Below are 57,671 nucleotides of genomic sequence, written 5' to 3' on the forward strand. Positions count from 1 at the left end.
TCTTCGAAATCACGATTTTTGAGTCACTCCCTTTTCACTATGAGAGAGTAGTGATATCTGATATAATGTAAAGAAGTGAAATATATAAATTGATAAGATTATAGATTTTTTGAAATCTACTAAAGGAGCTTTTGTATGATAAAATTAGTTGTTACAGATATTGATGATACATTATTAAATAGTGATCGTGAGATTTCTAAGAAAAATAGAGAAGTAATTGAAGAGTGTAAGAAACAAGATATTAAAGTTATTTTAGCATCAGGTAGACCTGATTTTGGAATGATGAGTATAGTAGAAGATTTACAACTGGATAGTTATGATAACTACTTACTTTCATTTAATGGGGCTAGAATTGCTAATCTTAAAACGAATGAAGTGATCTATGAGAAGTTTTTATCTCTTGAGAGAATTAAGTTCTTAATAGATGTTGCTTTGGAGAATGATTGTGATATTCTTACTTACCAAGGTGGGAAAGTTCTTACGAATCGTGATAATGAATATGCACGAATTGAGTCTGGTTTAGTAAGTGCAGAATTAGTAATTAGTGAAAATATGAAAGATGATATTAAAGAAGGTGCGGCTAAGGTAATAATACTTAAACATCCTGATGAAGCTGTTGCAGTGAAAGATAAACTCGCGCTTGAATTAGGTGATGAGTATGAGGTTGCTATGTCTAAACCGTTCTTTATCGAGATTAACGATAAGGGTATTTCTAAAGGAGTATCTTTAGATTCATTATGTAAAAAACTTGGTTTAACAAATGAGAATGTAATGGCATTAGGTGATGGGCTTAATGATTTAAGTATGATTGAGTTCGCTGGTATGGGAGTTGCGGTTGATAATGCTAATCCTACTTTAAAAGAAGCGGCGAATTTTATTTCCAAGTCAAATGATGAAGATGGTTTCGCTTATGCTATTGAAAAATTTGTTCTTGGTAAAGATGTGTAGGTAGAAAGAGGTTCTGATGAAAGTAACTTTGATTTGTGTAGGTAAAGTTAAGGAGAAATTTTATAGAGATGCTATAAAAGAATATGAAAAACGTCTTGGAGCATATATTAAGTTAAATACTATAGAAATTTCTGATGAAAAAGTAAAGGTAGAAAATGATTCAGAAATAGCTCTTGCGATGGAAAAAGAAGGGAATAACATACTTTCAAAAATTAAAGATAATCAATATGTTATTACTTTGGAAATTTTAGGTAAGAATTTATCAAGTGAAGAATTTGCATCAAAAATTGATAATTTAATGCTTACAGGTAAGAGTGATGTGGCATTGGTAATTGGTGGAAGTTATGGACTCTCTGATAGTGTGAAAAAGCGTAGTGATTTTGCATTATCGTTTAGTAGGATGACGTTTCCACACCAGATGATGCGTGTTGTTTTACTTGAACAAGTGTATAGAGCTTACCGTATAATAACAGGAGCAAGTTATCATAAATAATTGTAAAGGATGAGGTTGTATTTTCAGACAATTTCATTCTTTTTTTGCTATTAAATTATAAAGATTTTTAGTATAATAAAGGTGAAGGAAATAAAGGAGGGAGAATTTGTGAATATATTTAAAATGACAACTAGTCAGAAAGATAATGTTATTTCTAAAGAAATAATTATTGCACTTAGAAAAAAAGGGGGAAGTGATACAAAAAGAGCGATAGTAGAGTATTTTAGAAAAAATTCAGAAGTTATAACTGAAGAATATATTGATTTTCGTCGTATTTCTGAGAAGAGTAATAAAGAATATTCACCTTTTGAGTTTTTTATTAATTTTAGTTTGAATTATTTAGAAAGAGCGGAATTTTTAAAAAAAGAAAATAAAATATACACTCTTACGGATAAAGGACGTGAGGCTAACCTTGAAGTTTTAGATTTTTCTGCTATTTACAAAAAGATTAATAAAGAAATTAAACAGAAAAAAGAAATCGTTGATATTGAAGAGGTAATTACGGTTGATGAAAAAGAAATTGTAGAAGATCAGTGGAGAGATGAGCTAATTAGAAAATTAAAAAAATTCAGTCCAGCAAAATTTGAGATGTTTGCAAGAAAACTTGTCTCTAAGATGAATGTTGAAATGGATGAAAAGATAGGGATTCAAGTTTCTAATGATGGAGGATTAGATGGGTTTGGGTATATAACAAGTGATAATTTTCGAACTGCGAGAGTTGCTATTCAGGCTAAAAGATGGGGAGGTAATGTACCTTCACCAGAAATAGATAAGTTTAGAGGGGCAATGGATAAATATAATGCTGAGTTTGGAATATTTATCACAACATCAAAATTTTCAAAAGCTGCTATAGAAGCATCTCGTTTGGGAACTAGAGCCATTACTCTGATTGATGGAGATATCATTGCTGATTTAGTAGCTAAATATGAGTTGTATGTTAAACCTGTAACAACTTATGTGTTAGATGAATTTTATGATAGTGAATAAGGAGGAATTATTTATGTTTAATTTAGATGAGTACATGCTACATCAAGTGTTAGCTATAGTTGGAATAGTATTCCTTATATTTTTTATTGTCGGGTATATTATTACAGCTATTTTCTCAAAAATTATGTTTGATATACTTGGGGTTAGATCAGGACTTGCATTTATACCTTTCTATAATACTTATAGAATTTATAAAGAGTATAAAGGGCGTGTTTGGAAGAGGAATTGGGGAGTTGCGTATTTATTAACTTTCACACTTCCTTCAGTTGCAATAGGAGCTTTATTGTTATTACTGATAAATTTAGGATTTACTACTGATGCTTTTTCGGGACAGTATGCTGGTATATTATTCACTGTAATTGCGTTATTAGTGGTTAGTGGATTAATTGCATATATATTTAACTTTATTATGTTATTTATAATGTATTTACCAATTTTTGATACAAAAGGTAGAAGAGTGGTATTGTATATCCAAGTAGGGCTTACAATCTTATCTTCATTTAGTGGCTTCATTTTCCAAGGAGCTAGTAATAGTACATTAAGTAGTATTTTTTCACTAGCACAATTAATATTCTCTATTGTCTTTATGGTTGTTTATTTTGTTGCTGCGACAGATATTAGAGCCAGAATTAGAAGTGGAGAATATGTACTTCAGGAGAAGTTAGATTATAGGATTTTAAACAGTTATGAAATAAATTCTATTTTAAAAGCTCGAGGTAGAAGATTAGTAGTTCCTAACATGAATAATAGCTTCAGTGATTATCCAAAGAATAATAATGAAGAAGTAAATAGAATTGAATATATTTAAAGAAAGGAATCCAGGTGATTTTAATATTGTGTTAAATCTCCTGGGTTTTTTATGTAAGATTTTTATGTTTTTCTATAATCTCCTGGTAAAGTATTGTTAACTTATGATACCGGCATGTCAGATTTTCTAACGTATATTTACAATTGTAGTATTTTTTAAAGTATAATAGAAAACGTAATAAAACAAATTTAATGAGGAGTTGACTCTTAATGGATAGATTTTTAGAATTATTAACTACCGTTAATGACTTTATGTGGACTTATTTCCTAATAGGGTTAGTAATGGTAACTGGTATTTATTTTACATTTAGTACTAAGTTTGTTCAATTTACTTACATCAAAGAAATGTTCAGACTTATTACTGAAAAGCCAAAAGTAGGTAAAGACGGAGAACAAAAAGGGGTTTCAGCTTTCCAAGCATTCACGATCTCAGCTGCGTCACGAGTAGGTACTGGTACAATTGCAGGGGTTGCTATTGCGATTGCAATGGGAGGGCCTGGTTCAGTATTCTGGATGTGGGTAATGGCACTTTTTGGTGGAGCTTCATCTTTTGCCGAATCAACATTAGCCCAAGTATATAAAGTTCGTGATAGAAAAGGTGTTTATCGTGGGGGACCTGCTTACTATATGGAAAAAGGTCTTGGACAAAAATGGATGGGTGTACTGTTCGCTATTGTTATTTCAGTAACTTATGGTATAGCATTTAACTCAGTTCAAACAAACACTATAGCACAAGCGTTACAAGTTTATAATGTAGATAGTCATATTGCGGGGATTGCCTTATTAATTCTTACAATTTTCGTAATTTTTGGTGGAGTAACAAAAGTTGTTAAAATTACTCAATGGTTAGTTCCAGTAATGGCGGTTGCGTATTTATTCATCGTATTAGTTATTATGGTTATTAATATTGATAAGTTACCTGGTGTTCTTGTTCAAATCGTTAAATCAGCATTTGGTCTTGAACAAGTAGGTGGTGGAGTAATTGGTATGGGAACATCAATACTTTTAGGAATTAAACGTGGTATGTTCACTAACGAAGCTGGTTTAGGGTCAACGCCTAACGCAGCGGCTACAGCTGATAGTACTCACCCAGCTAAACAAGGATTTATCCAAACTCTAGGAGTTTACTTCGACACATGTTTAGTATGTACAGCGACAGCATTCTTAATTTTACTTTACCCTGGTGTTGAATATGGAGCTGGTAAGTTACAAGGTATCCAACTTACACAAGCTGCCTTAACTTCACAAGTAGGAAGCATAGGAACAATTTTCTTAATCGTAGCTATTTTCTTATTCGGATATAGTTCTGTAATTGGTAACTACTACTACGGAGAAACAAACATTCAATATTTACTTCCTAAAAAATGGGCTGTAAATGTTTATCGTTTTATTGTATGTATCTTTGTATATGTAGGAAGTGTATTAGACTTAAACTTAGTTTGGGGACTTGCTGATATAACAATGGGAATTATGGCTTTGCTTAACTTAATTGCGATTATTGGTCTATCTGGTGTAGTTTATGTAGTATTAAAAGACTACGTGAAACAACATAAACAAGGAAAAGATCCTGAGTTCTATCTAGATAACTTACCAATTAAAATCAATAATGCCACAGCATGGAAAAATAAAAAAGAAGATTAATATTTAAAAAAGTACTTCGATGATGGAATTAGATTTCTAATCATTGAAGTACTTTTTATTTATATGGAATATTTTTTATAGGATATCAATCCATTTTTGTCTTGCGTGAAGAATTCGGTGAATCATTACAGTTTTATTTTCTTTGTTCACTTTATAGAAAATGATATAATTCTTAACAAGACATTTTCTAAATTCTTTACGGTGTAGATAGGCATCATCAACTAATCCATAGCGAAGAGGCATGATAGAAAGATTGGAAACGGTAGCCTCTATCTCATCAAGTAGGGTAGATGCAGTATGCGGTGCATCTAAATTGTGATAAATATAATGGATTATATCTTTTAGGTCTTTGTGATAGGTTTCAGAAACAACTATTTTATAATGTTCCATTTTTTAGTTCCTCTCTCAAACTTTTCATAGAATCATCAAAAGTAAGGGTACGACCATTTACAAAATCAGATTCACTTTGTTCTAAAAGTTGATATAGTTCATATCTCCCCATGAATTTATTGAATAAATCAATGCTCATAACAGCAAGATCTCCACGACCATTTTTGGTAATAAAAATTGGTTCACCTGTTTCATGACAAAATGAAGAGATTTCATTGTAATTATTACGTAAATCTGTACTTGATTTAATGTTTGGCATATTAGCACCTCCTCTAATCTAAAGATATTATACTATTATTTCTTTAGGGTGTCAAAAATATAAGAGGTAGAGGGATACATATTCACATATATTCACATACTATATTCACAAAGTTTTAATTTTACTTGCAATATGAAAAAAAGTGTGTTATTATATTAAACATATTTTAATTATAAAATATATGCGATGAGCCGATAAGTAAAAGTTCTTGCGTACCGTAGGATACAGAAAAGAAATCAGTGGTTGAGAGATTTCTCCTAGGCAGGACTTTGAAGTAGACGGTGAGCATTTAGAGTGAAAGTAAGTAGCTTTAAACGTGGTTAGAGCGTTAATCTTATTAAGTGCTAATTTATATAATTAGAATAAAGGTGGTACCACGGAAACTTTCGTCCTTATGTGAGGATGGAGGTTATTTTTTTTACCTAGAAAAAATATCACCAATACAATTAGTAAAAGTGAAAATAATTAATGATAAAATAAAAATTTAGGAGGAACAGTCATGACTGAAATGTCTACAAAATATAATCCGACCGAAGTAGAAAATAATCGCTACAACTGGTGGTTGGAAAAAGAAGTTTTTAAAGCTGATAATAAAAGTAAAAAGAATCCATATACAATCGTAATTCCACCACCAAACGTAACTGGTAAATTACACATTGGGCATGCTTGGGATACAACTCTACAAGATATGTTAACACGTTACAAACGTCTTAAAGGATTTGATGTACTTTATCTTCCAGGGATGGACCACGCTGGTATATCTACACAAGCTAAAGTAGAAGCTAAAATGCGTGAAGAAGGATTAAGTCGTTATGACTTAGGTCGTGAAAAATTCTTAGAGCGTGCATGGGAATGGAAAGAAGAATATGCTGGATATATTCGTGCACAATGGGCTAAACTTGGATTAGGTTTAGACTATTCAAGAGAAAGATTTACATTAGATGAAGGGTTAAACAAGGCAGTAACGAAAATTTTCGTAGATCACTACAACAATGGTACAATCTATCGTGGTGAGAAAATTATCAACTGGGATCCAGTTCAAAGAACTGCATTATCTAACATCGAAGTAATTCACAAAGACGTAGAAGGTGCATTCTATCACCTTAAATATTTCTTAGCTGATGGAAGTGGAGACTATCTAGAAGTAGCAACTACTCGTCCTGAAACTTTATTTGGAGATACTGCGGTTGCTGTTCATCCTGAAGATGAAAGATATCAGAAATATATTGGTAAAACAGTTCTTTTACCAGTAACAAATAAAGAAATTCCTGTTATTGCAGATGAATATGTAGAAAAAGATTTCGGAAGTGGAGTAGTTAAAATAACTCCTGCCCACGATCCAAATGACTTTGAAGTTGGTGAACGTCATAACTTAGAACGTATCATCGTTATGGATGAAGGTGCTGTTATGAATGAACATGCAGATAAATATAACGGTATGGATCGTTTTGAGTGTCGTAAAACTCTTATTGCTGATTTACAAGAAAGTGGAGTATGCTTCAAGATTGAAAAACATCTTCACTCAGTAGGGCACTCTGAGCGTAGTGGTGCTGTTGTTGAACCATATCTTTCTAAACAATGGTTTGTTGACATGAAGCCTCTTGCTGATAAAGTTTTAGAAAATCAAAAAGATGCAGATAGAAAAGTTAACTTCTATCCACCTCGTTTTGAAAATACGTTAAATACTTGGATGGAAAATATCCAAGACTGGTGTATTTCTCGTCAATTATGGTGGGGACATCGTATTCCAGCATGGTATCACAAAGAAACTGGTGAAGTTTATGTTGATGTAAATCCACCAAAAGATATTGAAAACTATGTTCAAGATGAAGACGTTCTTGATACTTGGTACTCTTCAGCATTATTCCCATTCTCTACATTAGGATGGCCAGATTTAGAAAGTGAAGATTTCAAACGTTACTATCCAAATAGCTGTCTAGTAACTGGATATGACATCATCTTCTTCTGGGTTGCTCGTATGGTATTCCAAGGATTAGAATTTACAGGTACTCGTCCATTTGAAGATTGTTTAATCCACGGTTTAGTTCGTGATGAACAAGGACGTAAGATGAGTAAATCACTTGGTAATGGTGTAGATCCAATGGAAGTAATCGAACAATACGGAGCTGATAGCTTACGTTATTTCTTAGCTACTAACTCAACACCAGGTCAAGACTTACGTTACTCAACTGAGAAAATTGAAGCAAGTTGGAACTATATCAATAAAATTTGGAATGCTTCTCGTTTCGTAATCATGAACCTTGAAGGTTTCGAATATAGTGATATTGATTTAACTGGAGAAAAAACATTAGCTGATAAATATATCTTAACAAAACTTGCTAAAACTATTGAAGATTTCGAAAGATTATTCGAAAAATATGAATTTGGTGAAGCAAGCCGTATTCTTTACAACTTCGTATGGGAAGAATTCTGTTCATGGTATATTGAAATTGCTAAGATTTCATTAAATGGTGAAGATGAAGCTGCTAAGAAAACAACTAAATCTATCTTAGTATATGTACTTGATGCTTCTCTAAAAATGTTACATCCGTTTATGCCGTTTGTAACTGAAGAAATCTGGCAACACATTCCTCACACAGGAGATAGTATTGTAACTAGTGAATTTGCTAAAGTTGAAGCAAGTCTAGTGTTTGAAAAAGAAACTGAAGATATGCAATTCATCCAAGATGTAATTACTGCAGTACGTAACATCCGTAGTGAAGTGAATGCGCCAATGTCTCGAGAGATACCTATTAAGATTAAGTACTCACAAGATAGCGTAAAAGAAGTACTATTAAGTGGTAGTGCGTACTTAGAGAAATTTGCACGTCCTAGCGAACTTATTATCGAACGTGAAGTAGAAGCAAGTGAAACTGACATTAGCCGTATCTTACCAGGTGCTGAAATCTATGTTTCATTAAGTGATTTAATCGATGTAGACAAAGAAAAAGAACGTCTAGGAAAAGAATTAGAAAAATTACAACAAGAATTAGATAGAGTAAATAAAAAACTTTCTAATGAAAAATTTGTCGGTTCTGCTCCAGAGGTGGTTGTAGCTAAAGAAAAAGAAAAACAAGCAACATATCAAGAACAATATGATAGTGTTAAAGAAAGAATAGCTGCATTAGATAATTTAAAATAGTATAAGATAGAAGAGAGTGATTCGAAAATCGTATAGATTTTATCGAACCACTCTTTTATTTATTATATAGATTAACTGTAAAAAAAAAACTCTAAGCTAGCTTTACCTAGCTTAGAGCATATTAGTCGTCTTTGTTATTCTTTTTTCTCCAGATTAGGAAGAAAATTATAGCGATTATTATGATTATACCGATGTATGCACCATAATTCTTAACTGCTTCGCCTGTATTAGGAAGAGTATTTAGTGATAGTAGATTCATCTTAACTCCTCGTTATATTATTTTTCTTCTTTTTGTTCAGGAGTGTTGTTTAGAACTTCAGTTTCAACACGTTCTTTAACAGAGTCTAAAGTTTCAGATGATTTATTAGCAAAATCTTCAACTTTTTCTTGAACATTTGATTCGTCAACATCTTTTTTGATGTTAGAAACTTGATCTTTAATTTTTTCGAAAGATTCTTTTGCTTTTTCTGCATAAGATTCAATAGAAGGTTTAAGATCTTCAACGATTTTTTTAGCATCTCCTAGATTTTCTTTAACTTCTGCAGTGTATTCTTTTACGTTAGATACATGCCCTTTAATATCTGTTACATTATTAGATAATTCTTTTCCGTAATCAACAGCATCGTTGTATTTGTTCTCTAAAGCATTTTTAGCTTTTTTAAGATTTTTTACTAGGTCGTTGTATAGGTAGATTGCCGCTTCCTCAACACCATTTTTCTTAGTGTAACGAATCATACAACGTGTGTAACCATAGTAATCCTTAGATTTTTTCTTAACGTATTCAGTGTGATCTTCTACTTTATTTGGATTTTTTGAATAATAGTTAGCAATGGCTATTCCTGTACCGATTGCAAATAGTTTTGATAATTTTGACATACAATTTTTCCCCTCAATATATTATTAGATTAATTATAACATATAAATATTTAAATTTAAATAAAATAGATATTGAGTAACTCTATTTTAATAATTTGGTAATAAATGTTATTAATATCACATAATATATCTAATTTAAAAGTAAATAACAGAATATATTAAAAATATTGTTACACATTAATTAAAGATAACGCTTGAATTAATGTGTAACATATTGTATAATAAAAATTATGATACAAGAAGGAGGAACAATGAAACTTACGGAAAGACACAAAGCTATAATTGAAATAGTAAAGAATTTTGAACCGATAACAAGTGATGAAATTGCAGAAAAGCTTTCTTTGGGGAAATCTACTTTAAGAAATGATCTTGCGGTCTTAGGAATGTTAGAAATTTTGGAAGCAAAACCTAATGTAGGTTACTATTACAATTATAATTTTTCACCAGGAGAACAACGTGAAGAAATAAAAAGTAAATTAGTTAAAGATGTAATGGGAATAGCGATAACAGCGAAAAGTACAGCGAACTATTCTGAGGTATTATCGAAATTATTTATTTATGATGTAGGGACTATTTTTATTGTAGATGAGAATAATCATCTTGCTGGTGTAACATCTAGAAAGGATATGCTGAAATTATCTAGGAATGCTGATGGACAAAATCTTCCTATAGTATTAGCGATGACTCGCGTTCCAAACGTTATATATATATATGAAGATGAGTTAGTTACTGATGCATTAAGAAAATTAATTTTACATGAGATTGATTGCTTACCTGTTGTAAGGGACGAAAAAGATGGTAAGGTAATCGTTGGTAAAATATCGAAAACTACATTAATTAAGTTATTATTGGAAATGCTGGAGGGATAATATGTTAACTGTACATATAATTTCAGATTCAATAGGAAACACTGCAAAGGATGTGGTTGATGCAGCACTTGTGCAGTTTTCTTATGAGAATAAGAAGTATAAAGTACTTAAAAACTCCAATGTTTGTACGAAAGAAAAAATAGATTGTATTATATCCAATGTAAATGAGGGAGATGTAATTGTTCAAACATTAGTTGATGGTGCTTTAGCAAGCTATGTAAAAGAAAAAGGGTTAGAAAAAAATATAAAAGTTATAGATCTATTAAGTGAAATGCTTAGTACTTTCGAAGAAAAATTAGGAGTAAAAGCTGAAGGAAATCCTGGTTTAAATAGAAAGATGGGAGAGGAGTATTTCAAGAGAATAGATGCTTTAGAATTTGCTGTGAAGTATGATGATGGGAAAGATATAAATGGTCTAAAAGAAGCAGATGTTGTAATTTTAGGTGTATCGAGAACTTCAAAAACACCATTAAGCTTATATTTAGCAAATAGAAACATTAAAGTTATGAATGTTCCTATTATTCAAGACTTGATACTTCCGGAACAGCTATATGAAGTAAAAAGAAAAGTAATTGGTTTAACGAATTCAGTAGAACAACTTAATAAGTTGAGGGAAGAAAGATTGAAGACTCTAGGTGTATCAGGGAATTCGGATTATACTGATGAAATACAAATTTTTGAAGAGTTAGAATATGCTCTAGAGATTATGGGAAAACTTGGATGTCCGATAATAGACGTTCAAAATAAAGCTGTTGAGGAGACAGCTGAATTAATAATTGGGATTATGAGAGAAAGAGGCCTAAAGGTTTAAACAAAATAATAAAAAGAAATAATTATATAAAACAATAATTTGTTTATGGGGGAATTTTACAATGTCAAAAAAATATGTTTATAATTTCAGTGAAGGAAATAAAGATATGAAATCTTTATTAGGAGGAAAAGGGGCAAACCTTGCAGAGATGAAAGGTTTAGGGATTAGTGTTCCTCCTGGTTTTACTATTACTACAGAAAGTTGTAATAGTTATTATGAAAATGGGGAAAGAATTAAACCTGAGATTTTAAAACAGATTAACGAACAACTTGAAATTTTAGAAGAAAATATTGGGAAAAAATTAGGAAGTATAGAAAATCCTTTATTGGTGTCTGTTCGTAGTGGTGCAGTATTTTCTATGCCAGGAATGATGGATACTATTTTAAATCTGGGACTAAATGACGAAACTACTATAGCATTGGCTAAGAAGAATAATAACTATCGTTTTGCTTACGATAGTTATAGAAGATTTATTCAAATGTTCTCAGATGTTGTTATGGATGTAGAAAAATATAAGTTTGAGGAAGTTTTAACTAGAGTTAAAAATGCTAATGGCTATGAGCAAGATAGTGAATTAAATGAGAAAGATTTATTTAATATTGTTGAAGAGTTTAAGGCAATTTATAAAAAAGAAGTAGGTCGAGAATTTCCTATGAGTGTAAAAGAGCAGCTTATGCTAGCTATTGAAGCTGTTTTTAGATCATGGAATAATAATCGTGCTAAAGTATATAGAAGACTACACAATATTAGTGATAAACTTGGTACAGCTGTAAATATTCAAGCTATGGTGTTTGGTAATATGGGAGATAATTGTGGTACTGGAGTTTCATTTAGTAGAAACCCTGTAACTGGAGAGGATGAACTTTTTGGTGAATATCTAATTAATGCGCAAGGGGAAGATGTTGTAGCGGGTATAAGAACACCTAAAAATATTAGTGTTCTAAAAGATGATATGCCACATTTATATAAAGAATTTGTTAAGATTTCTAAAAAATTAGAACAACACTATAAAGACATGCAAGATATAGAGTTTACTATCGAAGATGGAAGGTTGTATATTCTTCAAACAAGAAACGCAAAAAGAACACCAAATGCAGTAGTTGAAGTTGCGGTATCACTAGCAGAAGAAGGTGTAATTTCTAAAGAAGAAGCGATTCTAAGAGTGGGAACAGAGGAAATTAATAAACTTCTTCATGCTACATTTGAGGAAAAATCATTAAAAGAAGCTAAGCAATTAACTCAAGGTTTAGCAGCATCACCTGGAGCAGCAGTCGGTGGTATTTATTTTACAGCGCAAGAAGCTGTAGAAGCGGCGAAAACAAAACCTGTTATTTTAGTAAGAGAAGAAACTTCTCCAGAAGATATTGAAGGTATGATTAGCTCAGAGGCTATTGTAACTTTACGTGGTGGTATGACATCACATGCTGCTGTAGTAGCAAGAGGGATGGGTAAATGTTGTGTCTGTGGCTGCCAAAACATGATTATAAATTATGGTGAAAAAATGTTAAAAATTGCTGGAGTAACATTACATGAAGGTGATATAATCTCAGTCGATGGAAGCAGTGGAAAAGTGTATCTAGGTGAAGTAGATAAAGTTGATGCCAAATTTAGCAATAGATTCAATAAACTTTTAGGATGGGCTGATGGAATTAGAGAACTTAAAGTACTAGCAAATGCAGATAATGAAACTGATGCTAAAGTTGCTTTTGAGTTTGGAGCTGAAGGAATAGGATTATGTAGAACAGAGCATATGTTCTTTGAAGAAGATAGAATTAGTCTAGTTAGGAAAATGATTTTAGCTAGTGATACTAATGAGAGAGTTAGATTCTTAGATAGATTACAACCAATTCAAAGCGAAGATTTCTACAAGATTTTTAAAGAAGCTCAAGGTAAATCTGTTAATATAAGATTATTAGATCCACCGCTTCATGAATTCTTACCAAAAGATGAAAATACTGTTAAGCTTATTGCCGAGGAAATAGGTGTAAGTGTTAATCAATTAGAAGCGAAAATAGCTAGTATTGCAGAATTCAATCCTATGATGGGACATCGTGGTTGTCGACTAGGTATTACATATCCAGAAATTTACTTAATGCAGGCGAAGGCTATTAGTTCAGCAGCGATTAGAGCTCGTAAAGAAGGTATTGAAGTAAATGTTGAAATTATGATTCCTTTAGTAGGATTAGAAAAAGAGCTAGCAGTGTTACGAGAACAAATCGTTGAACTTGTGGAAAAAGAAATTCAATTGTACAATGTAGATTTCAAATACAAAGTAGGAACGATGATTGAAATTCCTCGAGCTTGTCTAATTGCTGATAAGATTGCAGAACATGCAGATTTCTTTAGTTTTGGTACTAATGACTTAACTCAATTAACATTTGGTTATTCTAGAGATGATGCTGAAAAATTCATTGATATTTACAAGAAAAAAAATATCTTAGAGTCAGATCCATTTGTTCATCTTGATGATAGTGGAGTATTAGAACTTATGAAACTTGCAGTTGACAAAGCAAAAGCTATTAAACCAGGTATTAAGCTTGGGATCTGTGGAGAACATGGTGGAGATGAAAGATCTATCTTATTATGTTCTAAAATAGGATTAGGATATGTATCTTGTTCACCATACAGGGTAATTATTGCCAGAATTGCAGCAGCTAAAGCAGCTATAAAAAATGTTGAAGCAGCAGTAAATAAATAATATATCTATTGAGAAGCTATTAAAATAAGATAGCTTCTTTATTTATGTATTATAATAATCTTTAGAGTATAATAGTAAATTATTTAAATTTGATATTAATTAGTAAGCTTATAATTGAAAGAGCTTGGCTTATGTTACAATATTATTAAATAATAGTTAATATTTGCAAAGTAAATTGATTTTTTTTCCAATATACATTAAAATTAATGTAGTATATTATGACATTTTATTATGAAAAATTAATATGAATAAAGTGAAAGTTTAAATATATAAAAAAGAGAGGATATACTATGGCAGAAAATAATAACAATCGGTTATCAAGAAGAGATAGGCACTCTCATGAAAGAAAGAGTGTTATGCCAGGTGGATATATATCTAGAGAAAATACTAATCCAACGAACAATGGTCAACCAAGAAGGCCATTAACAAATGAAGAAATAATGAGAAGAAGCGGACAAGGAAAAAATCGTCCTGTTCAGCCGCAAAATCCTCAGCAACCTGATAGAGGAAAAAGAGCAGGAGGCCCAGGAGGTCCGAGAAGACCAACAGGTCCAAATAGAATAAGTAATCCAAATTCTAAAAAGAATAATAAAGCATTATGGATGAAAATTATTAGATATGGTTTATATGTGGCAAGTGTTGCTATTATATCAATTTTCTTATTATGTGTGTTCTGGATATACCAAGCACCTGCATTTGATTCTAAGATCTTAGATAATAATTCAAGAACAATTGTTTATGATACAAATAATAATGAGGTAGCAAAATTAGGTAACCAAATTGGTGAGAACTTAGAAACTGCGGATATACCACAAAAAATGCAAGATGCTATCTTGGCAACAGAGGACAATAGATTCTTTGAACATGGTGCGGTAGACTTTAGACGTTTAGTAGGAGCAGTTGTGTCAAACTTAACTAGTGGTTTTGGTTCACAAGGGGCATCAACTATTTCTCAACAATTAATTAAGAGAACCTTCCTTGACGATAATAAGAGTGTAAAACGTAAAGTTCAAGAAGCATACCTTGCATATAAACTTGAGCAAAACTATGATAAAGAATCAATATTTACAATGTATGTAAATAGAATCTACTATTCTGATGGAGTTTACGGCTTAAAAACCGCTGCGAAATATTATTATGGGAAAGAATTAAATCAACTTACTCTTCCTCAGATGGCTCTTTTAGCGGGAATGCCACAGCACCCTAATACGTATAATCCTTATGATAATCCAGAGGCTGCGAAGGCACGTCGTGATACGGTATTATACTTAATGCAATATCATGGGAAAATATCAGAAGCTGATTCACAAGCTGCTCAAAAAACAGATGTATTATCAGGAATTATAGAGCGTGATGAAAGTGAGCGTGTATTACTATCAAGTGAGTTCGATTCTAAATATACTTCTTACATGAATCAAATTGTAAATGAATTGAAAAACAGTAAAGAATACAAAGACTATGAAGGAGATGTCTTAAACTTAGGGCTTAAAATTTATACAAACTTTGATTCTAAGATTCAGGACACTCTAACTGAAAGTGTTAATGCAAACTATGCTGGAATAAAACAAGCAAGTAACGTTGCGATGGTTGTATTAAATAATGAAAATAGTGGTATTGCTGCTTTATATGGTGGTAAAAAACAAACATTCCATGGATTTAATATTGCTACTCAAGCAAAACTGCAACCTGGTTCATCAATCAAACCGATTCTTGCATATGGACCTGCAATTGAATACTTAAATTGGGGATCTGATCATACTGTTAATGATACTAAGATTCAAGGTTCACAAATTCAAAACTGGGATAGACAATTCCACGGTAATATAACTATTAACAATGCATTAGTTTGGTCATATAATATACCAGCTATTAAGACTTACCAAGAAGTAGGATTTAATAGAGTAAAACAATATGCTGCTAATGTTGGAATGAATATTACTGATGATTCAATTACTACTCCAATTGGAGGAAGTAGTGATGGATTCTCACCACTGCAAATGGCAGGTGCATATGTTCCATTTAGTAATGGTGGATACTATGCAACACCTAAAGCTATTAAGAAAGTGTATGATAGTGAGGGAACTGAAGTGAAAAGCTTTAGTACAGATGATAGAAAACGAGTTATAAAAGATTCTACAGCATACATTATGACATCTATGCTAAGAAACGTAGTTAATGGAACTGCAGCTAATGCTCGTATTAGTGGAGCTGACATGGCTGTTAAAACAGGTACTACTACTTTCGGAGAAGGCGAAGCTCAGAAATACGGTTTCGATATAAATAACTATTCTAAAGACTCTTGGACAATAGGTTACACTAGTAACTATACAATGGCTGTATGGCAAGGATTTGATGCAATAGATGGTCCTACTAAGTATATGACTCAAGATGATACTCAGAAGACACAAGCATTGTATCGAATTAACATGCAAAATATTGTAAGAATACATCCTCCAAAAGGATTTACAGTTCCAGGAAATGTTGGTTCTGTAAATGGAGGAGTTAAGATTATTACAGAAAGTGAGCGTCGTCAAATAGAAGAACAAAATAGACGTGAGCAAGAAGAAAGAAGTCGTGAGAATAACAACGATAATAATAACAATAATCGTAACAATAATTCTGATGATGATAATTCGAATAATAATCAAAACGATACATCGAATGATAACAACAATAATTTATCAAGAGGAAACAATAATAATACTGTTATAACTCCAGGTACAAGAAACAATAATGGAGTAAATAATGGTGTTAATAACAATACAAATAGGAATACGAGATAATTAGTCTCTTAACTACTGTAAGATTATTTTCTTACAGTAGTTTTCTTTTATTGATATTTTAAAATACTACACAAAAATTTAGAAATGGTGTACAATATAGGAATGGAGCAGTTTATTTATTCTTTGTTTAACAGAATATATTATTCCATAAAACTTATATTATTATAAAGATGGATGTGAAGCTATGAAGAAAAAATTAGTTATAATTACAGGAATAAGTGGAGCAGGGAAAAATACAGCATTACAAGTCTTTGAAAACCAAGGGTATTTTTGTACAGATAATTTACCTGGATTAGTTGTAGAAGATTTTTTAAGAATAATAGAAGAAAAAGATATTGATAAAACAGCGATAAGTATTGATATAAGAAGTAAACACATTTTTGTTGATTTAAAAGAATTATTAAAAAAACTACAACAAAGTGAGTACTTTGATGTTAAAATCTTATTTTTAGATAGTGATGATCAAGTATTGGTCAATAGATATAAAGAAACTAGAAAAAATCATCCTTTATCTACTGAGTTTAGCTTACTTGAAGGTATTGCTCAAGAGAGAAAAGATATGAATGATATCAAAGGTATTGCAAATTATATTTATGATACTACAAATACTTCTGTAAAAAATTTGAAGAAAAAAATATTAGAAGACTTCGGAATTGAGAAAAAAGATAGTTATCATATTACAATCTCAAGTTTTGGTTACAAATATGGAGTTCCTATTGACGCAGATAATATTGTCGATGTTCGTTTCTTGAGAAATCCGTTTTATATAAATGAATTACGAGAAAAAACTGGTCAAGATAGTGAAGTATATGATTATGTTTTTGAGGATGAAGTTACTCAGGAATTTTATGATAAATATTTAGAACTTATGACATTTATGGTAGATAAGTATCAATATGAAGGTCGTGATAAGGTTGCTATAGCAGTTGGATGTACAGGTGGTAAACACCGTTCTGTTAGCGTAGCAAGAAGATTACATGAAGATATTTCAAAATTAGGATACAGGGTGTATTTAGAACATCGCGATATTAATAAGGGTAGGTAGAAAAATGAGAACTAAAATAAAAGTAGTTACTATTGGCGGCGGAACTGGTTTGTCCGTTCTTTTAAGAGGATTAAAGAAATATCCTCTTGAGATAACTGCTGTAGTAACGGTAGCAGATGATGGAGGAAGTTCTGGAAAGATAAGAAGTGATATGAATATTCCTTCACCGGGAGACATTAGAAATGTTATTGCAGCGTTATCTGATGTTGAACCATACTTAGAAAAAATGTTTCAATATCGTTTTGATAGTGGAGAAGTTAAAGGACATCCTGTTGGAAATCTAATGATAGCGGCTATGACGGATATTCATGGTGATTTTTCTACTGCGGTAAAAGTTATGAGTAGAATTTTAAATGTACGTGGAACTGTTTTGCCGACTACTAATGATATAGCGACATTAAATGCTGTATTATCAGATGGAGAAATTATTCGTGGAGAATCTTCTATTACAAAGGCTGGAGGAGTTATTGACCATGTATACATTACTCCTTCAAGAGTTAAACCTAATGAAGATGTACTTAAGGCAATAGAAGAAGCCGATTATATTATTATGGGACCAGGAAGTTTATATACTTCTATAATACCTAACTTAGTAATATCTAAGGTTTCAGAAAAAATAAGAGAAAGTAATGCTAAGAAGATATATGTTTGTAATGTTATGACTCAACATGGTGAAACTGATAATTACACAGTTTCAGACCATATAGTTGCGATAAATAAACATGTAGAAGAGAATATTTTTGACTTAGTAATTGCTAATTCACGTGAGTTTGATGATAGTATTTTATCGAAATATCACAAAGAAAAACAAGAACCGGTCAAAATCGATCAAGAGAAAATTAAAGAGTTGGGAATAAAATTAATAAAAAATAATGATGTAGGAATCGTTGATAATAATACGATTAGGCATAATGCTGACAAAGTTTCTGAATTAATTTACGATTATATTATAGACGATAAGCCAACAATGATTTATAATAAAAGGTGAGAAAACAAATAAGGAGAACCAAAAATGCACTTAAAATTTGATTATTCGAAAGCACTAAACTTCTTTAACGAACAAGAAGTGAAAAATATGGAAGGTTATGTGAAAGTTGCTCATGATCAATTACACAATAAAACTGGAATTGGCAGTGACTTCTTAGGATGGGTTGATTTACCAACTAACTACGACAAAGAAGAATTCGCTAGAATTAAAGAAGCTAGTAAAAAAATTCAAGGTAACTCTGATGTACTTGTTGTTATTGGAATTGGTGGATCTTACTTAGGAGCTCGTGCAGCAATTGAAATGCTTAACGATAGTTTCTATAACTTCTATGAAAAAGATAGAAAAACTCCTCAAATCTTTTTCGTAGGGCACACTATTTCTTCAAGTTACACCCAAGAATTAGTGAATTACTTAAAAACTACAGGAAAAGATTTCTCTGTAAACGTAATTTCTAAATCTGGTACAACTACTGAACCTGCGATTGCATTCCGTATCTTCAAAGAATTACTTGAAGAAAAATATGGAAAAGAAGGAGCAAGAGAAAGAATCTTTGCTACTACTGATAAAGCTCGCGGAGCATTAAAATCTTTAGCTGACGATGAAGGATATGAAACATTTGTAGTACCTGATGATATCGGTGGACGTTTCACAGTTCTTACTGCAGTAGGATTACTTCCAATTGCTGTAAGTGGAATTGATATTGATAAAATGATGGCTGGAGCTAAATTAGCTCAAGATGAACTTTCTTCACCAGATTTAAGTACTAACATTGCTTATCAATATGCTGTAATGCGTAACGTACTACAACAAAAAGGGAAATTAATCGAAATTCTTGTTTCTTATGAACCATCAATGGTTTACTTTAATGAATGGTGGAAACAACTTTACGGTGAGTCTGAAGGTAAAGATGGAAAAGCATTATACCCATCAAGTGTTTGCTTCTCAACTGATCTTCACTCTATGGGACAATATGTTCAAGAAGGACGTCGTATTCTAATCGAAACTATCTTAAAAGTTAAATCTCCAAATAAAGATATTGAACTTAAAGAAGCTGAAAATAACTTAGATGGACTTAACTATCTAGCTGGAAAAACTATGGACTTTGTAAATACTAAAGCATTTGAAGGAACGCTTCTTGCTCACACTGATGGAGGAGTGCCTAACTTCGTAGTAGAACTTCCAGATATGAGTGAATTTACATTCGGATACTTGGTATACTTCTTCGAAAAAGCTGTAGGTATTTCTGGATACATGCAAGGTCTAAATCCATTTGATCAACCAGGAGTAGAAGCGTATAAGAAAAATATGTTTGCTCTTCTAGGAAAACCAGGATTTGAAGATTTAAAAGCAGAATTAGAAGAAAGATTAAAATAATCTCGAATAAAATAAAAACTGATAGAGGAAAAATTTTCCTTTATCAGTTTTTTGAATATATGATTGGATACTATATCTCATAAAATTTATATTTTTCTTTTTCCTGTTTTAAGTGTAGCTTGCGACACCTCCATATCTTTTGTTATCTCAAAAGGATATTCCGGTTAGAAAATGAGCCTGTAGTCTCATTTTCTTGAAGTGAAACACAAAAGTGTTTCACTTCAGCTACTACAAAACAGTAAGAAAAATATAAACTTGATTAATAAATGAATTGACTAATTTTTCACTAGTATTATTAATTTTACTCAAATATTTTGTAATAGTGAAAATGAAACTTGAAAAGTTCCATCGGTGAAATTAAGATTTTAAGCTTAATTTCAAGGTGGAATATCCACTTTGATTGTCTAAATGACAATTAAAGTTAGATGGAACGGTCCGTCACCATACTTAAAATATTTGAATAGTAAAATTTTTTTTAAAAGAACGACTCTATAAATTAGATTTTAATAAAATCGCAATTTACGAGTTGTTTTTATCTTTTTGCCATAGTTACAAATGTGAACTTATCTGGTCTGTATGTCAGGATTCCGTATTGTAGTATATTCCCATTTGATAAATAGGTAATACTTTCAACAACAGCGACCATATTATACTCTCCTAAGTCCATATGTTGTTTTTCTTCTTCAGTGGCATATCTAAATGAGATCTCACGTCTTGAGTGTGTGATGTTTAATCCTAATTCCTTTTCTAGATATTTATAAATAGAAGATTCAGCTATTTCTTTATTAATAAATGGAACAAGCTTACGATCAAAATAAGACACCTCGTATTCTAGACGTTCACCGTTTATTAATCTACTACGACTAACTCTGTAAAAATCATTGTCTTCATTTGATCCGAAAATATCCATTATCTTTTTATCACCTTGAATGATATAAAGGGATTCTAAAGAAGTTTTGATTTCATATTTTCCATCAATATTTAATTCAGAAGAAGTTTTAATGTTTCCTAGATAGTTATTTTTAATCCTACCATGTCCTAGGATTAATGAGTTTTTTCCTTTAATCTTTTGGATATAACCATTAATTTCTAGTAAAGATAGAGCTTTTCTGATTGTATCTTTAGAATAGCCATATTCTTTGACTAGCTCATTTTCACTCGGTAATTCAGTATTACGTTTATATACTCGAGTATCTATTTTTTCTTTTAAGTCTCTGTAGACTTGTTTGTATTTACTCATTTACTATTAACCTCTCAAAGTTTGTCTATATTATTATAAATGTACTAAGATTAAAAATCAAGAAATATGTAAAAGTTTTATAGTGTTTTCAACATTTACGTATAGGTTACATGATGAAATAAAAAGAATTACATAAATGTGTTGACAAAATGAAAGTGTTTTATTATAATAATAAATGTTAAGTTATAAGAACTTATGTTGTAAATACAAGTTAAAAAATAACGGAGGAAACTAATAATGTCAAAACGTTCAAGTGGTGTTTTAATGCATATTACATCATTACCAGGTCAATTTGGAATAGGAACATTTGGTAAAAGTGCTTATGAATTTATAGATTTCTTAGAAGAAACAAAACAAACTTATTGGCAAATTTTACCACTTACAACTACTAGTTATGGTGATTCACCATACCAAAGTTTCTCGGCAGTGGCAGGGAACTTAAATTTAATTGATTTTTCATTATTAAAAGAAGATGGGTTACTTGAAGAAAGTGATTATGTAAAAGTTAACTTTGGAGAAAATCCTGAAAAAGTTGATTATGCATTATTATTTGAAGCAAGAAGACCAATTTTAGAAAAAGCAGTCGCTAACACTAGTAAAAATAGTGAAGTATTAGCTGAAATTGAAAAATTTGAAGCTGAGAATTCAAGTTGGTTAGCTGATTATGCTGAATATATGGCTATAAAAGAAAGTTTTGGATATAAGAGCTTTATTCACTGGGATGAAGATATTAAAAAAGGTGAAGAAACAGCACGTGAAAAATATCGTACAGAACTTCAAGATAGCATAAGATACTATACAGTTACACAATATTTCTTCTTTAAACAATGGTTAGCATTAAAAGAATATGCTAATGAAAAAGGAATTAAAATTATTGGAGACATGCCAATTTATGTAAGTGCTGATAGTGTTGAAATGTGGACTATGCCGGAACTATTTAAAGTTGATGCGAACAATGAACCACTTTATGTAGCTGGTTGTCCTGCAGATGACTTCAGTCCTACTGGACAACTTTGGGGTAATCCAATCTATGATTGGGAAAAACACAAAGAACAAGGATTTTCATGGTGGATTTACCGAGTGCAAGAGAGTTTCAAAATCTACGATGTACTTCGTATAGATCACTTTAAAGGATTCTCTGATTTCTGGCAAATAGATAAAGATGCTGAAAATGCAGTAAATGGTACTTGGGAAGCTGGTCCAGGAATTGAATTATTCCAAAAAATAAAAGAACAGTTAGGTGATTTACCAATTGTTGCAGAAAATCTAGGATTTATCGATGCTAAAGCAGAAAAATTATTAGATGATTCTGGATATCCAGGAATGAAAATTCTTCAATTTGCTTTCCCTGGAGAAGATAACTTAGATCGCCCACATCATTATACACAAAACAGTGTTGCTTACACAGGAACTCATGATAATGATGTAGTTAATGGATGGTATGAAAAACTAAGCGAATCAGAAAAAGAACTAGTTTCTGAATACTTGAACCGTCGTGATGATGAAACAATCACTGAAGCAATGATTAGAGGAATCTACTCGTCAGTAAGTGATTATGCAATCGTAACAATGCAAGATTTATTAGACAAAGATGCAACAAGCAGAATGAACGTTCCATCAACAGTTGGAGGAAACTGGGAATGGAGAATGCTTGCAGAAGATCTAACAGAAGAGAGAAAAGAATTTTTAAGAAACATTACAGTAAGATATTCAAGAGAGAGGGTATAAAATGTCATTTAGTAAATATGTATTAGATAATACAAGTAAAGAACTAAGTACTTTAGATAACAAAGAGATATATAAACAACTATTAAATTATGTAAAAGAACAAGCTGATAAAAAAGCTTTAAACTCTGATAAAAAGAAAGTTTACTACATTTCAGCAGAATTTTTAATTGGTAAACTTTTATCAAACAACCTAATTAACTTAGGTATTTATGAAGAAATCGAAAAAGAATTAAATGCAGCTAACAAACGTCTTAGCGATGTTGAAGAAGCAGAATTAGAACCATCACTAGGTAACGGTGGTCTTGGGCGTTTAGCATCTTGTTTCATCGATTCTATCTCATCATTAGGAATCAATGGTGATGGAGTTGGATTAAATTACCACTGTGGATTATTCAGACAAGTATTTGTTAAAAATGAACAACACGCAGAGCCAAACTTCTGGATTGAAGATTCTTCATGGCTAAGAGATACTGATGTTAAATACACAGTACCATTCAAAAACTTCAACCTAACTTCAACTCTAAAAAGAATTGACGTACTAGGATACAAAAAAGATACTAAAAACTACCTAAACTTATTCGATATTGAATCAGTCGATAGCAGTATCATTGAAAATGGTATTAGTTTCGATAAAACTGAAATTGAGAAAAACTTAACATTATTCTTATATCCAGATGATAGTGATAAAAATGGTGAATTACTACGTATTTATCAACAATACTTCATGGTATCAAATGCAGCTCAACTAATTTTAGATGAAGCAATTGCTAAAGGAAGTAATGTTCACGACCTATACGAATATGCATATGTTCAAATTAACGATACTCACCCAAGTATGGTAATTCCTGAATTAATTCGTTTACTAACTGAAAAACACGGAATTGAATTTGAAGAAGCATATACAATCGTTCAAAAAATGACTGGTTACACAAACCACACTATCTTAGCTGAGGCATTGGAAAAATGGCCATTAGCGTACTTAGAAGAAGTGGTACCACACTTAGTAACAATCATCAAGCAATTAGATGCTGTTATTAGAGAAAAATATGAAGGTGAAGATATTCAAATCATCGATAAAGATGATAGAGTACACATGGCAAACATGGATATTCACTTCTCTAACAGTGTAAACGGGGTTGCTTACCTACACACTGAAATTCTAAAAAACTCTGAGTTGAAACACTTCTATGAATTATACCCAGAGAAATTCAACAATAAAACTAACGGTATTACATTCAGACGTTGGTTAGAGTTCTCTAACAGACCGTTAGCGACATACTTAAAAGATCTAATTGGTGATGAGTACTTAACAGATGCAACTAAATTAGAAAAACTATTAGCATTTGTAGATAGTAAGGAAGTAGCAGCTAAATTAGAAGAAATTAAACATGAGAACAAACTTGTTCTTAAAGAATACCTAAAAGAAACTCAAGGTATTGAACTTGATGAAAATAGTATTATCGATACTCAAATCAAGAGATTCCACGAATATAAACGTCAACAAATGAATGCTTTATATGTAATCAAAAAATACTTAGATATTAAAAATGGAAAATTACCAGAAAGAAAAATCACTGTATTCTTTGGTGGTAAAGCAGCACCAGCTTACATTATAGCTCAAGACATTATTCACTTAATTCTATGTCTATCAGAATTAATTAACAATGATCCTGAAGTAAATAAATACCTAAATGTATTCCTAGTTGAAAACTATAACGTAAGTGTTGCAGAAAAACTAATTCCAGCAACTGATATTTCAGAGCAAATTTCATTAGCATCTAAAGAAGCAAGTGGAACTGGTAATATGAAATTCATGTTAAATGGAGCTCTAACTCTAGGAACTTTAGATGGAGCTAACGTGGAAATTGACGAACTAGTTGGTCGTGAAAATATCTACATCTTCGGTAAAGAAAGTGATGAAATCATTAAACTTTACGAAACTGCTGGATATGTTTCTAAAGAATACTATGAAAAAGACGGTGTTAAAGAAGTAGTTGACTTCATTATTTCTAAAGATTTAGTGAAATTAGGAAATAAAGAAAGATTAGAAAGATTATACAACGAACTTCTTAACAAAGACTGGTTCATGACACTAATTGACTTTGAGGAATATTATGCTAAGAAAGAAGAAATGTTAGCAGATTACGAAAACCGTGAATTATGGATGAAGAAAGTTATCGCGAACATTGCGAAAGCAGGATTCTTCTCATCTGACCGTACAATTGCTCAATATAATGAAGATATTTGGAATAAATAAAAATAAAGGGGAACATACGATGAAACTATTAACGATTAATGTTCATAGTTGGTTAGAAGAAAATCAATTAGAAAAATTAAATATTTTAGCGAAGGTAATTGTAGAAAAAAATTATGACGTGGTTGCCATGCAAGAAGTAAATCAATTGATTAATAGTGAAGATGTTCAACAAGGGATAAAAACAGATAACTTCGGAAAATTATTATTAGATAAAATTAGAGAATATGGAGAAGAAGGTTACAGTTATTATTGGACTTATTCTCATATTGGATTTGATAAATTCGAAGAAGGATTAGCGATACTAGCTAAAGGTGAAGTTGTTGCCGTAGAGGATTTTTACTGTACGGCACAACAAACCGTGACTTCTATTGAATCAAGAAAAATATTAAAAGTAGATCTTAAAGTAAATAATGAGATCATAGAATTTTACAGTTGTCATATGAATTTGCCAACTTGTAAAGGGGAAGACATAGATCAAAATCTTAGCAACCTAATTAATTATACAGATAACAAAAATCTTAAAGTTTTCATGGGAGATTTCAATACGGATTATTTCCATCAAGTAGATGATTACAAAAGAATACTTGATAAAGGATTATATGATACATATGAATTAGCCGAGAAAAAAGATGGGGGAGTTACCGTATATAAAAATATAAGTGGTTGGGAAGATTCTATGTGTCAGAAAAAATTGGATTATGTTTTTATTAATAGAAAATTGGACGTAAAAGAAAGTTTTGTTATATTTAATGATGATAATTATCCAATAATTTCTGATCATAATGGCTTAGAAGTAACATTAGCAGAAAAATAAAAAAAGGAGGAAAATGTTATGTTACAAAAAATTCAGCGTTTTGGAGGCGCTATGTTAATGCCATCTATTATATTCGCATTCTTCGGATTAGTAGTTGGATTAACTTCAATCTTTAAAAACCCTAACTTAGTAGGGAGCATCGCGACAGAGGGTACTCTTTGGTATAACTTCTGGTTCGTAGTTGAACAAGGAGGATGGACAATCTTCAATCAAATGCCAGTAGTATTCGCACTTGGTATTCCAATTGGTCTTGCTAAAAAAGCAAACGGTCGTGCAGCATTAGAAGCGTTCTTAATTTACATGGTATTCAACTACTTCATCAACGGATTCTTAACTCAATTCAAATTCTTTGGAGTAGATGTAACACCAGCTCTTAAATTACCTACAGGTATTACAAGAATCGCTGGAGCAATCACATTAGATACTTCAATCATCGGTTCTATTGTTATTGCATCTATCTCAGTATGGATTCACAACAAATACTTTGATAAAAAATTACCTGAATTACTAGGAATTTTCCAAGGATCAACATTCGTTATCTTAGTAGGATTCCTTATCATGATTCCAGCTGCATTCTTAACAGCTTTATTATGGCCAAAAGTTCAATTAGGAATCGCTGCATTACAAGGATTCTTAAAAGTATCTGGAGTTGCAGGGGTATTCACTTACACATTCTTAGAAAGAATTTTAATCCCAACAGGATTACACCACTTTATCTATGGACCATTCATGTTTGGACCAGCAGTAGTAGAAAATGGAATCACAGCTTACTGGGTACAACACATTCAAGAGTTCTCTCAGAGCTCAACTCCATTAAAAGAGTTATTCCCTCAAGGTGGATTCTCATTACACGGTAACTCAAAAGTATTTGGATTACCAGCAGCAGCTTTGGCTATGTATGTAACAGCTAAAGACAGCAAGAAAAAAGTTGTAGCAGGGTTATTAATCCCAGCAGCACTTACTGGTTTCTTAACAGGAATCACTGAACCAATCGAGTTCACATTCTTATTCGCAGCACCAATGTTATTTGCTACTCACGCAGTATTAGGTGCGTTAATGTCAGCAACTATGTACCAATTTGGAGTTGTAGGTAACTTCGGAAGTGGATTAATCGACTTCTTAGCTCTTAACTGGTTACCAATGTTCAAAAACCACTCATCTCAAGTATTCGTTCAAATCGCAATTGGATTAGTATTCTCAGTAATCTACTTCTTCGTATTTAGATTTATGATTCTTAAATTCCAATTAAACACACCTGGACGTGAAGCAGATGATGCTGAAACAAAACTATACTCTAAACAAGAGTACCGTGAAAAAGGTAAAGAAGCAGCTAAACCAGAAGTTAAAGATGATGCAGCTACTCACGATGATCAAGCTCTTATCATTTTAGAAGGTTTAGGTGGTAAAGATAACATCGTAGACGTTACTAACTGCGTAACAAGATTACGTGTTAATGTTAAAGATGAAAGCTTAGTAAAAGATGATGAATTCTTAAAACGTTCTGGAGCTCTAGGAGTTGCTCGTAACGGTAAAGCTATTCAAGTAATCATCGGGTTCTCAGTAGGACAAGTTAGAGAAGCTTTCGAAAAAGAATTACACAAATAAGATAATTAATAAAAAGGAACTGATGTAAAAATCAGTTTCTTTTTTTGTTATGAATATCTATATATAGATACTAGTACGTTATTAAATAGTGTTCTTCCTTGCATTCATAAGGTAGCAAGCAGTTATAATATATGTTTTAATGATAAATAGAACATTTATAAAAAGGGGAATTAAGGTGGTAACTTATAGATGCATAGTAGGTAAAAAAATACTTGGTAAACAATTGTTACCAAGTATTTTAATTTATATTAGAACGCTGGAGTAGCGTGTCCTTTTGGTTTAAGTTCTTTGTTAATGTAATCTTTAACTTTTTCACTAGCTAATGCTTTTTTCACTGCTTGAACTTTAGCATCGTCTTTGTTATCTTCACGAGCTACAAGTGAGATAGCGAATGTTAAATCATCTGATTTTTCAAGAGCTAGACCGTTTTTATCAGGAGTTAATCCTAATTTAGAGATGTAAGTTGGGTAGTTAAATACTAAATCTTTTTCATTGTATGCTTCGTTAAGGTTTAGTAAACTTACTTTAGTGAATTTAAGGTGTTTTGGATTATCTTTGATATCTGCTTCAGTTACTGTAAAGCTGTTTGGATCTTTAAGAGTAATAACTTTAGCGTGATCTAATAAACGTAAAGCACGAGCTAAGTTTGTTGGATCTGAAGGGATAGCTACATCAGCACCATCTTTAAGATCTTTAATATCTTTAAGAGTTTTTGAGTAGAATGATACAGTCGCGTTGTAGATAGGTTGAACTGCTACAAGGTGAGCATTATTTTTTTGGTTAAATTGTTCCATGAATGGTCTGTGTTGGAAGAAGTTAGCATCAACTTCTTTATTGTTTAATGCAACGTTAGCTTGAACGTTATCAGAAACTTTAACGATTTCTAAGTTGTAACCTTCTTTTTTAAGATCTTCTTTGATCATTTCTAACATGTCTGTCATTGGAGAAGTGTGAGAAGCTACTTTTACAGTAACTGGTTCTTTCTTCTCTTCTTTTTTAGGTGCTTCAGTTTTGCTTGAACATGCTGTTAAAACTAATAATAATGCAGCTAAGCTAGCTATAAATGAAATTATTTTCTTCATTATATTTTCTCCTATTAAGTATGTTTTTTATTTAGAGGTAAGGTTGTTGATTGTATATATTATAGATTTTGAATTAGTAATAATAAATATTTATTAGAAGGCTGCAGTAGCTTTACCTTCGAAATTCTTTTGTAAGAAATCTTTAACTTTTTGGCTTGTTAAAGCTTTTTTCACTGCTTGAATTTTTGCATCGTCTTTGTTATCTTCACGAGCTGCAAGAACACCAGCATATGTAAAGTCAGCTTTATCTTCCATTAGAAGTCCATCTTTCATTGGTGTAAGGTTTAATTTAGCAATGTAAGTTGGGTAGTTGAAAACTAAATCTTTTTCTGCATATGCATCACTTAAGTTTAAAAGACCAACTTCTGTAAATTTAAGATGTTTTGGATTATCTTTGATATCTTTTACAGTAACGTTATAGCTGTTAGGATCATTTAATGTGATTAATCCACCGTGAGCTAATAATCTTAATGCACGAGCTAGATTTGAAGCATCAGATGGAATTGCTACATCAGCACCATCTTTAAGATCTTTAATATTTTTGATATTTTTAGAGTAGAATGCTGGGATTGAGTTATAAACTTTTGCAACAGCTACTAAGTTTGTTTTATTTTTTTCGTTGTACTGTTTCATGAATGGTTCATGTTGGAAGAAGTTAGCATCGACTTCTTTGTTTGCTAAAGCAACGTTAGCTTGAACATTATCAGATACTTTTACAATTTCAAGAGTATATCCTTCTTTTTGTAAATCTTCTTTAACTAATTCTAACATGTCAGTGAATGGTGGGACATGAGCAGCAACTTTAATAGTTTTGTCTTCTTTTTTTTCTTCTTTTTTATCACTAGTTTTACTAGAACATGCTGTTAATACAAGCACAAGTGCTAATAGGCTAGCAACAATAGATAATACTTTTTTCATTAATCTATTTCTCCTTCTTGTTTGTGAAACGTTTAGCTAATCCATAACCTATAGATTGAATAATAAATACATATATAATAAATATTATTACTATTAAATACATTAGATCATAATTGTATTCTTGATATCCATATCTAAATGCAAATTCACCAAGTCCACCTGCTCCGATTACACCCATTACAGTAGTATACGCCAGTAAACTAATAGTAGTATAGGTGAATGATAAGATTAAGTTATCCATTGTAGCAGGTAATAAGAAGTATCTAATAATTTGAATTTTAGTAGCTCCCATACTTATAGCTCTATCAACAATCTTCTTAGGAACATTAATAAGGGCTTGTTCAACAAATCGAGCATAGATACTTACACCAACTAGTGTAAGAGGCAAGATTGCTGCAATATTCCCAAAAGATGTTTTAAATAGAAATCTATTTACAGGGATTAATATGAATACAAAAATTAGAAACGGAACACTACGTAGGGCATTAAGAGAAATGCTAAGCCCTTCATAAACTGCTCTATTCTTTAATAAATAATCACGACTGAAAGCAAAAAGCATAATACCTAATGGTAGGGAAATGAAAAATACTGTTAACATAGAGTAAATCATCATATAGTTAGTTTCCCAAAATGCTTTCATAATACCATCGTAATTGGCTTTAAATAAATCAATCATTTAATAAAAACTCCTTTACGTAGTTATAGTAATTACTGTCGTAATCGTCTTTTGCATTTTTATTAGGTACGACAATATCTTTTATAGTAGAATCATCGATAACTACCACTCTGTCACAGAAGTTCTTCAATAATGAAAGACTGTGTGAAATCATAACAATCGAAATATCAGTTGTAGTTCGTAGTTTGTTTAAAAGAGCGAAAATCTCTTTCTCACTATTAGTGTCTAAAGCAGAACTGATTTCATCACAAAGTAGAACTTCAGGTTCTTGTAGTAGTGCCATAGCAATAGCAACTTTTTGTTGTTCACCACCACTTAAGCTACCACAAAGACTATTTTTTAGTCTTGTAATATTCATGAATTCAAGAATATCATCTATTTTCTTTTTATCAACAGAAACCTTATTTAGTTTGTATACTAAACTTAAATGATAATATACACTTTTATTATCAATAAGATTAGAGTGTTGGAATATGTATGCTAGATTTTTTCTAGTATTTCTAAGGGTGCTTGCGTCCATAGATTTTATAGAAGAGTTTTTATAAAGTATATCTCCACTATCATATGAAACAATCCCGTTAATCATTTTAAGAATAGTACTTTTACCTGTACCATTTCTTCCGATAATTCCAATAACTTCTTTCTTATTGATATCAAATGATATATTTTCTAATTTGAAGTTAGCATCTTTATATTGTTTTGATACGTTTTTTAATTGAACTATCATAATATACCTCCAAGAAAAACTATACCACTTTTAGAAAATGATTTCAAGAGGTTTGTTTAAAATTTTGAAATTATTTGTTCATATTGTTCTATGCATGTTTGATAGTGTTTAGACATCTGTTGTGTGATTTTTTTCAATTTGTACTGATACAGTTTATCATTGTATATTGAAGATGGTTTTAAAATATAAGAAAAATAGTAAATATTACTATTATCATAGTGATTTGTATTATTTTTATTTAGAAGATATGAAATGAATTGTATTAGAATAAAAATCAAAAGTGGATTATTTTTTTGTATTACAGGGTGGAAAAAATAAAGTATTTAACAAAGAAATTAGTATTTATATTTTCTAAAAATGTTCTTATATAATTCTTTATTTATTTAGTTGAATCGGTTATAATTATAGTTATGGTCTAAGGAGGTAATCTATGAAGAAATTGACAATAGTAGATATAGCAAAAATGGCCGGAGTAGGTACTACTACTGTCTCTAGATACTTTAATGGTGGAAATCTAAAAGAAGAAACATACAAAAAAATTAAAGAAATAGTAGATAAGTATAATTACACACCAAACACCTTTGCTAAGGCATTAAAAAGTACAGATAGTAAAATTATTGGAGTTATAGTTCCATGTCTTCATTCTTTTGTTAGTGGAAATACTTTAAAATATCTTGATAAAGAGTTAAAAGATAATAATTATGAGACGTTGATAATGAATGCTAATTTTGAAGAAAATAAGCAGTTAGAGTATATAAAAAAATTAGCGAGAATGAATGTAGATGGAATAATCTTATTACCAACAACTATGACTAAAACTTACGAGAGCACTATAAAATCTGTGGATGTTCCTGTTGTTATGTTAGGACAAGAAGGCGAGTATACATATAGTGTTGAGTACAATGATTTCAATGCTGCTAGAGATTTAACGAATTATATTCTAGCTAGTGGACATAAAAAAGTAGCTTACTTAGGAGTTAGTGAGGATGATATTGCAGTAGGATACTATAGAAAATTAGGTGTTCTAAGAGCATTAGAAAAGTATAATCTAGAACCAGAGAATATATTAATTACTAATTTTGGAATGGAAGAAGGATATGAAATAGTAAGAGAAAATATAGAAAAGTTAAAAGAGGATAGTTGTTTAATTTGCGCAACTGACAATTTGGCTTATGGAGCGATAAAAGCTCTTGAAGAATCTGGCTTAAGTGTTGGAGAGAATTATTCAGTAGCAGCATTTGGAGATTATACTTCATCTACATTATTAAAATCACCATTAACAACAATAAAATTTGATTTAAAGGATGCTGCTAAGCAGACTGTAGATATGTTATTGAATATAATAAAAAAAGAAGAAACAGCTATGAAACTATTAATTGGTTATGAATTAAAAACAAGAGACAGTGTAGTTGACTTAAACAAAATGGAGAATAAAAATGACTAAAATAAAAGCAATTTTTTTTGATATTGATGGGACGATAAGAAGTTTTAAAACGAAAACAATTCCTGAAAATACAGCGAATACTTTAAAAAAATTAAAAGAACAAGGAATTAAGATATTTATAGCTACAGGAAGAGCGCCATTCCATACTACATTTTTAAATGACTTATTAGATTTTAAATTTGATGGCTATATTACGATAAATGGTCAATATTGCTATTTAGAAAATGGTGAAGTTTTAAATGATAAGATATTATCTCAAGAAGATATAAAAAATGTGCTTCCATATTTTAAAGAGAATAAGATTGCATGCGATTTTGCTTTATTAGATGGAGCGTTTATGAATTTGAAAAATTCACGAGTTAAATGGCTAGAAGATGAGCTAGGAGATCCAGAGCGTTTTAAAGAAGATCCGTTAGCGTATAATAAAGCAATTAGTGAAAAAATCTATCAGCTTAATGTCTTTGTATCAGAAGAGGAAGAAGCGGGCTTTTTAGCGTATATGCCTAATTCAAAAGCAGCAAGATGGACTACTCATTTTACTGATGTCATTCCAAAAGATGGTGGAAAAAATACTGGAATTGATGCGGTTATCGCACACTTTGGTATTAAATTAGAGGAAACTATGGCATTTGGTGATGGTGGTAATGACATAGATATGCTTAAACATGCTGGAATAGGTGTAGCGATGGGGAATGCTGGAGAGAATGTTAAAGAGATTGCAGATTATATCACGACAAGCGTAGATGATGATGGAATAACAAATGCGTTAAAACATTTTAATGTAATATAAGAACAAAGACTAGAAGAGTTTTAATAAATCTTCTAGTCTTTAATTATTTACTAAATTTTTCTAAGAATGTCTCAACACTTTCTTTTGGCATTATGACGGTAAGTTTGTCATTAGCTTCTAAAACTGTTGTTCCTTTCGGTACTATTTCACGCCCAGAACGTTCAATCTGAGATATAAGTGTGTTTTTCGTCCACTCTATTTCTCTGATAGATTTTCCTACTAAGAAACTATCGTTTGATATTGTTGTAATAATTTCTACTTCCATTTCAACTTCATTATCTTCTAGTTTATTATTAGTTAGTATGCGATCTAATAAATATTCATAAACAGGTTTTGTTCCTAGTATATTCGCAGTCATATAAGCGAATAGGCAACATAGTGCAATAGGAAGAAAATAGTTAAGTTTTTGTGTCATTTCAAATAGTAATATTATTGAAGTAATAGGACTTCTGACAATTGCTGTTAAATATCCAGACATTGACAAGATAACAAATAGAGCAGTATATTTAGCATCAAAGAAGTTACTAAATAACGTTCCGAGTATAGCTCCTTGAATCAGAATTGGTAGGAAAATTCCACCTGCAACACCGGATGTGAATGATATAAGTGAAAATAAAGTTTTTATAAAATATAAAGTTAATAAAAACATAAAGCTAAATTTATTTTCAATTAAAAATTCTACTAAACTATGTCCGCTTCCTAAAACTATGGGATAAAAAATAAATAGGACAAATGAAATGAGAAAAGCTACTTGGGGTCTAAATACTATATTTAATTTGAAATATTCGTAAATTTTGAATAGTATTTTTATAGTAACATTATAGAATGTTCCAAATATTCCTAGTAAAATACCTAATAAAGCAACCCAAGGATAAATATTAACTTCTACGTAAGGAACATCAGGGAATTTAAATATTGCTGTAAGTCCAAAAATATATTGTCCAACGATATTGGCCACAACAGCAGCACTAAAGCAGCAAATTATAATTTTTTTTGTGATTTGCTTATGAACTTCTTCTATAGAAAATAGAACGCCTGCAAGTGGAGCACCAAAGGCAATAGATAAACCTGCACTAGCACCACAAGTAATAAGATATTTTTCTTTAATACTATCCTTTTTTAAAATTCTTGATACAAGTTTTCCACTCATAGCCCCGAGTTGAATAGATGGGCCCTCTCTACCTAAAGATAGACCACCTAAACTAGCTGTTAATCCTCCGGTGATTTTATAAATAAGTACACGTAATGGATTAGGATTTAATCTTCCTGTTATTTCTGCTGATACTTGAGGAATTCCACTTCCACTTGCCATAGGTTCTCTTTTAAGTAAGAATCCAGAAAATAATGCTAGTAATACCAAGACAGCTAATAATATAATTTTATAAATAAAACCAGTTTTTATAAAGTCAGCTGTATAATGAACAATTTTTTCACTATAACCGATAAGTAATCTATAGCTAGCACCGACTATTCCTGCAGCTAGTCCAACTAAGATTCCATCAAAAAGTAATGATGTTTCAATTTTAAAATTTTTATTTTCTATTTTACTGATTTTGGAAATTTTCATTTAAATCTCCTTTCTAAAAAATATCTATATCATAATTTTACTCTTAAATAGAAAAAAAATCAAAACAAATTTAAAATATTATTTATTATTAAAAATACAAAATGTGTGATATAATATAATTATGTTAAGAAAGGAGTAAACAGGATGAACATATTAGTAGTTATTGGTATAATAGTGTTAATTATCTTACTAGGTCTTTATGCATTCTGGCTTAAATTGCTAAAAGGTAAGCCAGGACGAATTGCTGGGGCAGAAGTAGAGAAAAAAACTTTCGATGAAGCACTTGTTGTAGATGTTCGTTGGAGAAAAGAGTATGCAAGAGGGCATGCAATTAATGCGGTAAACTTACCTATTAAACTTTTTAAAAATAATAGTGATGTACTTGATGAATATAAGGATAAGGATATTATTCTATATTGTGTAGTCGATGTAACGTCTCGTAATACTGAAAAATTATTAAGAGAGCGTGGATTCACGAAACTTCATATTGGAGATGGGGTTAAACAATATGACTATGGTAAAGCAATATATAGCAATGTATTATTATCTGAATTCAAATATCGTGTCTCAGTAAGTAAAAATAAGCAGTTTTTAAACTTAGGTAGTGAAATTTTAAGTGATGAAGAAATCAAAGTTTCACCTAATGAAATAGATAGTATTTTAGATAAGTTAAATAAAGATTCAGAAATTTTTGTTTATAGTGATAAACCTGAAGAAAGTAAAGAAGTATGTAAAAAACTTGGGTTAGCTGGTTACACAATTTTTAATTTAATTGAACCATTCAATACTGCTAAATATAGAAATGCATTCTATAATAAAAATGATTATATAGAAACACAAGCTGATCAAGAAGCATCATCTTGTGGTTGAGCGTAAAAATTAAAATAAACGATAGGTTATCGTTTTAATAAAGTTTCAATAAAAATACCTATAATTTTTATTTATGAAATTATAGAATACAGATATAGTGATATAATTATAAGAAATTCACATAGAGCGGAGAATTGTTCTAGGTGAGTTTCTTTTTTATATAACTAACATAAAGAATTAATACGTTTGCTATAAAAAAATGTTAAATTAGGTTATAATATAAGTGAAGGAAAATATGAAATAGAGGAAGATAATTATGAAAATTTTACATGTATTAGCACAATTACCTATTAAGACAGGAAGTGGTGTATATTTTACTAATGTTATTGAAGGGCTTAAACAGTTTGAAGTTGAACAAGCTGCGGTTTATGCAACAACACCGGAATATGATTTTAATTTCTTAGATGAGAAATTTGAAGTTGAGTTTCAAGGTAAGGATATTAGTTTTCCTATCGTAGGTATGAGTGACATTATGCCTTATGAAAATACTCTGTATAAAAATATGACTGCTGAGATGCTGGAAACTTGGCAAGAAGAATTCCGTAAAAAATTAGAAAAGGCTAAAAAAGAATTTAAACCAGATGTTGTAATCACACATCACTTATGGATTTTGAGTTCTATAGTTTGTGATGTATTTGAAGGTGAAAAAGTAATTGGAGTTTGTCATAATACGGATATAAGACAAGCTGAAAAGAATCCAGCAATGAAAGATAAGTATGTCAAAAATCTTGATAAATTAGATAAGATACTAGCACTAAGCAGTGGTGTAATAGAGGGAATTTCTAATATTTATAATTACCCTGAGGATAAGATTGTAAATATTGGTGCTGGATATAATGAAAAGATTTTTTATCCTGTTGAAAAATACGAAAAACACGATAGTATAAAAATTCTATACGCAGGAAAATTTGATGAATCAAAAGGTTTTTATGAGTTGATAAAGGCATTTAGATTATTAGAGAAAAAAGACAATAACGTAGAATTAGAATTAATAGGGAACTTGAAAGAAGAGGATAGACCTAGGGTCGAAGCCTTAGTTGGTGATTCTAAGAAAATAAAAATTTATAACGCCGTAGATCAAGCACATTTAGGGGAAATAATGAGGCATAAAGATATTTTTATACTACCATCTTATTTTGAAGGGTTAGGTCTTATTGCGGTTGAAGCTTTAGGAAGTGGACTAAGAGTAGTTGCTACTGAGATAGAAGGGCTTATAGAATTTCTTGGAGACAAAATAAATAATTCTGAGATAATAGAATACATAGCAATGCCAACTATTTATGATACTGATAAGGCTGTTGAAGAAGAAAAACCAGCATTTGTAAATAGAATAGTGGGTGCTTTAGAACTTATGATAGAAAGAACAAGAGAGCAACGTGAAATTCCTGCTGAGTTACTAGAAGAAATTGAACACCACTCTTGGAAGAGAAAAATAGAAATTATTTACAAATTATTGTAAAATAATACTTGGTAATTATTTGCTAACGATGGATTAAACAAAAGATTATAAATTCATCAATTTAAAATATGTAGATGTAAAGTTTTAATAGATTATTAATAAGCTTTACGGTTGAGCTTTAATATTAAATAAATTGTACGGGAGTGACTAGAAAAAATCGCTTTGTAAAAATAAGATTTTTGAGTTGCTCCCATTTATAGTTTTTTTAAGAATTATTAGGAGAAGAAAATGGATAAGATAATATTAATAGATGGTAATAGTTTGAGTTATCGTGCTTTTTACGCTATGCCAGCTTTAAAAAATAAAAAAGGATTATATACAAATAGTGTATATGGTTTTACATTGATGCTAGAAAAAATATTAGCAGATACTAATCCAAAGTATGCGTTAGTTGCTTTTGATAAAGGTAAACAAACGTTTAGACATCAAAGTTATGAAGCATACAAAGGTACTAGGGATAAAACTCCTAGTGAGTTAGTAGAACAATTCGGGTATGTTAGAGAACTTCTTGATTCATATGGGATAAAGTATGAAGAACATTTTGATTATGAAGCGGACGATATTATTGGAAGTTATGCTAAAATCGCTGAAAAAGAAGGTTTAGAAGTAATAATAGTGACCGGAGATAAAGACTTAACTCAACTAGCTAGTGAAAATATAACAATTTACTACACTAAGCGTGGTGTTACAGATATAGATTATTATACGCCAGAGTTTATTGCTGAAAAATATGGCTTAACGCCAGAACAAATTGTTGACATGAAAGGTCTTATGGGAGACAAGAGTGATAATATCCCAGGAATTGCTGGAGTTGGTGAAAAAACGGCGATAAAATTATTGACTGAATATAAAACTGTAGAAAATGTACTAGAAAATATTGATAATATTAGTGGTAAAAAACTAAAAGAGCGACTAACAGAAGGTCGAGAAGATGCTCTATTAAGTAAAAAACTAGCAACTATTTATACTGAAGTTCCAGTTGATAATAAGTTAGAAGATTTAATATATAGTGAGAATGTAGAACTAAAAAGAGAGTTATTTGAAAAACTTGAATTTGTTTCATTTTTAAAAAAATTATCTCAAGAAGCTTCTACTGAAGAGGTAGGTGTAACTGCTGAAGAGGCTGTTGCTCCTAAAAAAGAAATTAGAATTGTTTTAGCAGATAAAAATACGAAAATAGACTTTACCGATAGTACTTTACATGTTGAGTGTTATACAGAAGATTATCATAACTCAGATGTAGTTGGAATAGTAGTCTATAATGAAGGAATTGCTTATATTTTTAGTGAAGAACAATTTTTCACTAATGAGTTTGTAGTAGATTATCTTCAAAGTGAAATTTCTAAAACTGTTTATGATTTTAAAAAGATTTTATTTATAGCGAAGAGAAATGGCGTATATATTAATGGTGAAGTTTTTGATGTTAAAATAGTGTCTTATTTAATAGATGTTAATGCAAAAACTGAAATTGATAAAATCATCTTTAACTATCTTGGAAAAATAATAAGTAGTGACGAAGAAATATATGGTAAAGGGGCAAAACGAACTTTACCAGCTCAAGAAGTTATTAATCCGTATATAGCTGAAATTGCAGAGAGTATTTCGCTTATGAAACCATTGATGGAAGAAAAACTTGCTGAAGAGAATATGACGGACTTGTATAAAGATATAGAGATTAAAGTGGCTAAAGTACTAGCTAATATGGAATTTGAAGGAATACATGTTAGTAAAAAAGCTCTAGAAGAAATGAGTGCAGAATTTGATGAAAGAATTAAAACTTTAGAAGCTAGCATATATACATTAGCTGGTTCTGAATTCAATATAGCTTCACCTAAGCAGCTAGGAGTAGTATTATTTGAGGATCTAGGGCTGCCACCAATTAAGAAAACAAAAACTGGTTATTCTACAGCAGTAGAGGTACTAGAACAACTACAACATAGTCATGAAATTATTCCATTAATTATGGAGTATAGAACAATTACAAAATTAAACTCAACTTATGCAAAAGGGTTAGTAAAAGATATTACTCGTGAAGGGAAAATCCATACACGTTATGAGCAAACATTAGCTCAGACAGGACGTTTATCTTCAGTGAATCCAAATCTTCAAAATATTCCAACGAGAATTGAAGAAGGGAAAAAAATTAGAAAAGCATTTGTTCCAGCTTCTGATGATAGAGTAATCTTATCTATTGACTATTCTCAAATAGAGCTTCGAGTATTAGCTCATATCGCACAGGACGCAGGAATGATAGATGCGTTTAAACACGATGTAGATATTCATACTAAAACAGCTAGTGATGTTAACGGAGTTAGTCTTGATGAGGTGACTTCTTCAATGCGTCGAGAAGCTAAAGCTGTCAACTTTGGTATTGTTTATGGAATTTCTGATTTTGGTCTATCTAATAACCTTGGAATTACTAGAAAACGTGCGAAAGAATTTATTGACAAATATTTAGAAACATTCAAAGGTGTTGATAAGTATATGATTGATATCGTAGATTTTGCAAAAGAACACGGTTATGTGGAAACTTTATTCAATAGAAGAAGAGCATTACCAGATATTAATGCGAAGAATAAAATTGTGGCTAATCTAAATGCACGTATTGCGATGAATTCACCAATTCAAGGGACTGCTGCGGATATTATAAAAATAGCTATGGTTAATGTATTTGAATATTTAGAAAAAACAAATGTAGATGCAAAATTATTATTACAAGTACATGATGAATTAATATTTGATGTAGATAAAGATATAGAAGAAGAGTTTACAAAAGAAATGATTAAAATTATGGAAGAAGCGGCTAATTTAGATGTTCAACTTAAAGCTGAAGCCAGTAGTGGAGCGTCATGGTATGATGCTAAATAGTTGTAAAAAGTCGATGTAAGTTCGCAGAGTGAGTTACAGTAAGGATATTTCCAGTACTGATAGTTTAGATTGGTATGAAAAAGGTTGTTCAATGATAGGTGGTTGTTGTACTACGAAAGATGATATAAAAATTCTTTCTGAAGTATTGTCTGAAAATTGTTATAAATAAAAAGATAATTCTTGATAAAAATTAGTTTAGTTAATATTTATTTCTGCTAATTAAAAACATCTTAAAACTTAAATAGCTTGAAAAAATATTATAAATAATATATATATTTAAAGTTATATTTGTAGTTAGGTTAATTTGCAACTGATATTCATCTTTTAAATTAACCTTTTTTATATTTTTTAAAAGCTAGGGGAGTTTACGTAATAAAATATAATAATCTAAAAAAGTTCTTAAAAATAAAAGTTTACAAACTGCCTTAATATTTGATATAATTAATAAAAACAATATTACATGTCAAATGTAAAATAACATTCTGAGGAGATGTGATTATGAATAACAATCCATTAGTTAACGCAAGAGAGCAAATTAAAGGTGCTTGTGAAGTTTTAGGTTATAAAGAAGAAGTGTATGAATCTTTAAAAGATCCGCAAAGATTTATTGAGATTTCTATTCCTGTTAGAATGGATAATGGTGAGGTAAAATACTTCAAAGGATTCCGTTCTCAGCATAATGATGCAATCGGTCCTACAAAAGGTGGATTAAGATTTCATCCACTTGTAACAGCTGATGAAGTTAAGGCATTATCAATTTGGATGACATTTAAATGTGCCGTTGCTAATCTACCATATGGTGGAGGTAAAGGTGGTATTATCGTAGATCCAAAAGACTTATCAAAAGGTGAATTAGAAAGATTGTCTCGTGGATATATTCGTGGGTTATACAAATATCTAGGTGAGAAACAAGATGTTCCTGCACCAGATGTTAATACTAATGGACAAATCATGTCTTGGATGATCGATGAGTATAATGTTCTTACTGGAGAACAAGGTATAGGAACGCTAACTGGGAAACCATTAGAGTTAGGTGGTTCTTTAGGTAGAACTCAAGCGACTGGATACGGTGTAGCACTTGCTGCGAAATTAGCACTAGAGAAATTAGGGAAATCTACAGAAGGTGCGAAATTTGCTGTTCAAGGTTTCGGAAATGTAGGTAGTTATACTGTTGATACAGCTGTGAAGTTTGGTGCTACTGTAGTTGCTGTAACTGAGCGTGATGATGATGGTGTTCAATATGCTGTTTATCGTGAAGAAGGATTATCATATGCAGAACTGCAAGAATGTAAAGATAATAGAGTTAGATTCCATACATTACCAAACACGAAACGTTTAACTTTAGATGAGTTTTGGGCTTTAGATGTAGATGTAGTGTGCCCTTGTGCATTAGAGAATGCTATTGATGAAAAAGAAGCTAATTTAATAAGAGCTGCTGTTGTTTCTGAAGGTGCTAATGGACCGGCGACTTTAGCTGGAGATAAAACTCTACAAGAAAGAGGAGTTGTGGTAATTCCTGATATTCTTGCGAACAGTGGTGGTGTTACTGTATCTTACTTTGAATGGGTACAAAACTTACAAGGTTACTACTGGACAGAAGAAGAAGTTGTAGAAAAACAAGCGAGAGTTATGACAAAAGCATTTAATGATATTTGGGAAGTGAAAGAAAGATTTGCTATTCCTATGAGAAAAGCAGCTTATGTAAATTCTATAGAAAAAATTGTTAAAAATATGAAGCTAAAAGGTAAATTAAGCTAATTATAATTTAAAAGGTGAATCGCTAGGAGGAAAGATTTCTAGTGATTCACCTTTGCTATTTATTCGAAAGAATTTCGAGTATATAATCATCAAATTGATGTTGAAATATTTTCTTATAGTCTAAAAATAAATAATGTTGAATTTCTACATCTTGTAGAGTATCTAAAAGTATTAGCTGCGTTTCAATTGGAGTTTTAGTATCTAGATATGAAAGCCCATAATGAACTTTTTGAGTTATAGAATTACTGAAATTTAGTACATCTATTGAATTTAGTGTTGAATATAGATAATCTAACTTGTTAGAAAAATCACTTTCAAACTTATAAATGTTTTTGAAAAAAGGAGCCTTTTTATTATTGTTATAGGTATTTATAATATCACAAAGCGAACAGTCTGAGATGAATAGTTCTTTAACGGAATCGTAATAACTAGCGCAAACTATACTAATAGCAGCACCTTGACCTAGTCCAGTCACTAGAATTTCTTTATTCGGAAAGAGCATTTCTATAATACTTATAGTATCTAGGGCATCTTGAAAAACTAGATTAAAATATGGTGTGGATGAAGAACTATCCAAAAATGGGAAATGAGAACAAGGAGTGTTATTCTCACTATTACCTGCTTGCCCTCGAATGTGTAGTGAAGCTAAAGCATAGTCTAACATACTGTATTTTGTTAAATTCAAATAATCTTTATTTTTTACTTTGAATTCTGGGAAGTCGACGATGACGCCTTTAATGTTTGACTTAGGTATAGCTAAGTCTACTTCTATTTGAGAACCATCTGTTCCCTCAAAAATAATTTTTTTATATTGAACAAATGGATGTGGTATATCAATTATATTTTCTTTATATACTAGTTTTCTATTTTTTTCTAAATTCATAATGCACTCCTATTCAACTTCTAACAAAAAGCTAACTATTTTATCATTAAAGTTCGGGATGTTTTCGTGGTAGTACTTTTTGTAGATGCAAGATTTTTTTCTACTAGTAATCTCATTGTATATTTTTTCTTGAGTTTCTTTTGGACAGTCTTTATCAAGGTTAGTTATACCAAATAAAACAGAACATTTTAAATTTTTTGCGAAATTTATGGTGTCAAGGTAGTAAAGATTATTCAAGAACTTTTCAGTATTTTTGCCGGTTGTATTAAACCAACGTCCGTGGTGCGTTAATTCACCATAAACATTTATTCTATTATCTTTTTCATAGATGTATTGGAAATTTGCTAGGAAGGGATAGAGACTAATGCATCTAGTTACATTTTTGTTTAGTGCTGAAAATATTATCGAAAATGCGCCACCTTGAGATGCACCAAAACTGACAAGTTCTTTTTCATTGATGTCTTCAAAGGATGATACAATTTTAGATAAAATAAGACTATCTAGAATATTTTTATAAAAAATCATATCTTCTATAGTTTCATCAAGTCCTACTGTTAGATGGCCAAAAACTGAGGGTGAAGAACTGCCTGAATCTTTACTTTTACCTCCTTGGTTTCTAAAATCTATGGCGACGACATCATATCCAAGAGAAGCAAAAGTTGATTTTTCTAACCAGTTTCTACTTGATGCAGGATATCCGTGAAAATAGAATAATAGAGGAATATTTTTCTGAGGATAGAGTTTTCTATATTTTATATTTTTTATATATTTTGCATAAATAACAGAATTATCATAGCTAATGAATGTTAAATCATAGAACTCTATATTATCAAATTTTGAAAATGAAGTTTTATTTAAAATGTATTTAGGTTGAATAGTATCGATAAGTTCTATTTTTTTATTCCAAAAATTATTAAAGTCTATAATATCTTTCATCTGGTACCTCGTTGCAGCGTTTTCATATATTTTATATACTAACACTCTGTAAAAGAAAATTCCAATATAATGAATTTAAAAATTATGTAGTATATACTTTATTCACAAAAAAATTCAATATTCTAAGTTGATGCTATAATAATTGAAAAAAAAGTTTATATGTAGTAAAATTATTTATTAATGACTAAAAAATTATAAGGAAAGAGGTTAAATTAAAACCATATGGATCTCAGTATCTTAAGTAAAATATTAATAATTGTATTATTACTTATTGCCTCGGCAATATTTGTAATGTTTGAATTTGCACTCGTTAAACTTAGACCGACAAGGGTGAATGAATTAGCAAAATCAGGAAATAAAACTGCAAAAATATTAGTTATGATGGTAGAACAATTAGATCACTACTTGTCTGCAACGCAGCTAGGTATTACAATTGTTTCTCTTGGATTAGGTTGGATAGGGGAATTAACATTCCATTCTTTATTTAATCCTATTTTTGAATTGTTAAACTTAAACGAAACTGTTACTCACACTATTTCATTAGTAGTTTCATTTGGATTTATGACACTTTTACATGTTGTTTTAGGAGAATTAGTTCCTAAAACGATAGCGATTCAATCTGCAGAAAAAACATGTTTGCGTGTGGCTTGGCCAATGTATATGTTCGATAAAGTTATGAGACCGTTAGTGTGGTTACTTAATTCACTAGCTAATCTTATAGCGAAAATGTTTGGATTCGAACCTGCTTCTGAACATGATGATATTCATAGTGAACAAGAACTTAGAACGATTATGAAATCTTCAAGACTACACGGTCAAATTAATGATGTAGAGTACCGCTACGTAGAAAGAGTGTTTGAATTTGATAATAAAATTGCTAAAGAAATCATGACACCTAGAACAGAGGTTGAAGCAATTGATATGAGTGATTCTCTAGGGATAATAATGAGACAATTAAAACAGGAAGAATACACAAGATATCCAGTAATAGAAGATGGAGATAAAGATAAAATTCTAGGGATTTTGAATGTTAAGAAATTATTATTTACTGATAAACCTATAGAAACAACTAAAGACTTAGAAGAGTACATCACACCAGCAATAAAAATCTTTGAACATACACCTATTTCTCAAGTTTTAGCAACTATTAAACAAAATAGAGAACATATGATTGTTATAACAGATGAATATGGAGGGACTAGTGGGGTAGTTACACTTGAGGATATTGTTGAAGAGATTACTGGAGAAATTCGAGATGAGTTCGATGAAGATGAACAAAGCTTAATCAAAAAGTTAAAAAACGGTCACTATCTAGTTGATGGTTGGGTTCCGATTCAAGATGTGAATGCATTGTTCCATGTACAGCTTCCTCATGAAGAAGTAGATACTATTGGAGCTTATGTATATTTAGAAAAATATGAAGCAAAAGTCGGTGCTGTTTATTCTATAGATAAATTAACATTTGTAGTTAGAAAAGTAGAGGAAAATCAAATACGAACTTTAGAAGTTTGGAAAGAAAAATAATAGAAATTAGAAGAGATAGAATGAAAATGCTATCTCTTCTTTTTATATATATAGTAACAAATTATTTAATTAGTTAAAATGAACTTAAAAATCTTTGCTATATCTTTACTATTCCGAACAATGGTGGTATTATATACATATAATATACGAATAAAATATATTGAATGTTTTATATAATGATTGTGAATCATTATATGTGCATGTAAGGAGTATAAGATGAAGTTAAAGAGAAGTGAAAGAATAGTAGTCATGACGGAATATTTATTAAATAATCCTAATAAATTAATTCCATTAACATACTTCGTTTCAAAATTTAATCAAGCTAAATCTTCGATAAGTGAAGATATCCACATAATAAAAAATGGTTTTAAAGAAGAAAATATTGGAGAGGTTAAAACGCTAGCAGGAGTAAGTGGAGGTGTTTTATTTATACCGACATTAGTGGAAGAAGATGCTAAAGAGATTCTTAATGGTTTTCTTGATAAAATTAATAATGGAAATCGTTTATTGGCTGGTGGATATATCTTTATGTCTGATATAATAGGTGATCCAAGTTTGATGAATAAACTAGGACGTGTGGTTGCTACAGTTTATAAAAATAAAGAGATAGATGCTGTAGTTACGGTTGCTACAAAAGGTATTCCAGTTGCCTATGCGATAGCTTCAATACTGAACAAGCCTGTAATTATTATTAGACGAGATAATAAAGTAACTGAGGGAACTACTGTTGCAATTAACTATGTTTCAGGTTCGACTAAGAAAATAGAAACAATGATTTTATCTAAACGAAGTTTAAATACAGGGTCAAAAGTACTATTAGTGGACGATTTTATGCGTGGAGGAGGAGTCCTAACAGGTATGGAAAGTCTAATGAGTGAATTTGATGTTGATGTTGTTGGGAAAGTTATAATCACACAATGTTTTGATTCGCCAAGAGAACATGAAGATGATTATTTATACTTATCAAAAATTGAAAATATCGATGAATTTAATGGAACATTTGATGTTAAATTAGGGAATGTTATAGAAAAATTACGCCAAGTAGAAAAAGAGGATATTGAAAATGAGTAATAATAGATATGCAGTTATATTAGCGGCTGGAAAAGGAACTAGAATGCAGTCGAAGTTATATAAGGTATTACACAAAGTTTGTGACAGAACTATGGTTGAATTAGTTTTAGATAGCCTTAGTGATCTAGAAATGCAAGAAGTAATCACTGTAGTTGGTCATGGAGCAGAGAGAGTTAAAGAAGTCTTAGGGGATAGAACTAAGTTTGTTTTACAAGCAGAACAATTAGGAACAGCCCATGCCGTTAAAGTTGCTAAAGATGAACTTAAAGATAAAGAAGGTACGACTATAGTAATGTATGGAGATACTCCACTAATTCGTCCTGAAACTATCAATAGTATGCTAGATCACCATGAGAATACAAATGCTAAAGCAACTGTATTAACAGCAATAGCCGACGATCCATTTGCATATGGTCGTATAATTCGTGATGTTAACGGGAAGTTAGTAAAGATTGTTGAAGAAAAAGATGCAACAGAACAAGAGAAAAAAATCAAAGAAATTAACTCTGGAATCTATTGTTTCGATAATAAATTGTTATTTGAAATGTTAGAAAAAGTTAAAAATGATAATAATCAAGGGGAATATTATTTACCAGATGTACTTGCTTTAATTCGTGAACAAAAAGAAATAATTGAGACATATCTATGTGATGATTTCGATGAAACATTTGGGGTAAATGATAGAGTTGCTTTAGCTTATGCAGAAAATGTTATGAGAAATAGAATTAATACTAAGCATATGCTTGCTGGTGTTACATTAGTAGACCCTACTAATACGTATATTGCACCAAATGCAATTATTGGTCGTGATACAACAATTTATCCAAATGTTACTATTAAATCTGATACGGTAATTGGTGAAGATTGCCAAATTAAGCCGAATTCATATTTAGAAAATGCGAAAATAGGAAATGGAGTAAAAGTTTTATCTTCAACTATTAGTGATTCGAAAATTGGAGATTATACTAGTGTTGGACCGTACTCACATATTAGAAATAACTGCGACTTAGGGCAGAATGTAAGAGTAGGAAATTTTGTAGAATTAAAAAATACTATATATGGAGACGGATCAAAAACTGCTCACTTAAGCTATTTAGGAGATACAGAAGTAGGAAGCAATACAAATATTGGATGTGGAACAATCACGGTCAACTACGATGGAAAAAATAAATATCGTACAAAAATTGGAAGTGATGCATTCATAGGATGTAACTCTAATTTAATAGCCCCACTAGAAATCGGAGATGGTGCAGTAGTTGCAGCAGGAACAACAGTTACAGAAAATGCTCCTGATGATACATTAGTAATAGCTCGTGTAAAACAAGAAAATAAAATGGGGTATGCTAAAAAAATGCCAGCAGGTAGAAAATCGTAAAATATTATAGTTTAATATTTATTTGATTGTTATAGTAAAAAAAACTAAAATAAACTGTACTAGTTAAATAATAGAGAAAACTTTAATATTATTTTACAATAAAAGAATGAGTTAATATTTATAAGAAAATAATGAAAGATAGGTAATACAACTTATCTTTCATATTTTTTTATCTTGAAATACTTTTATAAAAAGTATATAATTACATATGAGTATAATGTGTTATAAATGCATGTTTGTATTATAATAAAAACACAAGGAGGAAAAATCATGAAATCAAAACACCAGAAAATATTAGAATATATTAAGAGTCTTCCTATTGGAAGTAAAATATCAGTCCGTCAAGTAGCTAAGGAACTAAAAGTTAGTGAAGGGACAGCTTATCGAGCGATAAAAGAATCAGAAAATCGTGGTTTTGTTTCTTCTATTGAACGTGTTGGTACTGTAAGAATTCAGAAAAAAGAACGAGATAATGTAGAAAAATTATCTTATTCTGAGATTGTAAATATTGTGAGTGGACAATTGATTGCTGGTCGCGGAGGTGTTCACGAGATAGTTCAAGACTTTGCTATAGGAGCTATGGATTCAGAGCAAGTTGGTCAACATATTAGACAAGGGACATTATTAATTATAGGTAATCGTCCAAAAATTATCGAGATGTCATTAGAAAAAGGATGTGCAATTCTAGTAACAGGTGGTTACGTGCCGAATGACTCTATTAGAGCATTGGCAGATAGTAAGAACCTACCGTTGATTATTACACCTCATGATACTTTTTCTGTTACACACTTAATTAACAGAGTAACAAATGACCAAATTATTAAGAGAGATATTATTACAGTTGAGAGCATTTATATTAATGTTGAGAAATTATACACTATTAATTTAAATGACACTGTTAAAGACTGGTATGAACTGCAGTTAAAAGTGGGGCACACTAGATATCCAGTTGTAAATGAATATAGTAAATTAGTTGGTATAGTAACAGCAAGAGATGTATTTTTACAAGAAAAAGATGCTTTAATTAAAGAAGTAATGGAAAGAAAAGTAGAAACGACTACTTTAGAAACACCTATATCTTCAGTGGCTAATACTATGTTATCTGAAGGTTATGAACTTATGCCAGTAATTGATTCTAAAAATACATTATTGGGGGTTGTAACTAGAAAAATTGTTATTAATTCACTATTAACTAATAATAGATTCCAGGATGGAAATAATAATGATACATTTGATGAAATAATGCGTAAAGGTATAGTTCCTAGAGCAGATGGACTGCAGGTTAAAATTATTCCTCAAATGTTAGATCAATTTGGTACTTTCTCTAGCTCTGCTTTATTAAGTATTATTGATGAGTCAATTCATATTACAAGCTATAATTACAATAGAAGTGAAGTTCTTATGCAAAATACAACACTTTACTTCTTAAAATCAGTACCATTAGACAGAACAATAACAACAAAAGTAAATATCTTAGATATTGGTCGTAAAACTGCAAAATTCGATGTTGAAGTATACGATAAAACAGAGTTAGTAGCTAAAGCTATGGTAACTTGTCAAGTATTTCAAAGAAACTAACAGAAAGAAGAAGATAAATGGATATATACGAAAATTTATATGAGGAAATTTTCCAAAAAATCAAAGAAAACGATAAAATTATAATTCATAGACATGAACGCCCGGATCCAGATGCTTATGGATCTCAGGGGGCTATGTATCAACTTATCAGAGAAAATTTTCCTGAAAAAACAGTTATAACAGTTGGTAAAGATTCACCATCATTAGATTTTTTATTTAAAAATTCTGAAGTTACTGAAGAAGATTACAAAGATGCTTTGGTGATAGTAACTGATACAGCAAACTTTCCTAGAATAGACGGAAAACTATTTACTAAAAACAATTTTCTTATAAAAATTGATCATCACCCACCAATAGATAATTATGGAGGAATAAATATAGTAAATACTGAAGTTTCATCTTGCAGTGAGTTAATATATAATTTTTATGAATATTTAAATAAAAAATATGATATTAAATTAAATGACGAAGCAGCTAAATTATTATATCTTGGTATAGTGGGGGATACTGGAAGATTTTTATTCCCGAATACTTCTAACGACACACTAAGAGTTGCATCAGAATTAATTAAATATGATTTTAATATGAGCAAATTGTTAGATAAGATGGAGATTATTAGTGATAATATTATGCGTTTTAGAGCATTTATTTTTGAAAATTATGATGTCTATCAAGATGGTGTTGCATATCTGAAAATTACAAAAGAGGATATGGATAAATATGGAGTAGATCCTGGTGAAGTTTCAACAGGGGTAAATTTACTTAGAAGTTTAAAAGATTTATATGCGTGGTGTTTCGCTATCGATGAAGGTAATAAAGTCCGTGTGCGTATCCGATCTAAAGGACCAGTTATTAATACTCTTGCTGAAAAATATGCAGGTGGGGGTCATCCGTTAGCAAGCGGAGCAACGGTGAAAAACTGGGAAGAGTTAGATGATTTACTAGATGATATGTCTCGAGTAGTGGCAGAATATCTTAGAGAAAATAATATCAAAATAGAAAATTAGACAATTATTTTCAGAATATTTTATAGAATGTTTTCAAAAATCATACTTGACACCAGAAAAATATAATGGTATACTTATTAGAAATTAATAGTAACCAATACTCGTATAAGTAATAGATGGAATATTTTAAGAGAGTACCGTTAGCTGAGAAGGTATATTATAAAATTTATGAAAATGGTTCGAGTGGTTAATAAGGTAAACATAAAATGTAAACTTTGTTCGGCGATCCACGTTATAGGATAGACTATGTTAGTAGTTGTAATAAGTAAAATATAAGGTGGTACCGCGTAAAACGCCCTTATTCTGAAATTCAGAGTAAGGGTGTTTTTTATTTTTAAAAAGAGAAAGGAGATAGACATGATTGAATTAAAAAAAGTTAATAAGATATATAATAATAAAGTTCATGCTCTAAAAGATATTAATTTAAAAGTTGAAAAAGGTGATATTTATGGAATAATCGGTTATTCTGGAGCTGGTAAAAGTACGTTGGTAAGGCTGTTAAACGGACTTGAAGTAGCGACAGATGGTGAGGTTATTATCGATGGTGATGATTTCAACAAAATAACTGAAGAACAACGTCGTTTAAAACGACAAAGAATAGGGATGATTTTCCAACATTTTAACCTATTATGGAGTAGAACTGTTGCAGAAAATATTGCATTCCCATTAGAAATTTTAGGGAAATCTAAAACTGAAATAAAAGAAAGAGTAGAAGAATTAGCTAAATTAGTAGGTTTAGAAGACAGATTAAATGCTTATCCTTCTCAACTTTCAGGTGGTCAAAAACAAAGGGTAGGTATTGCTCGTGCATTAGCTGGTAATCCTTCAATCTTACTTTGTGATGAGGCTACAAGTGCTCTTGATCCAGAGACAACTGCGGAAGTTTTAAACTTAATTAAAGAAATTCACAGTAAAACTAATATTACAGTTGTTCTTATTACTCATGAAATGAACGTAATTAAAACAATTTGTACAAAGGTTGCTGTTATAGATGGAGGTACTATTGCTGAAGATGGATTAGTTTCGGAAGTATTTTACCACCCAACTCAAGAAGTTACTAAGAAATTCTTAGCTCAAACATCATTTGCTTCTGAGTTTGAAGAGAGAGAGAATATTGAAGAGTGGAAAAAAGTATTTACAGAAGGAGTTATTATTAAATTTACGTTTGATAATAATACATCGAAAAAACCAATTCTTAGTACTTTAGTACGAGAAATTGACTTTGACTTTACAATAATTAATGGACATATTGATAAAACGGCGGATGCTAATATTGGTACACTGTTTGTTCAATTAATTGGAACTAAAGAAAATACAGATAAGGCGATATCTAGATTAAATGAACTAGGTATTTTAACGGAGGTGTTATAATGTTTGATTTTTCAAGGGTTAATTGGGAAAAAGTACAAGATAAAACAATTGAAACACTTATTATGACTTTTGAGTCACTTATTGCAGTGTTTTTAGTTGGTCTGTTTTTAGGGTTATTATTATATTTAACATCTAATAGTAAGAGTGCATTTGGACGTGGATTCTATGCTGTTGTTACTGCAATAGTTAATATTTTCCGTGCGATTCCATTTATTATCTTAATTGTATTATTAATTCCGTTTACTAAGTTTTTAATTGGTACAATTATTGGTGTTCAAGCTGCTATTCCTGCACTTATTATTTCAGCTGCGCCATTCTACGCTCGTTTAGTAGAAATTGGTCTTCGTGAAGTAGATAAAGGTGTAATTGAGGCAGCTCGTGCAATGGGAGCTAAAAATTCGACTATTATCTTAAAAGTTTTAATACCAGAGAGTTTACCAGCAATAATTTCAGGATTAACTGTTACAGCAATTGCTTTAGTTGGGTCAACAGCTATGGCGGGTGTTATCGGAGCTGGTGGATTAGGTAACTTAGCATACTTAGACGGATTCCAACGTAACAACAGTACTTTAACATTTGTTGCAACAGTATTAATCTTAATTATCGTATTCGCTGTGCAAATTCTTGGTGATACAATTGTTAAGAAAGTTGATAAGAGATAAATATGAAGAACAAGGTAGCATAGCTATCTTGTTTTTTTTAAAATTATAAACAAATAATGAACGATTTTATAAATTATTATGTATGGAAATTATAAAATATTAATGTTTTACGAATAATTGACACCAAAATAGGTTAAAAAAAGTTAAAAATGTGGTAAAATAATAAAGACTGTTTAAATCAAGAAATTTATAAAATAAAAAGATAAGGAGTTAAATTAATGGTTATTCAATGGTTTCCAGGTCACATGGCCAAGGCAACAAGAGAAGTTAAAGAGAAGCTAAAACTAGTAGATATAGTTTTTGAGTTAGTCGATGCACGTTGCCCACTTTCTTCACATAATATGTACTTAGATGAAGTTGTTAAAGATAAGAAGAAAATAATTATATTTAATAAAATTGATCTATGTGATAGAGCTGAGACAGCAAAGTGGAAAAGTTATTTTGAAAATAAAGGATATACAGTAGTTTATACTGACGCAAAAAATAGTAATAACTTGAATAAAGTAATAGATAAAGCTAAAGAAGAACTTGCAGAAAAAATTGCACGTCAAGTAGCTAAAGGAATTAAACCAAGAGCAATTAGATCTATGGTAATAGGTGTTCCAAACGTTGGGAAATCTACATTTATTAATAAACTTATTAAGAAAAATGTCGCTAATACAGCCAATAAACCTGGTGTTACGAAAAAACAACAATGGTTAAAATTAAATAAAGATATAGAATTATTAGACACACCAGGGATACTTATGCCTAAGTTCGATAATCAAGAAATTGGTAAAAAATTAAGTTTGATTGGTTCTATAAAGGATGATATTACACCACTTGATGATGTAAGTTTATATTTAATAGAATTATTAAAACATAATTATTTAGAGAATCTAAATAATCTTTATAAAATAAACGTGACAAGTGAAGATGAAAATGTATTTATTATGGAAAAAGTAGCTGAAAAGAGATTTAAAAAAATCGGTGGAGACTATGATTATGATTCAACTATAAAGCTATTAATCCAAGATTTTAGAACACAAAAATTTGGACTTATTACACTAGATAATTATAGTGATTTATTAGAAAATGAGGAACACAATGAAAATTAGTGAGGTAAAAGAACTCTTAAACCAAGATAATATTTCCGAAGAAATACTAAATGAGTTAAAAAAAGATGAGAGAAGCGGAGTTCAGAAATTACTTATAAGCTATGCTAAAAAGCAAGAAAAAAAACTTTTTTATAAAAAAGAGTATGAAAAAAAATCATTTTACGAAAATAAATGTTATAATAATGGATGTAAGTATATTTGCGGAATAGATGAAGTAGGAAGAGGACCGCTTGCTGGACCAGTAGTTGCTGCAGCGGTAATTTTAAAGAAAGATAGCTATTTCGAAGGATTAAATGACTCAAAAAAATTATCAGAAAAAAAACGTGAAGAGTTATATGAACAGATAAAAAAAGAGGCTGTTGCGTATGCCATTTGTGAAGTGGATAATGTTGAGATTGAAAAATATAATATTTATAATGCAGCTCGTATAGCGATGCAAAGAGCAGTAGAGAAATTGAAAGTTAAGCCGGATTTCTTACTTATAGATGCTATGCCATTTGAAAACTATCCGATTCCTAATTTTAGTATGGTTAAGGGTGATGAGAAGAGTGTATCTATAGCAGCTGCTTCGGTAATTGCAAAAGTTTATCGTGATAATTTAATGAAAGAATATGCAAAAAAATATCCGTATTATGATTTTGAGAATAATGCAGGGTATGGAACAAAAAGACATTTAGAAGGTTTAAAAGAACATGGAGTGACACCAATCCATAGAAGAGATTTTGAACCTATAAAATCGATGGTACAAGGAGGAAAAAATGAGTAACAATAGTGGAATAAGTATTTCAAAAAATTTACAAAAAAATAATAACAGTAAAAAAAATAATACTCAAGTAAAGAAGAAAAATAATAGTCGCTCTAATAATAAAAATAAAATAGTAGAAAAAGAGCAAACTAATAGTTCAAAACAAGTTGTTAAGAAGATTAATAATGTAAACAAGGATAAATCTCAAGTAAATAGATCTAAGAAATTAGCGAAAATTCGTATTACTCCATTAGGAGGTGTGGAAGAAGTAGCGAAAAACATGTATATGGTTGAAATTGGGGATGAGATTTTTGTTCTTGATGCAGGGTTAATGTTCCCAGAAACAGAAATGATTGGTATTGACGCTGTTATACCTGATATAAGTTACTTAGTACGTAATAAACAAAAGATTAAAGGGATTTTCTTATCTAATGGGCACGTAAGTTCTATGGGGGCTGTACCATATATTATAGATAAATTAAAATGTCCGGTTTATGGTTCTAAATTAACAATAGATTTATTAAAGAATCACCTTAAACAACTAGGTATTAAAAGAAGAATCAAGTTTTATTATGTAAAAGATAATAATAAGTATGACTTTAATAATGCTAGTGTTACATTCTTTAAAACTACATATTCAATGCCTGATTCTTTAGGTATTTGTATTGAAACTAGTCAAGGAAATATTGTTTATACTGGTGAGTTTAAATTTGATCAATCAGTAAGTAAAGAATATAAATCTGATATCGTGAAGATTAGTACATTAGGTCAAAAAGGTGTTCTAGCTTTATTAAGTGATTCAAGCAATGCAAATGTTAAAGGATATAACGTTCCTGAAAATGAGGCAGCAGAACAAATTGATAATGCATTTTATCAAGCTAATAAGCGTATTATTGTAACTTGTTATGCTTCTAACTTCTTAACAATTTCACATATTGTAAGAGCAGCATTGGCTCAAAATAGAAAAATTTTACTTCTTGGACAAGCCATTGAAGCGTCAATAAATACTGCTAGAAATATGAATTATTTACAAATTGAAGCTAGTAACTTAATTTCAATTGAAGATTTAAAAGACTATCCACAAAACGAAGTGTGTATTCTTTCTTCGGGTGACCAAGGGGAGCCGATTGAGGCTATGAAAAATATTGCCGAGAAAAAAATTGATGGAATTCAAATTGAATCAGGTGATACAATCATGATCGCTGCTACTCCTTCACCAAATATGGAAGTAATGTTATTCCAAACTTTAAACTTATTAGTTAAACTTGGGGCAAACGTAGTAACAGCTTCTAAACGTCTTCACGCAGCTAGCCATGCAACAAAAGAAGAGTTGAAAATGATGTTAAACATGCTAATGCCAAAACACTTTATTCCAGTTCAAGGAGAATTTAGAAATCTTCGCAAACATGCTGAAATTGCAGGTGAAACTGGTGTTGTTGCTGAAAACATACATATTTTATCTAAAGGAACAACTTTAGAATTAAGTGGAAATAAATCTAAGACATTACAAAACAATGTTCCAGTAGGTAATATATTAGTTGATGGACGTGGTATTGGAGATGTTGAAGATAGTGTATTAAAAGATAGAAAACTTTTATCAAATGATGGTATCTTTGTAGCATCGTATGCAATCAGTAAAAAAGAGAAAACTCTAGTAGGAAAACCAGTTATTCAAACAAAAGGTTTTGTATATGTTAAGAAGAGTATGGAGTTAATCAAAGAAGCGGAAGAAAAAATTATCGAATACTTAGAGAATAATCCTATTAAGAGTATTAGAGAATGTGCAGCCGTGAAAGCTGAAATTAGAAGTATGCTTTCAAGCTTACTATATGATAATACTAAGAGAAAACCAATAATAATAATTAACTTTTCATTAATTTAGTAATGAAATATAACGGGAAATAGAAATGAGGAACAACTCAAATAACTTTTATATAAAGTCTATTTTGAATTGCTCCTTATTGTTCCCGTTTTTAGTCTATTTAAAAGGGGTGAAAAAATGTCAAAAGTTATTGCTCATATCGACATGAATTGCTTTTATGCAAGTGTTGAAGAAAAATATAATCCTGAATTAAAGGGTAAACCATTAGCAATTGCAGGTGAAGTGAAAACTAGACATGGAATAATAGTAACCTCTAACTATGAGGCTAGAAAGTTAGGAATTAAGACAACAATGCGAGTTGGAGATGCTAGGAAGATATGCCCCAACATAAAAATTCTTCGTCCGGATATGCCTAAATATCAACAAGAATCTAAGTTGATTTTTGATTTAGTGCGTGAATACACAGACAAAATTGAGATAGTTTCTGTTGATGAAGCATATATTGACTTAAGCGATTTTTCAGAACCTATAAAAGTTATAGCCACAATTCAAAGAAGAATATATAAACAATTAGGTATGCCCTCATCAGTGGGTGTTTCTTTTAATAAATTTTTCGCAAAGATGGGATCAAATTTAAAAAAACCTTTAGGATTTTCAATTATTAATAAGAAAAACTATAAAGATATACTATGGAATCTGGATATAGGAGAGATGCATGGTTGCGGGAAGGCTTCTACTAAGAAATTGAAAAAAATTGGAATAAACACAATTGGTGATATAGCTGTAGCAAATGAGGTAATTCTACATAGTCTTCTTGGTGTTCAAGGGTTAAGGCTTAAGAATAAAGCTAATGGCGAAGGGAATTCTGAACTAAAGTATACTGTTGATAGAAAATCTATTGGTAATTCAAAAACATTTACTAACGATTTAATAGATGAAGATGATATTTTAAAAGAAATTAAAAAATTAAGTGAAAAGGTTAGTTCTAGAGTAAAATTGCGTAGCTATGTAGGAAACAATGTCTCGATAATGGTGCGATTTAGTGATTTTAAGACAATTACTAGATCTAAAAAAATTCCGGAATTTATTTGTGATGCTAATGATATTTTTAATTATGCATGGGAATTACTACTTGAGCACTATGATTTTACCCAAGGTATAAGATTACTAGGAGTTTCATTAAATGAAATTAAAAAAGTAAAAGAATTAAAGGTTCAGCTTGATATTTTTGATAAAAAAGATTATAAAGAAGAAGAGAAACTTAGAAAACTTTCTAAGAAATTAAAAGCAGAGTTCGGTGATACAATAATAACCGATTTTGAAAATTTTGATAAAAAAGATAAATCGATTATAACGACAAGTTTTAGTAAAGACTTTTTAGATTAATAAAGGAGATAGAATGTTAGCAATTAATAAGAGATTACAATTAGTGGCTGAATATGTAGAAAATAGAAGATTAGCTGATATTGGAAGTGATCATGCCTATTTACCAATTTATTTAGCTAAAAATAATAAAATTGATTATGCTGTAGCAGGAGAAATAGTTGAAGGACCACATAAAGTTTCTATAAAAAATGTTAGGGAAGAAGGCTTAGTTGGAACTATTGATTGTCGTAAAGCTGCAGGTTTGGATGCTATTGAGTTAAGTGATAATATTGAAGTAATAACAATTTGTGGTATGGGCGG

The 57,671-nt window shown here is 30.6% G+C and carries 47 protein-coding genes and 1 other annotated feature (1 of these 48 running past the window's edge); of the genes, 35 read left to right on the plus strand and 12 right to left on the minus strand.

The window, feature by feature from the left end; translation table 11 throughout:
* The first annotated feature begins 135 nt into the window (after nucleotides 1–135).
* The 5 genes from HMPREF3186_RS03765 to HMPREF3186_RS03785 all read left to right on the plus strand — a co-directional run bounded on the left by HMPREF3186_RS03765 (nucleotide 136) and on the right by HMPREF3186_RS03785 (nucleotide 4,876).
* Nucleotides 136–948 carry a Cof-type HAD-IIB family hydrolase gene (locus HMPREF3186_RS03765; RefSeq protein ID WP_060913995.1) on the plus strand — a complete coding sequence of 271 codons (813 nt, stop codon included), beginning with the start codon at nucleotides 136–138 and terminating at the stop codon, nucleotides 946–948.
* 16 nt (nucleotides 949–964) lie between these two features.
* Nucleotides 965–1,441 (plus strand): 23S rRNA (pseudouridine(1915)-N(3))-methyltransferase RlmH, encoded by a 477-nt coding sequence (gene rlmH, locus HMPREF3186_RS03770; RefSeq protein ID WP_048803186.1) that lies wholly within the window; start codon nucleotides 965–967, stop codon nucleotides 1,439–1,441.
* A 108-nt stretch (nucleotides 1,442–1,549) separates the two neighbouring features.
* A complete protein-coding gene (locus HMPREF3186_RS03775; RefSeq protein ID WP_231724156.1) occupies nucleotides 1,550–2,428 on the plus strand; it encodes a restriction endonuclease in 879 nt (292 codons plus the stop codon).
* A gap of 13 nt (nucleotides 2,429–2,441) precedes the next feature.
* Entirely contained in the window at nucleotides 2,442–3,236 is a 795-nt protein-coding gene (locus HMPREF3186_RS03780; protein WP_060913996.1) for a hypothetical protein, read from the plus strand.
* Between the two features lie 209 nt (nucleotides 3,237–3,445).
* Entirely contained in the window at nucleotides 3,446–4,876 is a 1,431-nt protein-coding gene (locus HMPREF3186_RS03785; RefSeq protein WP_060913997.1) for an alanine/glycine:cation symporter family protein, read from the plus strand.
* A 75-nt stretch (nucleotides 4,877–4,951) separates the two neighbouring features.
* Here the strand turns inward: HMPREF3186_RS03785 and HMPREF3186_RS03790 are convergent, their stop codons facing one another.
* Both HMPREF3186_RS03790 and HMPREF3186_RS03795 read right to left on the minus strand, forming a co-directional pair.
* Nucleotides 4,952–5,266: a type II toxin-antitoxin system RelE/ParE family toxin gene (locus tag HMPREF3186_RS03790; RefSeq protein WP_060913998.1), complete on the minus strand. Its 315-nt coding sequence runs from the start codon at nucleotides 5,264–5,266 to the stop codon at nucleotides 4,952–4,954.
* Nucleotides 5,253–5,525: a type II toxin-antitoxin system Phd/YefM family antitoxin gene (locus tag HMPREF3186_RS03795; protein ID WP_048803182.1), complete on the minus strand. Its 273-nt coding sequence runs from the start codon at nucleotides 5,523–5,525 to the stop codon at nucleotides 5,253–5,255. Before HMPREF3186_RS03795 ends, HMPREF3186_RS03790 begins: the two co-directional genes overlap by 14 nt.
* A gap of 177 nt (nucleotides 5,526–5,702) precedes the next feature.
* Nucleotides 5,703–5,922, plus strand: a binding site (T-box leader).
* Between the two features lie 102 nt (nucleotides 5,923–6,024).
* Between HMPREF3186_RS03795 and HMPREF3186_RS03800 the strand changes: the two genes are divergently transcribed.
* Nucleotides 6,025–8,667 (plus strand): valine--tRNA ligase, encoded by a 2,643-nt coding sequence (locus HMPREF3186_RS03800; RefSeq protein WP_060913999.1) that lies wholly within the window; start codon nucleotides 6,025–6,027, stop codon nucleotides 8,665–8,667.
* Between the two features lie 121 nt (nucleotides 8,668–8,788).
* Here the strand turns inward: HMPREF3186_RS03800 and HMPREF3186_RS03805 are convergent, their stop codons facing one another.
* Nucleotides 8,789–8,926, minus strand: coding sequence for an LPXTG cell wall anchor domain-containing protein (locus tag HMPREF3186_RS03805; protein ID WP_048803180.1), 138 nt, complete (start codon nucleotides 8,924–8,926; stop codon nucleotides 8,789–8,791).
* Between the two features lie 17 nt (nucleotides 8,927–8,943).
* Complete coding sequence (locus HMPREF3186_RS03810; protein WP_060914000.1) at nucleotides 8,944–9,543, minus strand: YtxH domain-containing protein; 600 nt, start codon at nucleotides 9,541–9,543, stop codon at nucleotides 8,944–8,946.
* 251 nt (nucleotides 9,544–9,794) lie between these two features.
* On the opposite strand from HMPREF3186_RS03810, the gene HMPREF3186_RS03815 reads away from it, so the two are divergent.
* The 7 genes from HMPREF3186_RS03815 (at nucleotide 9,795) to HMPREF3186_RS03845 (ending at nucleotide 20,111) form a co-directional block, all read left to right on the plus strand.
* The gene (locus tag HMPREF3186_RS03815) at nucleotides 9,795–10,412 is read left to right on the plus strand and encodes a CBS domain-containing protein (protein ID WP_060914001.1); all 618 of its coding nucleotides are present in this window, start codon (nucleotides 9,795–9,797) and stop codon (nucleotides 10,410–10,412) included.
* 1 nt (nucleotide 10,413) lies between these two features.
* Nucleotides 10,414–11,223: a pyruvate, water dikinase regulatory protein gene (locus HMPREF3186_RS03820; RefSeq protein ID WP_060914002.1), complete on the plus strand. Its 810-nt coding sequence runs from the start codon at nucleotides 10,414–10,416 to the stop codon at nucleotides 11,221–11,223.
* A 61-nt stretch (nucleotides 11,224–11,284) separates the two neighbouring features.
* Nucleotides 11,285–13,921, plus strand: a complete 2,637-nt coding sequence (ppdK, locus tag HMPREF3186_RS03825) for a pyruvate, phosphate dikinase (protein WP_060914003.1) — start codon at nucleotides 11,285–11,287, stop codon at nucleotides 13,919–13,921.
* 290 nt (nucleotides 13,922–14,211) lie between these two features.
* Nucleotides 14,212–16,704 (plus strand): transglycosylase domain-containing protein, encoded by a 2,493-nt coding sequence (locus tag HMPREF3186_RS03830; RefSeq protein WP_060914004.1) that lies wholly within the window; start codon nucleotides 14,212–14,214, stop codon nucleotides 16,702–16,704.
* 184 nt (nucleotides 16,705–16,888) lie between these two features.
* Entirely contained in the window at nucleotides 16,889–17,749 is an 861-nt protein-coding gene (rapZ, locus tag HMPREF3186_RS03835; RefSeq protein WP_060914005.1) for an RNase adapter RapZ, read from the plus strand.
* A 4-nt stretch (nucleotides 17,750–17,753) separates the two neighbouring features.
* Nucleotides 17,754–18,737 carry a gluconeogenesis factor YvcK family protein gene (locus HMPREF3186_RS03840; RefSeq protein WP_060914006.1) on the plus strand — a complete coding sequence of 328 codons (984 nt, stop codon included), beginning with the start codon at nucleotides 17,754–17,756 and terminating at the stop codon, nucleotides 18,735–18,737.
* Nucleotides 18,738–18,761: 24 nt separating this feature from the next.
* Complete coding sequence (locus HMPREF3186_RS03845; protein ID WP_060914007.1) at nucleotides 18,762–20,111, plus strand: glucose-6-phosphate isomerase; 1,350 nt, start codon at nucleotides 18,762–18,764, stop codon at nucleotides 20,109–20,111.
* Nucleotides 20,112–20,643: 532 nt separating this feature from the next.
* Here HMPREF3186_RS03845 and HMPREF3186_RS03850 read toward each other — a convergent pair.
* Entirely contained in the window at nucleotides 20,644–21,351 is a 708-nt protein-coding gene (locus tag HMPREF3186_RS03850; RefSeq protein ID WP_003145472.1) for a UTRA domain-containing protein, read from the minus strand.
* Between the two features lie 237 nt (nucleotides 21,352–21,588).
* Here HMPREF3186_RS03850 and malQ point away from each other — a divergent pair, with 237 nt between their 5' ends.
* Genes malQ through HMPREF3186_RS03870 form a run of 4 tightly spaced genes read left to right on the plus strand, consistent with a single transcriptional unit; the run spans nucleotide 21,589 to nucleotide 27,755 of the window.
* The gene (gene malQ / locus HMPREF3186_RS03855) at nucleotides 21,589–23,079 is read left to right on the plus strand and encodes a 4-alpha-glucanotransferase (RefSeq protein WP_060914008.1); all 1,491 of its coding nucleotides are present in this window, start codon (nucleotides 21,589–21,591) and stop codon (nucleotides 23,077–23,079) included.
* Nucleotide 23,080: 1 nt separating this feature from the next.
* Entirely contained in the window at nucleotides 23,081–25,336 is a 2,256-nt protein-coding gene (gene glgP, locus HMPREF3186_RS03860) for a glycogen/starch/alpha-glucan family phosphorylase (protein ID WP_060914009.1), read from the plus strand.
* Nucleotides 25,337–25,355: 19 nt separating this feature from the next.
* Complete coding sequence (locus HMPREF3186_RS03865; protein ID WP_060914092.1) at nucleotides 25,356–26,150, plus strand: endonuclease/exonuclease/phosphatase family protein; 795 nt, start codon at nucleotides 25,356–25,358, stop codon at nucleotides 26,148–26,150.
* A gap of 18 nt (nucleotides 26,151–26,168) precedes the next feature.
* On the plus strand, nucleotides 26,169–27,755 hold the full coding sequence (locus HMPREF3186_RS03870) for an alpha-glucoside-specific PTS transporter subunit IIBC (protein WP_060914010.1): 1,587 nt from the start codon (nucleotides 26,169–26,171) through the stop codon (nucleotides 27,753–27,755).
* Nucleotides 27,756–28,003: 248 nt separating this feature from the next.
* Here the strand turns inward: HMPREF3186_RS03870 and HMPREF3186_RS03875 are convergent, their stop codons facing one another.
* The 4 genes from HMPREF3186_RS03875 to HMPREF3186_RS03890 all read right to left on the minus strand — a co-directional run bounded on the left by HMPREF3186_RS03875 (nucleotide 28,004) and on the right by HMPREF3186_RS03890 (nucleotide 31,158).
* Nucleotides 28,004–28,837, minus strand: coding sequence for a MetQ/NlpA family ABC transporter substrate-binding protein (locus HMPREF3186_RS03875; protein WP_060914011.1), 834 nt, complete (start codon nucleotides 28,835–28,837; stop codon nucleotides 28,004–28,006).
* Nucleotides 28,838–28,930: 93 nt separating this feature from the next.
* Complete coding sequence (locus tag HMPREF3186_RS03880; RefSeq protein WP_060914012.1) at nucleotides 28,931–29,755, minus strand: MetQ/NlpA family ABC transporter substrate-binding protein; 825 nt, start codon at nucleotides 29,753–29,755, stop codon at nucleotides 28,931–28,933.
* A 4-nt stretch (nucleotides 29,756–29,759) separates the two neighbouring features.
* A complete protein-coding gene (locus HMPREF3186_RS03885) occupies nucleotides 29,760–30,431 on the minus strand; it encodes a methionine ABC transporter permease (protein WP_003146663.1) in 672 nt (223 codons plus the stop codon).
* Complete coding sequence (locus HMPREF3186_RS03890) at nucleotides 30,424–31,158, minus strand: ATP-binding cassette domain-containing protein (RefSeq protein ID WP_003145135.1); 735 nt, start codon at nucleotides 31,156–31,158, stop codon at nucleotides 30,424–30,426. Before HMPREF3186_RS03890 ends, HMPREF3186_RS03885 begins: the two co-directional genes overlap by 8 nt.
* Before the next feature lie 430 nt (nucleotides 31,159–31,588).
* On the opposite strand from HMPREF3186_RS03890, the gene HMPREF3186_RS03895 reads away from it, so the two are divergent.
* Nucleotides 31,589–32,602 carry a LacI family DNA-binding transcriptional regulator gene (locus tag HMPREF3186_RS03895; RefSeq protein WP_060914013.1) on the plus strand — a complete coding sequence of 338 codons (1,014 nt, stop codon included), beginning with the start codon at nucleotides 31,589–31,591 and terminating at the stop codon, nucleotides 32,600–32,602.
* Nucleotides 32,595–33,392: a Cof-type HAD-IIB family hydrolase gene (locus HMPREF3186_RS03900; RefSeq protein ID WP_060914014.1), complete on the plus strand. Its 798-nt coding sequence runs from the start codon at nucleotides 32,595–32,597 to the stop codon at nucleotides 33,390–33,392. The genes HMPREF3186_RS03895 and HMPREF3186_RS03900 overlap by 8 nt, the downstream gene beginning before the upstream one ends.
* 43 nt (nucleotides 33,393–33,435) lie before the next feature.
* On the opposite strand, the gene HMPREF3186_RS03905 is transcribed toward HMPREF3186_RS03900, so the two are convergent.
* On the minus strand, nucleotides 33,436–34,959 hold the full coding sequence (locus HMPREF3186_RS03905; RefSeq protein WP_060914015.1) for a ClC family H(+)/Cl(-) exchange transporter: 1,524 nt from the start codon (nucleotides 34,957–34,959) through the stop codon (nucleotides 33,436–33,438).
* Nucleotides 34,960–35,103: 144 nt separating this feature from the next.
* On the opposite strand from HMPREF3186_RS03905, the gene HMPREF3186_RS03910 reads away from it, so the two are divergent.
* The 4 genes from HMPREF3186_RS03910 (at nucleotide 35,104) to HMPREF3186_RS03925 (ending at nucleotide 41,914) form a co-directional block, all read left to right on the plus strand.
* A complete protein-coding gene (locus HMPREF3186_RS03910) occupies nucleotides 35,104–35,829 on the plus strand; it encodes a rhodanese-like domain-containing protein (protein ID WP_060914016.1) in 726 nt (241 codons plus the stop codon).
* A gap of 256 nt (nucleotides 35,830–36,085) precedes the next feature.
* The gene (locus tag HMPREF3186_RS03915) at nucleotides 36,086–37,288 is read left to right on the plus strand and encodes a glycosyltransferase family 4 protein (RefSeq protein WP_060914017.1); all 1,203 of its coding nucleotides are present in this window, start codon (nucleotides 36,086–36,088) and stop codon (nucleotides 37,286–37,288) included.
* 228 nt (nucleotides 37,289–37,516) lie between these two features.
* Nucleotides 37,517–40,156 (plus strand): DNA polymerase I, encoded by a 2,640-nt coding sequence (gene polA / locus HMPREF3186_RS03920; RefSeq protein WP_060914018.1) that lies wholly within the window; start codon nucleotides 37,517–37,519, stop codon nucleotides 40,154–40,156.
* A gap of 498 nt (nucleotides 40,157–40,654) precedes the next feature.
* The gene (locus HMPREF3186_RS03925; RefSeq protein WP_060914019.1) at nucleotides 40,655–41,914 is read left to right on the plus strand and encodes a Glu/Leu/Phe/Val family dehydrogenase; all 1,260 of its coding nucleotides are present in this window, start codon (nucleotides 40,655–40,657) and stop codon (nucleotides 41,912–41,914) included.
* Between the two features lie 55 nt (nucleotides 41,915–41,969).
* On the opposite strand, the gene HMPREF3186_RS03930 is transcribed toward HMPREF3186_RS03925, so the two are convergent.
* On the minus strand, nucleotides 41,970–42,797 hold the full coding sequence (locus HMPREF3186_RS03930; RefSeq protein ID WP_060914020.1) for an acetylxylan esterase: 828 nt from the start codon (nucleotides 42,795–42,797) through the stop codon (nucleotides 41,970–41,972).
* Nucleotides 42,798–42,806: 9 nt separating this feature from the next.
* On the minus strand, nucleotides 42,807–43,733 hold the full coding sequence (locus HMPREF3186_RS03935; RefSeq protein WP_060914021.1) for an alpha/beta fold hydrolase: 927 nt from the start codon (nucleotides 43,731–43,733) through the stop codon (nucleotides 42,807–42,809).
* 222 nt (nucleotides 43,734–43,955) lie between these two features.
* On the opposite strand from HMPREF3186_RS03935, the gene HMPREF3186_RS03940 reads away from it, so the two are divergent.
* From HMPREF3186_RS03940 to HMPREF3186_RS03995, 12 genes are all read left to right on the plus strand, one after another.
* Nucleotides 43,956–45,257: a hemolysin family protein gene (locus HMPREF3186_RS03940; protein ID WP_060914022.1), complete on the plus strand. Its 1,302-nt coding sequence runs from the start codon at nucleotides 43,956–43,958 to the stop codon at nucleotides 45,255–45,257.
* A gap of 216 nt (nucleotides 45,258–45,473) precedes the next feature.
* Nucleotides 45,474–46,328 carry a pur operon repressor gene (purR, locus tag HMPREF3186_RS03945; RefSeq protein WP_060914023.1) on the plus strand — a complete coding sequence of 285 codons (855 nt, stop codon included), beginning with the start codon at nucleotides 45,474–45,476 and terminating at the stop codon, nucleotides 46,326–46,328.
* Nucleotides 46,321–47,703: a bifunctional UDP-N-acetylglucosamine diphosphorylase/glucosamine-1-phosphate N-acetyltransferase GlmU gene (glmU, locus tag HMPREF3186_RS03950; protein ID WP_060914024.1), complete on the plus strand. Its 1,383-nt coding sequence runs from the start codon at nucleotides 46,321–46,323 to the stop codon at nucleotides 47,701–47,703. Before purR ends, glmU begins: the two co-directional genes overlap by 8 nt.
* A 270-nt stretch (nucleotides 47,704–47,973) precedes the next feature.
* Entirely contained in the window at nucleotides 47,974–49,281 is a 1,308-nt protein-coding gene (locus HMPREF3186_RS03955) for a DRTGG domain-containing protein (RefSeq protein WP_060914025.1), read from the plus strand.
* A 17-nt stretch (nucleotides 49,282–49,298) separates the two neighbouring features.
* Nucleotides 49,299–50,288: a DHH family phosphoesterase gene (locus HMPREF3186_RS03960; RefSeq protein WP_060914026.1), complete on the plus strand. Its 990-nt coding sequence runs from the start codon at nucleotides 49,299–49,301 to the stop codon at nucleotides 50,286–50,288.
* Nucleotides 50,289–50,645: 357 nt separating this feature from the next.
* Complete coding sequence (locus tag HMPREF3186_RS03965; protein ID WP_060914027.1) at nucleotides 50,646–51,659, plus strand: methionine ABC transporter ATP-binding protein; 1,014 nt, start codon at nucleotides 50,646–50,648, stop codon at nucleotides 51,657–51,659.
* Complete coding sequence (locus tag HMPREF3186_RS03970; RefSeq protein ID WP_060914028.1) at nucleotides 51,659–52,321, plus strand: methionine ABC transporter permease; 663 nt, start codon at nucleotides 51,659–51,661, stop codon at nucleotides 52,319–52,321. Before HMPREF3186_RS03965 ends, HMPREF3186_RS03970 begins: the two co-directional genes overlap by 1 nt.
* 218 nt (nucleotides 52,322–52,539) lie before the next feature.
* Nucleotides 52,540–53,418: a ribosome biogenesis GTPase YlqF gene (ylqF, locus tag HMPREF3186_RS03975; protein ID WP_060914029.1), complete on the plus strand. Its 879-nt coding sequence runs from the start codon at nucleotides 52,540–52,542 to the stop codon at nucleotides 53,416–53,418.
* A complete protein-coding gene (locus HMPREF3186_RS03980; RefSeq protein ID WP_060914030.1) occupies nucleotides 53,408–54,184 on the plus strand; it encodes a ribonuclease HII in 777 nt (258 codons plus the stop codon). Before ylqF ends, HMPREF3186_RS03980 begins: the two co-directional genes overlap by 11 nt.
* On the plus strand, nucleotides 54,177–56,045 hold the full coding sequence (locus HMPREF3186_RS03985) for a ribonuclease J (RefSeq protein WP_084812657.1): 1,869 nt from the start codon (nucleotides 54,177–54,179) through the stop codon (nucleotides 56,043–56,045). Before HMPREF3186_RS03980 ends, HMPREF3186_RS03985 begins: the two co-directional genes overlap by 8 nt.
* Before the next feature lie 117 nt (nucleotides 56,046–56,162).
* Nucleotides 56,163–57,371, plus strand: coding sequence for a DNA polymerase IV (locus tag HMPREF3186_RS03990; protein ID WP_060914031.1), 1,209 nt, complete (start codon nucleotides 56,163–56,165; stop codon nucleotides 57,369–57,371).
* A 13-nt stretch (nucleotides 57,372–57,384) separates the two neighbouring features.
* Nucleotides 57,385–57,671, plus strand: the beginning of a protein-coding gene (locus HMPREF3186_RS03995; RefSeq protein ID WP_060914032.1) for a tRNA (adenine(22)-N(1))-methyltransferase. Its footprint extends 394 nt past the window's final position; only the first 287 of its 681 coding nucleotides appear in the window; the start codon lies at nucleotides 57,385–57,387; the stop codon falls past the right edge of the window.

Origin of the sequence: Gemella haemolysans (assembly GCF_001553035.1) — a bacterium.
Taxonomy (GTDB): Bacteria; Bacillota; Bacilli; order Staphylococcales; family Gemellaceae; genus Gemella; species Gemella haemolysans_B.

Excerpts from the sequence above, each read along its gene's own strand:
- HMPREF3186_RS03925 (WP_060914019.1), top strand. The coding sequence starts at position 40,655 with ATGAATAACAATCCATTAGTTAACGCAAGAGAGCAAATTAAAGGTGCT.
- HMPREF3186_RS03850 (WP_003145472.1), bottom strand. The coding sequence starts at position 21,351 with ATGAGTAAATACAAACAAGTCTACAGAGACTTAAAAGAAAAAATAGAT.
- HMPREF3186_RS03900 (WP_060914014.1), top strand. The coding sequence starts at position 32,595 with ATGACTAAAATAAAAGCAATTTTTTTTGATATTGATGGGACGATAAGA.
- HMPREF3186_RS03895 (WP_060914013.1), top strand. The coding sequence starts at position 31,589 with ATGAAGAAATTGACAATAGTAGATATAGCAAAAATGGCCGGAGTAGGT.
- HMPREF3186_RS03800 (WP_060913999.1), top strand. The coding sequence starts at position 6,025 with ATGACTGAAATGTCTACAAAATATAATCCGACCGAAGTAGAAAATAAT.
- HMPREF3186_RS03915 (WP_060914017.1), top strand. The coding sequence starts at position 36,086 with ATGAAAATTTTACATGTATTAGCACAATTACCTATTAAGACAGGAAGT.
- HMPREF3186_RS03910 (WP_060914016.1), top strand. The coding sequence starts at position 35,104 with ATGAACATATTAGTAGTTATTGGTATAATAGTGTTAATTATCTTACTA.
- ppdK (WP_060914003.1), top strand. The coding sequence starts at position 11,285 with ATGTCAAAAAAATATGTTTATAATTTCAGTGAAGGAAATAAAGATATG.
- purR (WP_060914023.1), top strand. The coding sequence starts at position 45,474 with ATGAAGTTAAAGAGAAGTGAAAGAATAGTAGTCATGACGGAATATTTA.
- HMPREF3186_RS03980 (WP_060914030.1), top strand. The coding sequence starts at position 53,408 with ATGAAAATTAGTGAGGTAAAAGAACTCTTAAACCAAGATAATATTTCC.
- HMPREF3186_RS03820 (WP_060914002.1), top strand. The coding sequence starts at position 10,414 with ATGTTAACTGTACATATAATTTCAGATTCAATAGGAAACACTGCAAAG.
- HMPREF3186_RS03845 (WP_060914007.1), top strand. The coding sequence starts at position 18,762 with ATGCACTTAAAATTTGATTATTCGAAAGCACTAAACTTCTTTAACGAA.
- HMPREF3186_RS03990 (WP_060914031.1), top strand. The coding sequence starts at position 56,163 with ATGTCAAAAGTTATTGCTCATATCGACATGAATTGCTTTTATGCAAGT.
- malQ (WP_060914008.1), top strand. The coding sequence starts at position 21,589 with ATGTCAAAACGTTCAAGTGGTGTTTTAATGCATATTACATCATTACCA.
- HMPREF3186_RS03935 (WP_060914021.1), bottom strand. The coding sequence starts at position 43,733 with ATGAAAGATATTATAGACTTTAATAATTTTTGGAATAAAAAAATAGAA.
- HMPREF3186_RS03865 (WP_060914092.1), top strand. The coding sequence starts at position 25,356 with ATGAAACTATTAACGATTAATGTTCATAGTTGGTTAGAAGAAAATCAA.
- HMPREF3186_RS03805 (WP_048803180.1), bottom strand. The coding sequence starts at position 8,926 with ATGAATCTACTATCACTAAATACTCTTCCTAATACAGGCGAAGCAGTT.
- rapZ (WP_060914005.1), top strand. The coding sequence starts at position 16,889 with ATGAAGAAAAAATTAGTTATAATTACAGGAATAAGTGGAGCAGGGAAA.
- HMPREF3186_RS03780 (WP_060913996.1), top strand. The coding sequence starts at position 2,442 with ATGTTTAATTTAGATGAGTACATGCTACATCAAGTGTTAGCTATAGTT.
- HMPREF3186_RS03985 (WP_084812657.1), top strand. The coding sequence starts at position 54,177 with ATGAGTAACAATAGTGGAATAAGTATTTCAAAAAATTTACAAAAAAAT.
- HMPREF3186_RS03960 (WP_060914026.1), top strand. The coding sequence starts at position 49,299 with ATGGATATATACGAAAATTTATATGAGGAAATTTTCCAAAAAATCAAA.
- HMPREF3186_RS03880 (WP_060914012.1), bottom strand. The coding sequence starts at position 29,755 with ATGAAAAAAGTATTATCTATTGTTGCTAGCCTATTAGCACTTGTGCTT.
- HMPREF3186_RS03885 (WP_003146663.1), bottom strand. The coding sequence starts at position 30,431 with ATGATTGATTTATTTAAAGCCAATTACGATGGTATTATGAAAGCATTT.
- HMPREF3186_RS03815 (WP_060914001.1), top strand. The coding sequence starts at position 9,795 with ATGAAACTTACGGAAAGACACAAAGCTATAATTGAAATAGTAAAGAAT.
- HMPREF3186_RS03870 (WP_060914010.1), top strand. The coding sequence starts at position 26,169 with ATGTTACAAAAAATTCAGCGTTTTGGAGGCGCTATGTTAATGCCATCT.
- glmU (WP_060914024.1), top strand. The coding sequence starts at position 46,321 with ATGAGTAATAATAGATATGCAGTTATATTAGCGGCTGGAAAAGGAACT.
- HMPREF3186_RS03875 (WP_060914011.1), bottom strand. The coding sequence starts at position 28,837 with ATGAAGAAAATAATTTCATTTATAGCTAGCTTAGCTGCATTATTATTA.
- glgP (WP_060914009.1), top strand. The coding sequence starts at position 23,081 with ATGTCATTTAGTAAATATGTATTAGATAATACAAGTAAAGAACTAAGT.
- rlmH (WP_048803186.1), top strand. The coding sequence starts at position 965 with ATGAAAGTAACTTTGATTTGTGTAGGTAAAGTTAAGGAGAAATTTTAT.
- HMPREF3186_RS03785 (WP_060913997.1), top strand. The coding sequence starts at position 3,446 with ATGGATAGATTTTTAGAATTATTAACTACCGTTAATGACTTTATGTGG.
- HMPREF3186_RS03890 (WP_003145135.1), bottom strand. The coding sequence starts at position 31,158 with ATGATAGTTCAATTAAAAAACGTATCAAAACAATATAAAGATGCTAAC.
- HMPREF3186_RS03810 (WP_060914000.1), bottom strand. The coding sequence starts at position 9,543 with ATGTCAAAATTATCAAAACTATTTGCAATCGGTACAGGAATAGCCATT.
- polA (WP_060914018.1), top strand. The coding sequence starts at position 37,517 with ATGGATAAGATAATATTAATAGATGGTAATAGTTTGAGTTATCGTGCT.
- HMPREF3186_RS03955 (WP_060914025.1), top strand. The coding sequence starts at position 47,974 with ATGAAATCAAAACACCAGAAAATATTAGAATATATTAAGAGTCTTCCT.
- ylqF (WP_060914029.1), top strand. The coding sequence starts at position 52,540 with ATGGTTATTCAATGGTTTCCAGGTCACATGGCCAAGGCAACAAGAGAA.
- HMPREF3186_RS03830 (WP_060914004.1), top strand. The coding sequence starts at position 14,212 with ATGGCAGAAAATAATAACAATCGGTTATCAAGAAGAGATAGGCACTCT.
- HMPREF3186_RS03940 (WP_060914022.1), top strand. The coding sequence starts at position 43,956 with ATGGATCTCAGTATCTTAAGTAAAATATTAATAATTGTATTATTACTT.
- HMPREF3186_RS03905 (WP_060914015.1), bottom strand. The coding sequence starts at position 34,959 with ATGAAAATTTCCAAAATCAGTAAAATAGAAAATAAAAATTTTAAAATT.
- HMPREF3186_RS03840 (WP_060914006.1), top strand. The coding sequence starts at position 17,754 with ATGAGAACTAAAATAAAAGTAGTTACTATTGGCGGCGGAACTGGTTTG.
- HMPREF3186_RS03930 (WP_060914020.1), bottom strand. The coding sequence starts at position 42,797 with ATGAATTTAGAAAAAAATAGAAAACTAGTATATAAAGAAAATATAATT.
- HMPREF3186_RS03970 (WP_060914028.1), top strand. The coding sequence starts at position 51,659 with ATGTTTGATTTTTCAAGGGTTAATTGGGAAAAAGTACAAGATAAAACA.
- HMPREF3186_RS03965 (WP_060914027.1), top strand. The coding sequence starts at position 50,646 with ATGATTGAATTAAAAAAAGTTAATAAGATATATAATAATAAAGTTCAT.
- HMPREF3186_RS03765 (WP_060913995.1), top strand. The coding sequence starts at position 136 with ATGATAAAATTAGTTGTTACAGATATTGATGATACATTATTAAATAGT.
- HMPREF3186_RS03795 (WP_048803182.1), bottom strand. The coding sequence starts at position 5,525 with ATGCCAAACATTAAATCAAGTACAGATTTACGTAATAATTACAATGAA.
- HMPREF3186_RS03790 (WP_060913998.1), bottom strand. The coding sequence starts at position 5,266 with ATGGAACATTATAAAATAGTTGTTTCTGAAACCTATCACAAAGACCTA.